50 protein-coding genes (1 of these 50 cut by a window edge) are annotated in these 57,274 nt (G+C 71.7%); 16 read left to right on the top strand and 34 right to left on the bottom strand.

The features are described 5' to 3' along the window. On the top strand, positions 1–616 hold the 3' portion of the coding sequence (locus AB0M08_RS22340) for a LysR family transcriptional regulator (protein ID WP_364496295.1). Its footprint begins 281 nt before the window's first position; 616 of the gene's 897 nt are visible here — the last part of the coding sequence; its start codon lies off the left edge, out of view; its stop codon occupies positions 614–616. Here AB0M08_RS22340 and miaB read toward each other — a convergent pair. Next, a complete protein-coding gene (gene miaB, locus AB0M08_RS22335) occupies positions 613–2,097 on the bottom strand; it encodes a tRNA (N6-isopentenyl adenosine(37)-C2)-methylthiotransferase MiaB (protein ID WP_364496292.1) in 1,485 nt (494 codons plus the stop codon). The genes AB0M08_RS22340 and miaB overlap by 4 nt on opposite strands. Before the next feature lie 21 nt (positions 2,098–2,118). Next, the gene (locus AB0M08_RS22330; RefSeq protein WP_364496289.1) at positions 2,119–2,415 is read right to left on the bottom strand and encodes a hypothetical protein; all 297 of its coding nucleotides are present in this window, start codon (positions 2,413–2,415) and stop codon (positions 2,119–2,121) included. 222 nt (positions 2,416–2,637) lie between these two features. Here AB0M08_RS22330 and AB0M08_RS22325 point away from each other — a divergent pair, with 222 nt between their 5' ends. From AB0M08_RS22325 to AB0M08_RS22310, 4 genes are all read left to right on the top strand, one after another. After that, the gene (locus AB0M08_RS22325; protein ID WP_364496286.1) at positions 2,638–3,381 is read left to right on the top strand and encodes an amino acid ABC transporter ATP-binding protein; all 744 of its coding nucleotides are present in this window, start codon (positions 2,638–2,640) and stop codon (positions 3,379–3,381) included. A 68-nt stretch (positions 3,382–3,449) separates the two neighbouring features. After that, positions 3,450–4,376, top strand: coding sequence for a glutamate ABC transporter substrate-binding protein (locus AB0M08_RS22320; RefSeq protein WP_364496283.1), 927 nt, complete (start codon positions 3,450–3,452; stop codon positions 4,374–4,376). 107 nt (positions 4,377–4,483) lie between these two features. Beyond that, the gene (locus tag AB0M08_RS22315) at positions 4,484–5,140 is read left to right on the top strand and encodes an amino acid ABC transporter permease (RefSeq protein WP_364496280.1); all 657 of its coding nucleotides are present in this window, start codon (positions 4,484–4,486) and stop codon (positions 5,138–5,140) included. Further along, complete coding sequence (locus tag AB0M08_RS22310) at positions 5,137–5,943, top strand: amino acid ABC transporter permease (protein ID WP_364496277.1); 807 nt, start codon at positions 5,137–5,139, stop codon at positions 5,941–5,943. The genes AB0M08_RS22315 and AB0M08_RS22310 overlap by 4 nt, the downstream gene beginning before the upstream one ends. Here AB0M08_RS22310 and rny read toward each other — a convergent pair. From rny to AB0M08_RS22280, 6 genes are all read right to left on the bottom strand, one after another. Continuing rightward, positions 5,924–7,648, bottom strand: coding sequence for a ribonuclease Y (gene rny / locus AB0M08_RS22305; RefSeq protein ID WP_364496274.1), 1,725 nt, complete (start codon positions 7,646–7,648; stop codon positions 5,924–5,926). The genes AB0M08_RS22310 and rny overlap by 20 nt on opposite strands. A 2,035-nt stretch (positions 7,649–9,683) precedes the next feature. Then, the gene (locus AB0M08_RS22300; RefSeq protein WP_364496271.1) at positions 9,684–10,382 is read right to left on the bottom strand and encodes a regulatory protein RecX; all 699 of its coding nucleotides are present in this window, start codon (positions 10,380–10,382) and stop codon (positions 9,684–9,686) included. Positions 10,383–10,396: 14 nt separating this feature from the next. Further along, positions 10,397–11,443 (bottom strand): recombinase RecA, encoded by a 1,047-nt coding sequence (recA, locus tag AB0M08_RS22295; protein WP_364496268.1) that lies wholly within the window; start codon positions 11,441–11,443, stop codon positions 10,397–10,399. A gap of 196 nt (positions 11,444–11,639) precedes the next feature. Beyond that, on the bottom strand, positions 11,640–11,840 hold the full coding sequence (locus AB0M08_RS22290; RefSeq protein WP_364496265.1) for a DUF3046 domain-containing protein: 201 nt from the start codon (positions 11,838–11,840) through the stop codon (positions 11,640–11,642). Positions 11,841–12,088: 248 nt separating this feature from the next. After that, on the bottom strand, positions 12,089–12,754 hold the full coding sequence (locus AB0M08_RS22285; protein WP_364496262.1) for a UdgX family uracil-DNA binding protein: 666 nt from the start codon (positions 12,752–12,754) through the stop codon (positions 12,089–12,091). Between the two features lie 175 nt (positions 12,755–12,929). Next, positions 12,930–14,276, bottom strand: coding sequence for an aminotransferase class I/II-fold pyridoxal phosphate-dependent enzyme (locus AB0M08_RS22280; protein ID WP_364496259.1), 1,347 nt, complete (start codon positions 14,274–14,276; stop codon positions 12,930–12,932). A 64-nt stretch (positions 14,277–14,340) separates the two neighbouring features. Between AB0M08_RS22280 and AB0M08_RS22275 the strand changes: the two genes are divergently transcribed. Together AB0M08_RS22275 and leuE are read left to right on the top strand one after the other, a co-directional pair. Continuing rightward, positions 14,341–15,582: a bifunctional pyridoxamine 5'-phosphate oxidase family protein/GNAT family N-acetyltransferase gene (locus AB0M08_RS22275; protein WP_364496257.1), complete on the top strand. Its 1,242-nt coding sequence runs from the start codon at positions 14,341–14,343 to the stop codon at positions 15,580–15,582. A gap of 35 nt (positions 15,583–15,617) precedes the next feature. Continuing rightward, positions 15,618–16,274 (top strand): leucine efflux protein LeuE, encoded by a 657-nt coding sequence (leuE, locus tag AB0M08_RS22270; protein WP_364496255.1) that lies wholly within the window; start codon positions 15,618–15,620, stop codon positions 16,272–16,274. Between the two features lie 248 nt (positions 16,275–16,522). On the opposite strand, the gene AB0M08_RS22265 is transcribed toward leuE, so the two are convergent. After that, positions 16,523–18,964: a protein kinase gene (locus AB0M08_RS22265; RefSeq protein ID WP_364496253.1), complete on the bottom strand. Its 2,442-nt coding sequence runs from the start codon at positions 18,962–18,964 to the stop codon at positions 16,523–16,525. Between the two features lie 121 nt (positions 18,965–19,085). Between AB0M08_RS22265 and AB0M08_RS22260 the strand changes: the two genes are divergently transcribed. Next, positions 19,086–23,750, top strand: a complete 4,665-nt coding sequence (locus tag AB0M08_RS22260; protein ID WP_364496252.1) for a DEAD/DEAH box helicase — start codon at positions 19,086–19,088, stop codon at positions 23,748–23,750. A 65-nt stretch (positions 23,751–23,815) separates the two neighbouring features. Here the strand turns inward: AB0M08_RS22260 and AB0M08_RS22255 are convergent, their stop codons facing one another. After that, positions 23,816–24,736, bottom strand: coding sequence for a TIGR03560 family F420-dependent LLM class oxidoreductase (locus tag AB0M08_RS22255; protein ID WP_364496249.1), 921 nt, complete (start codon positions 24,734–24,736; stop codon positions 23,816–23,818). A gap of 72 nt (positions 24,737–24,808) precedes the next feature. Between AB0M08_RS22255 and AB0M08_RS22250 the strand changes: the two genes are divergently transcribed. The 3 genes from AB0M08_RS22250 (at position 24,809) to AB0M08_RS22240 (ending at position 26,697) form a co-directional block, all read left to right on the top strand. Continuing rightward, entirely contained in the window at positions 24,809–25,597 is a 789-nt protein-coding gene (locus AB0M08_RS22250; protein WP_364496247.1) for an SAM-dependent chlorinase/fluorinase, read from the top strand. 115 nt (positions 25,598–25,712) lie between these two features. After that, positions 25,713–25,847, top strand: coding sequence for a hypothetical protein (locus tag AB0M08_RS22245; RefSeq protein ID WP_364496245.1), 135 nt, complete (start codon positions 25,713–25,715; stop codon positions 25,845–25,847). Positions 25,848–25,851: 4 nt separating this feature from the next. Then, entirely contained in the window at positions 25,852–26,697 is an 846-nt protein-coding gene (locus AB0M08_RS22240) for a DNA-formamidopyrimidine glycosylase family protein (protein WP_364496243.1), read from the top strand. Here AB0M08_RS22240 and AB0M08_RS22235 read toward each other — a convergent pair. The 6 genes from AB0M08_RS22235 to rimO all read right to left on the bottom strand — a co-directional run bounded on the left by AB0M08_RS22235 (position 26,678) and on the right by rimO (position 31,731). Further along, positions 26,678–27,436 (bottom strand): hypothetical protein, encoded by a 759-nt coding sequence (locus AB0M08_RS22235; protein ID WP_364496241.1) that lies wholly within the window; start codon positions 27,434–27,436, stop codon positions 26,678–26,680. The genes AB0M08_RS22240 and AB0M08_RS22235 overlap by 20 nt on opposite strands. A gap of 34 nt (positions 27,437–27,470) precedes the next feature. Beyond that, a complete protein-coding gene (locus AB0M08_RS22230) occupies positions 27,471–28,331 on the bottom strand; it encodes a PspA/IM30 family protein (protein WP_364496239.1) in 861 nt (286 codons plus the stop codon). A gap of 264 nt (positions 28,332–28,595) precedes the next feature. Continuing rightward, complete coding sequence (locus AB0M08_RS22225; protein WP_364496237.1) at positions 28,596–28,991, bottom strand: helix-turn-helix transcriptional regulator; 396 nt, start codon at positions 28,989–28,991, stop codon at positions 28,596–28,598. A gap of 159 nt (positions 28,992–29,150) precedes the next feature. Continuing rightward, entirely contained in the window at positions 29,151–29,642 is a 492-nt protein-coding gene (locus tag AB0M08_RS22220; RefSeq protein ID WP_364496235.1) for a CinA family protein, read from the bottom strand. 44 nt (positions 29,643–29,686) lie between these two features. Continuing rightward, the gene (pgsA, locus tag AB0M08_RS22215) at positions 29,687–30,277 is read right to left on the bottom strand and encodes a CDP-diacylglycerol--glycerol-3-phosphate 3-phosphatidyltransferase (RefSeq protein WP_364496233.1); all 591 of its coding nucleotides are present in this window, start codon (positions 30,275–30,277) and stop codon (positions 29,687–29,689) included. Continuing rightward, positions 30,274–31,731, bottom strand: a complete 1,458-nt coding sequence (rimO, locus tag AB0M08_RS22210) for a 30S ribosomal protein S12 methylthiotransferase RimO (RefSeq protein WP_364496230.1) — start codon at positions 31,729–31,731, stop codon at positions 30,274–30,276. Before rimO ends, pgsA begins: the two co-directional genes overlap by 4 nt. Before the next feature lie 118 nt (positions 31,732–31,849). Between rimO and AB0M08_RS22205 the strand changes: the two genes are divergently transcribed. The 3 genes from AB0M08_RS22205 (at position 31,850) to AB0M08_RS22195 (ending at position 34,492) form a co-directional block, all read left to right on the top strand. Continuing rightward, on the top strand, positions 31,850–33,151 hold the full coding sequence (locus AB0M08_RS22205) for a hypothetical protein (RefSeq protein WP_364496228.1): 1,302 nt from the start codon (positions 31,850–31,852) through the stop codon (positions 33,149–33,151). 92 nt (positions 33,152–33,243) lie between these two features. Next, entirely contained in the window at positions 33,244–33,999 is a 756-nt protein-coding gene (locus AB0M08_RS22200; RefSeq protein ID WP_364496225.1) for a transcriptional regulator, read from the top strand. A gap of 31 nt (positions 34,000–34,030) precedes the next feature. Next, a complete protein-coding gene (locus AB0M08_RS22195) occupies positions 34,031–34,492 on the top strand; it encodes a DUF3291 domain-containing protein (protein ID WP_364496222.1) in 462 nt (153 codons plus the stop codon). On the opposite strand, the gene AB0M08_RS22190 is transcribed toward AB0M08_RS22195, so the two are convergent. After that, positions 34,479–37,010, bottom strand: coding sequence for a DNA translocase FtsK 4TM domain-containing protein (locus tag AB0M08_RS22190; protein WP_364496219.1), 2,532 nt, complete (start codon positions 37,008–37,010; stop codon positions 34,479–34,481). The genes AB0M08_RS22195 and AB0M08_RS22190 overlap by 14 nt on opposite strands. Before the next feature lie 107 nt (positions 37,011–37,117). On the opposite strand from AB0M08_RS22190, the gene AB0M08_RS22185 reads away from it, so the two are divergent. Next, positions 37,118–37,510 (top strand): YbjN domain-containing protein, encoded by a 393-nt coding sequence (locus AB0M08_RS22185; protein WP_364496477.1) that lies wholly within the window; start codon positions 37,118–37,120, stop codon positions 37,508–37,510. Positions 37,511–37,564: 54 nt separating this feature from the next. Here AB0M08_RS22185 and AB0M08_RS22180 read toward each other — a convergent pair whose 3' ends face one another. The 5 genes from AB0M08_RS22180 to AB0M08_RS22160 all read right to left on the bottom strand — a co-directional run bounded on the left by AB0M08_RS22180 (position 37,565) and on the right by AB0M08_RS22160 (position 43,724). Beyond that, on the bottom strand, positions 37,565–39,178 hold the full coding sequence (locus AB0M08_RS22180; RefSeq protein ID WP_364496216.1) for a S1 family peptidase: 1,614 nt from the start codon (positions 39,176–39,178) through the stop codon (positions 37,565–37,567). 114 nt (positions 39,179–39,292) lie between these two features. Continuing rightward, positions 39,293–40,981 (bottom strand): ribonuclease J, encoded by a 1,689-nt coding sequence (locus tag AB0M08_RS22175; protein WP_364496213.1) that lies wholly within the window; start codon positions 40,979–40,981, stop codon positions 39,293–39,295. 13 nt (positions 40,982–40,994) lie between these two features. Beyond that, on the bottom strand, positions 40,995–41,888 hold the full coding sequence (gene dapA, locus AB0M08_RS22170; protein ID WP_364496210.1) for a 4-hydroxy-tetrahydrodipicolinate synthase: 894 nt from the start codon (positions 41,886–41,888) through the stop codon (positions 40,995–40,997). A gap of 26 nt (positions 41,889–41,914) precedes the next feature. After that, complete coding sequence (locus tag AB0M08_RS22165) at positions 41,915–42,454, bottom strand: DUF2752 domain-containing protein (RefSeq protein ID WP_364496207.1); 540 nt, start codon at positions 42,452–42,454, stop codon at positions 41,915–41,917. A 55-nt stretch (positions 42,455–42,509) separates the two neighbouring features. Then, the gene (locus AB0M08_RS22160) at positions 42,510–43,724 is read right to left on the bottom strand and encodes a crosslink repair DNA glycosylase YcaQ family protein (protein ID WP_364496205.1); all 1,215 of its coding nucleotides are present in this window, start codon (positions 43,722–43,724) and stop codon (positions 42,510–42,512) included. A gap of 47 nt (positions 43,725–43,771) precedes the next feature. Here AB0M08_RS22160 and AB0M08_RS22155 point away from each other — a divergent pair, with 47 nt between their 5' ends. Beyond that, on the top strand, positions 43,772–44,329 hold the full coding sequence (locus tag AB0M08_RS22155) for a GNAT family N-acetyltransferase (protein WP_364496202.1): 558 nt from the start codon (positions 43,772–43,774) through the stop codon (positions 44,327–44,329). A gap of 3 nt (positions 44,330–44,332) precedes the next feature. Here the strand turns inward: AB0M08_RS22155 and dapB are convergent, their stop codons facing one another. The 12 genes from dapB to AB0M08_RS22095 form a co-directional block, all read right to left on the bottom strand. After that, positions 44,333–45,085: a 4-hydroxy-tetrahydrodipicolinate reductase gene (dapB, locus tag AB0M08_RS22150; RefSeq protein WP_364496199.1), complete on the bottom strand. Its 753-nt coding sequence runs from the start codon at positions 45,083–45,085 to the stop codon at positions 44,333–44,335. Further along, a complete protein-coding gene (locus AB0M08_RS22145; protein WP_364496474.1) occupies positions 45,075–45,968 on the bottom strand; it encodes a phosphatase PAP2 family protein in 894 nt (297 codons plus the stop codon). Before AB0M08_RS22145 ends, dapB begins: the two co-directional genes overlap by 11 nt. 80 nt (positions 45,969–46,048) lie before the next feature. Continuing rightward, positions 46,049–47,347, bottom strand: coding sequence for a pitrilysin family protein (locus AB0M08_RS22140; protein WP_364496197.1), 1,299 nt, complete (start codon positions 47,345–47,347; stop codon positions 46,049–46,051). An 81-nt stretch (positions 47,348–47,428) separates the two neighbouring features. After that, the gene (locus AB0M08_RS22135; RefSeq protein ID WP_364496195.1) at positions 47,429–49,744 is read right to left on the bottom strand and encodes a polyribonucleotide nucleotidyltransferase; all 2,316 of its coding nucleotides are present in this window, start codon (positions 49,742–49,744) and stop codon (positions 47,429–47,431) included. Positions 49,745–49,949: 205 nt separating this feature from the next. Continuing rightward, positions 49,950–50,219 (bottom strand): 30S ribosomal protein S15, encoded by a 270-nt coding sequence (gene rpsO, locus AB0M08_RS22130; protein WP_014694149.1) that lies wholly within the window; start codon positions 50,217–50,219, stop codon positions 49,950–49,952. A gap of 115 nt (positions 50,220–50,334) precedes the next feature. Continuing rightward, complete coding sequence (locus tag AB0M08_RS22125; RefSeq protein WP_364496192.1) at positions 50,335–51,270, bottom strand: bifunctional riboflavin kinase/FAD synthetase; 936 nt, start codon at positions 51,268–51,270, stop codon at positions 50,335–50,337. Between the two features lie 51 nt (positions 51,271–51,321). After that, a complete protein-coding gene (gene truB / locus AB0M08_RS22120; protein WP_364496189.1) occupies positions 51,322–52,203 on the bottom strand; it encodes a tRNA pseudouridine(55) synthase TruB in 882 nt (293 codons plus the stop codon). A gap of 302 nt (positions 52,204–52,505) precedes the next feature. Beyond that, positions 52,506–53,828, bottom strand: a complete 1,323-nt coding sequence (locus AB0M08_RS22115) for an MATE family efflux transporter (protein ID WP_364496186.1) — start codon at positions 53,826–53,828, stop codon at positions 52,506–52,508. Positions 53,829–54,286: 458 nt separating this feature from the next. After that, entirely contained in the window at positions 54,287–55,306 is a 1,020-nt protein-coding gene (locus tag AB0M08_RS22110; RefSeq protein ID WP_364496183.1) for a bifunctional oligoribonuclease/PAP phosphatase NrnA, read from the bottom strand. After that, positions 55,303–55,776: a 30S ribosome-binding factor RbfA gene (gene rbfA, locus AB0M08_RS22105; RefSeq protein ID WP_364496181.1), complete on the bottom strand. Its 474-nt coding sequence runs from the start codon at positions 55,774–55,776 to the stop codon at positions 55,303–55,305. The genes AB0M08_RS22110 and rbfA overlap by 4 nt, the downstream gene beginning before the upstream one ends. A gap of 55 nt (positions 55,777–55,831) precedes the next feature. Next, on the bottom strand, positions 55,832–56,125 hold the full coding sequence (locus AB0M08_RS22100) for a DUF503 domain-containing protein (protein ID WP_364496178.1): 294 nt from the start codon (positions 56,123–56,125) through the stop codon (positions 55,832–55,834). A gap of 34 nt (positions 56,126–56,159) precedes the next feature. Beyond that, complete coding sequence (locus AB0M08_RS22095; RefSeq protein WP_364496175.1) at positions 56,160–57,185, bottom strand: SAM-dependent methyltransferase; 1,026 nt, start codon at positions 57,183–57,185, stop codon at positions 56,160–56,162. Between the last annotated feature and the right edge of the window lie 89 nt (positions 57,186–57,274).

Below are 57,274 nucleotides of genomic sequence, written 5' to 3'. Positions count from 1 at the left end.
CCGGCTGGCGGCGTTCCCGTCCGCGCTGGGCACCTTCGTGCCGGACGCGGCTGCCGGGTTCGCGGCCGCGTACCCCGGTGTCGACCTGCGCTTCACCGAGGCCGAGCCGCCCGCGGCGATCCGCCTGCTGCGCAGCGGCGAGGTCGAGGTCGCACTCCTCTTCGAGCATCTGGGCGGGGTGAGCCCCGACCTGCGGGGCCTGCGCGCCGAGGTGCTCACCGAGGAGCCGCTGCACCTGGTGGCGCCGGCGGCGTGGCCCGGCGACCGGCTCACCGATCATCGGGAGCGGCCGTGGATCGCGGGCTGTGAACGATGCCGGGGCGAGCTGCTCCGGGACTGCGCGGAGGCCGGGTTCACCCCGGACATCCGGTTCACCACGGAGGATTACGTGGCGGTCCAGGCCCTGGTCGCCGCCGGGATGGGCGTCACGACGCTGCCGGCGCTGGCGCTCGCCGCCCACCGGAACCCCCGGGTACGCGTGGTCCCGCTCCCCGGGGTGGTCCGGCGGATCTCGGTGGCGATGGCCGGTGACCCACCCGACCCGCCGGGCACCGCCGCGCTGATCGAGCACCTCAGGAGGGCGGCGGGCGTCACGCGTACCGGAGGAGGGTCTTAAAGGGCACAACCCTCGGCGGGCGGCAGGGGGGCGGGCACCCCGATCGACGGCAGGCCGAGCGAGACGCCCTTGAGCTTGGGCGTGGTGCCCGCCGCGAAGGCGTCACCGGCGCGCGTCCGGCGGTGGCTCAGCGGCACGCCGTCGGCGTTGAGGTGGTGCGGCGCGGCGTAGCTGATCACGGTCTCGACGACGTCGCCGGGACGCGGCTCGATGCCGCCGGTCGCGAAGTGCACCAGACGGCCGTCGCGGGCCCGGCCGCTCATCCGCCCGGTGCGCTCGTCCTTGCGGCCCTCGCCGACCGCGACCAGGACCTCGACCGTCTCGCCGACCAGCCGCTTGTTCTCCGACCAGGTGATGTCCTCGAGCGTGGCGATCAGGCGCTCGTAGCGCTCCTGGACCACCTTCTTCGGGACCTGCTCCTCCATCGTGGCGGCGGGGGTGCCGGGGCGCTTGGAGTACTGGAAGGTGAAGGCGCTGGAGAAGCGGGCCTGGCGGACCACCTCGAGGGTCTGCTCGAAGTCCTCGTCGGTCTCGCCGGGGAAGCCGACGATGATGTCGGTGGTGATCGCGGCGTCCGGCATCGCGGCCCGGACCTTCTCGATGATGCCGAGGTATTTCTCCTGGCGGTAGCTGCGCCGCATCGCCTTGAGCACCCGGTCCGAGCCGGACTGCAGCGGCATGTGCAGCGAGTGGCAGACGTTCGGCGTCTCGGCCATCGCGGCGATCACGTCGTCGGTGAAGTCCTTCGGGTGCGGGCTGGTGAAGCGGACCCGCTCCAGGCCCTCCACCTCGCCGCAGGCGCGCAGCAGCTTGCCGAAGGCGAGCCGGTCGCCGAACTCGACGCCGTAGGAGTTGACGTTCTGCCCCAGCAGGGTGACCTCGAGGACCCCCTCGGCGACCAGCGCGCGGACCTCGGCCAGCACGTCGCCGGGGCGGCGGTCCTTCTCCTTGCCACGCAGCGAGGGCACGATGCAGAAGGTGCAGGTGTTGTTGCAGCCCACCGAGATCGAGACCCAGCCCGCGTACGTCGACTCGCGCTTGGTCGGCAGGGTGGACGGGAAGACCTCGAGCGACTCGAGGATCTCCACCTCGGCGGACTCGTTGTGCCGGGCACGCTCCAGCAGCACCGGCAGCGAGCCGATGTTGTGGGTGCCGAAGACCACGTCGACCCAGGGCGCCTTCTTGACGATGTCGCCCTTGTCCTTCTGCGCCAGACAGCCCCCGACGGCGATCTGCATGCCCGGGTTCTTCAGCTTGGTGGGGCGCAGGTGGCCGAGGTTGCCGTACAGCCGGTTGTCGGCGTTCTCCCGGACCGCGCAGGTGTTGAAGACCACCACGTCGGCCGCCTCGGGGTCGGCGGCCCGCACGTAGCCCGCGTCCTCCATCAGCCCGGAGATGCGCTCGCTGTCGTGCACGTTCATCTGGCAGCCGTACGTACGCACGTCGTAGGTGCGAGAGGCGCCTGTGATTTCGGTAGTCATGGCAATTGACCAGGGTACTGCTTACCCACCGCTCGTCATCAAGCGGCGTTCGGTGCCGTCGTCGGTCTCCCGCTCCTCCACCCGGACCGCCCGCAGCGTGCCGTCCGGCTCGGCGGCGGTGTACCGGGACGGGTCGAGCGAGTCGTCCGGGAGGAGGATCGTGGCGCCGAGGCGGACCGCGACGGCGCTCGCCGCCACCTCCTCGGCGATGCCGGCCGGCGCCAGGTAGACATCGATCAGGGTGGGGAACTCGCCGCCGACGTGATAAACGTCGCATAGAAGGCTCTCATCGCGGCCGGGGGCATCGAGGCCGGTCACAGTCCGTTCCAGAGCCCCGGCGAGCGCGACGCGTACTTGATCAGGTTCGATTGATCCGCTAGCACACCAGTTCCAGAGGCCCGCCATACCGTCCATGCTCTCCGTCCCTTTCGCCCCGCACTGGCTGTGTTATCGCTCCGTGACCATTCTCGTCACTATCCGATACCTCTGGGCTCTTAGGGTGTCTTCATTCGAGTGACCCGACGAGCGGATGGACACGGGGTGACAGACGAGGCACTGATCGTCCTTGAGAAGGTCAACAAGTGGTTCGGACCGCTGCACGTGCTGCAGGATGTCGATCTCTCGGTCACCCGCGGCGAGGTCGTCGTCGTGATCGGACCGTCCGGCTCCGGTAAGTCCACACTGTGCCGGTCGATCAACCGGCTGGAGCCGATCGACTCCGGCACGATCACCTTCGACGGGCAGTCACTGCCGGCCGAGGGACGCGCCCTGGCCCGGCTGCGCAGCGAGGTCGGCATGGTGTTCCAGTCGTTCAACCTCTTCGCGCACAAGACCATCCTGCAGAACGTGATGCTCGGCCCGATCAAGGTCCGCCGGGAGAAGCCGGCCGAGGTCCGCGACCGGGCGATGTCCCTGCTGGAGCGGGTCGGCATCGCCAGCCAGGCGGACAAGTACCCGGCACAGCTCTCCGGCGGGCAGCAGCAGCGCGTGGCGATCGCCCGTGCGCTGGCCATGCGGCCCAAGGCGATGCTCTTCGACGAGCCGACCAGCGCGCTCGACCCGGAGATGGTCGGCGAGGTGCTCGAGGTGATGACCTCGCTGGCGAGCGAGGGGATGACCATGGTCGTGGTCACCCACGAGATGGGCTTCGCCCGGCACGCGGCGAACCGGGTGGTCTTCATGGCCGACGGCCAGCTGGTCGAGGAGGCGCCGCCCGCCGAGTTCTTCGCGAACCCGAAGACCGAGCGGGCCCGCGACTTCCTTTCCAAGATCCTGACTCACTGAACCCCACAAGGCCCCCACATCACATCCCCCGGGTTACACCGAAGTAGAGGAGAGAGTTGATCATGGGCATGAAGCGGGTTGCGGTACTGGCGACCGCGGCGGCGTTCGCTTTCACGCTGACCGCATGCGGCGAGGAGGGGACCCCCACGCCGAGCGGCGGGGACGGCAGTGCCGCCCCGATCTCGGACACCTGCTCGGCGTCGGGTGTCACGTTCACTCCGGACACCAAGGCGGCGATCACCGGCAGCACCACCTTCGACAAGATCAAGTCGGCCGGCACGGTCAACGTCGGCGTCAAGTTCGACCAGCCGAACCTCGGCTACAAGGACGCCACCGGCGCCCGGTGCGGCTTCGACATCGAGATCGCCCAGTACATCGCGTCCAAGCTGGGCGTCGACCCGGCGAAGATCCAGTACAAGGAGATCCCGTCGGCCAACCGGGAGACGGCGATCAAGGGTGGCGAGATCGACTACTACGTCGGTACGTACTCGATCACCGACAAGCGCAAGGCGGACGTCGCCTTCGCCGGGCCGTACTTCATCGCCGGCCAGGACCTGCTGGTCCGCAAGGACGACACCTCGATCACCGGCAAGGACACCCTCAAGGGTAAGAAGGTCTGCTCGGCCACCGGCTCCACCCCGATCCAGAACGTCCGGGACCAGGGCCTGACCGAGCCCGAGAACATCGTCGAATTCAAGACCTACTCCGAGTGCGTCTCGCAGCTGCTCGACGAGAAGGTCGACGCGGTCACCACGGACGACGCCATCCTCAAGGGCTACGCGGCGATCAGCCCCGACGACCTGAAGGTGGTCGGCGCGCCGTTCAGCGAGGAGAAGTACGGCATCGGCCTGCCGCACGACGACAAGGCGCTGCGCGACTACGTCAACGACGCGCTGGAGGCCTCCTTCAAGGACGGCACCTGGCAGAAGATCTACGACGAGACGCTCGGCAAGTCCGGCGCGACGGCCACCGCACCGGCCCTCGAGCGCTACTGATCCACACCGCTTCGGCCGGCATCCCGGGTGACCGGGGTGCCGGCCGACTCACTCGCCGGTCCGGGTAGGGCCGGCTCACTCGCCGGCCCGGGTACGAAGGACGGGGAATGACGGATTTCCTGAAGGTATTGACGGATCACACCGACCTCTTCGGCACCGGCTTCGCGAACACCGTGAAGCTCTTCCTGGTCGGCGCGGTGGGCAGCCTGCTGCTGGGCACCCTGCTCGGCGCGTTCCGGGTCTCGCCGATCCCCGCGCTGCGCTGGTTCGGGGCCGCGTACGTGAACGTCGTGCGCAACACCCCGCTCACGCTGGTCTTCGCGTTCCTGGTCTTCGCCGTCCCGAAGCTCGACGTGAACATCGACTACTTCCCCAGCGCCTGCATCGCGGTCACGGTCTACACCGCGGCGTTCGTCTGCGAGGTGGTGCGGGCCGGCGTCAACACGGTGGCGCCCGGCCAGGCCGAGGCGGCCCGCGCGCTGGGCATGACCTTCGACCAGGTACTCGGCCAGGTGATCCTCCCGCAGGCGCTACGCGCGATGGTCCCGCCGCTGATGAGCGTCATGATCGCGATGCTGAAGAACACCACCATCGCGGCCGGCTTCTCGGTGCTGGAGGCGGGGGCGATCCCGGCGTACATGGCGGAGCTCGGTGAGCCGCAGTTCTATGTGCTGCTCTGGATCACCATCGGCTTCCTGATCCTGATCACTCCCCTGGTGCTGCTGCAGCGGCTCCTCGAACGCAAGTGGGCGGTCGCGCGATGACGGTGCTCTACGACCTGCCCGGCCCCCGCGGGCGCCGGCGCAACACGATCATCGGCGTGCTCGCCACCGTGGCGATCCTGGCGCTGATCGCCTTCGTGATCTACCGGTTCGTGCAGACCGGCCAGTTCGAGGCCCGTCGCTGGGACCAGTTCAAGTACAAGGCCGTCCAGATGGAGCTGGTGAACGGCCTGCTCGCCACGCTCAAGGCGGCCGGGCTCGCGGCCGTGTTCGCGCTGCTCTTCGGCGCGGTCTTCGCGACCGGTCGGCTCAGCGACCACGCGGTCCTGCGGGCGCCGGCCACCTGGGTGGTCGAGCTGTTCCGGGCCATCCCGCTGCTCATCCTGATCTTCTTCGGGTACTACGTGCCGCTGCAGTACGGCTGGTCGATCGAGAAGCTGTGGGCACTCGTGATCGGGCTGACGCTCTACAACGGCTCGGTGCTCGCGGAGATCTTCCGGGCCGGGATCAACGCGGTGGCCCGTGGGCAGGCGGAGGCGGCGTACGCGATCGGCATGCGGAAGAACCAGGTGATGCGGCTGATCCTGCTGCCGCAGGCGTTCCGGGCGATGCTCCCGGCGATCGTCAGCCAGCTCGTGGTGCTGCTGAAGGACACCGCGCTGGGCTTCATCATCACCTACCCCGAGCTGCTGACCGTGGGGAAGACGATCGGTGGCCGGCTGTCGTTCGGTCTCCCGTACGTCCCGGCCTATCTGATCATCGCGGCGATCTACATCAGCATCTGCGGCCTGCTGTCGGTCTTCGCCTGGTGGCTGCAGCGAAGGCTCAACGTGCGAGCTCGGTGACCCGGGACTCCCGCACCACGGTCACGCGGATCTGACCGGGATAGGTCAGTTCCTCCTCGATCTGCTTCGCCACGTCCCGGGCCAGCACCGCCGCCCCGATGTCGTCGATGTCGTCCGGCCGGACCATCACCCTGATCTCCCGGCCGGCCTGCATCGCGAAGACCTTCTCCACCCCGATCTTGCCGCCGGCGATCTCCTCGATGCGTTCCAGCCTCTTCACGTACGCCTCGAGACTCTCCCGCCGGGCCCCCGGGCGTCCTCCCGAGCACGCGTCCGACGCCTGGGTGAGCACCGCCTCGATGGTCTGCGGCGGCACCTCGTTGTGGTGCGCCTCGATCGCGTGCACGATCTCCTCGTGCTCGCCGTACTTGCGGGCCACGTCCGCGCCGATCAGCGCGTGGCTCCCCTCCACCTCGTGGGTGAGCGCCTTCCCGATGTCGTGCAGGAACGCCGCCCGCTTCATGATCGGCACGTCCAGCCCGAGCTCGGCCGCCATGATCCCGGCGATGTGTGCGGTCTCGACCAGGTGTTTCAGCACGTTCTGCCCGTAGCTCGTGCGATACCGCAGCCGGCCGAGCAGCTTCATCAGCTCCGGGTGGATGTTGGTGATCCCGACGTCGACCAGCGCCTCCTCGGCCGCCCGGTCGCAGAGCCGCTCGACCTCGTTCTTGGCGCTGTCGAAGACCTCCTCGATCCGGTGCGGGTGGATCCGGCCGTCCAGGACCAGCTTCTCCAGGGTCAGGCGGCCGACCTCCCGGCGTACCGGGTCGAAGCAGGAGAGCAGGACCGCCTCCGGGGTGTCGTCGATGATCAGGTTGACCCCGGTGGTCGACTCGAAGGCCCGGATGTTGCGGCCCTCGCGCCCGATGATCCGGCCCTTCATCTCGTCGCTCGGCAGGTGCAGCACGCTGACCACGCTCTCCGCGGTCTGCTCGCTGGCGATCCGCTGGATGGCGTCGACCACGATGTGCCGGGCCCGGGTGTCCGCGGTGCTCCGCGCGTCCTGCTCGATGTCCCGGATCAGGATCGCGGCCTCCCGCTTCGCCTGCCCCTCGATCGACTCGATCAGCTCGCTCCGGGCCGTCTCGACGGTGAGCCCGGCGATACGCTCGAGCTCGCGGTGCTTCGTGTCTTCCGCCTCTTTTATCGCGATTTCTCGGCTTTTAAGGCTCGTCTCCCGCTTGATCAACTCGGCTTCCAGCGAACCGAGCCGGCGCTCCCGCTCGACCAGGCGCTCGACCTCCTCGGAGTGCAGCCGCTCCCGCTCGTCGATCCGGGCCGCGCGGCGCTCCACCTCCGCGGACTGCTCCTTCACCGTGGCGTTGAGCAGCGCGATCTCCCGCTCGCCGGAGCGCCGGGCCGCGGTGCGCACCTGCTCGGCGTCGGACTCGGCCTGCCGGTGCGCGTGCTCCAGGACGGTGTCGGCCTCGCTGTGCGCGTTCTCCAGCACCCGGCGGGCCTCGGCGCGGGCCGCCGCCGCCTCGGCCTTCGCCGCCGCGGCCTCCGCGCGTACCGACGCGGCCTTGGCGTTCGCGTGCTCGACCTTGGCCTGCGCGTCGCCGACCTCCTGCTCGCGGCGTTCCTGCGCGACCTGCCGATCGTCGCTGAGGCGGCGCAGCGCCCGGGCCCCGAGGAGCATCCCGGTGACCACCGTCGCGGCGAGCACGACGATCGCTATCACGAGCACCCAGATCCAGGGGGTCATCTCGCCGCGTCTCCCTTCGCCGCCGGCGCGGTGTGCACGCGCGCGGGCATCTCTGCTGGGATGCCCGACCAAGGCAGATGACCGCAGGCGGCACCGGACCCCGGGCTCACACGCTCCACCTTCCGGCTTCGCTCCGGCTACCAGCTTCGCCTCTCGGCGCGGCCGGTTGCCGCCTCTTCCCGATCCTCACGCTTCCCCGGTCCGGCGCTCCGGGACCCCCGGACTCGCGACCGTTCCGCGTCCCGGGCTCCCCGGCTCGCGACCGTTCCGCGTCCCGGGCCTCCCGGCTCGCGACCGTTCCGCGCTCCGGGCCTCCCGGCTCATCGCCGTTTCGCACGTTCCGCGGTTCGCGCCGCTCCCGGCATTCCGGTCGCCGCGCCTCGCTCCCGGCCTCCCGGTCGCTGTGTTCCCGGCGTTCCGGTCGGTGCCGCGGGCCGTCCCGGTCCGGCTCGGTGGGCTTCCACCGGGCCGTCCGGGGTCGCTCCGGCTGGGCTTCGCCCGCGCCGCGCCTTCTCACGTACGCCGCACCTCACGCATACGCGCTCGGCGTACACGCGCTCGGCGTACTCGGGAGAGCGCTCACGCACGCGCCGCGGAGCGGACCGCGCCTCCGGGTACGCGGCACCGTCCCGACCTTGGCATTCGCCCCGGTCCGGGTATGCGACCGGAACGTCGCGCCGCCGCCGTCACGTACCGGCGGGCGCCGGACGCCCGGATCGGCTGTGCACGTTCCCGGATCGCCGGGGATGGTCCCCGGCCCACCGGAGTGCTCCGGTCACGGCCCGGTCCCGCCCATCCGGCGAACGTCGCCGATCGGAACCTCTGCCGTCACCGAAACCCGTGCCGTCACCGGATCGATCCCCGCGTGCCCGGCTGTTACGGGCTCGCTCGATCCGGCGCCCGTCGTGCGGGAGTCGCGCCGCGTCACCGTGGCCGGAGCCGCTTCCCCAATATCAACGGACTGTGACATCGCCTTGAACGATTCATCGCTCGAGACACTGCCGCTTCCCGCCCCCGGGTCGGCTGCTGATGGCTCGGATCAGAGTGTGTGTAGTTGTGGGGTTGACCGCCGGTGTTCCCGACACCGACCGCGCGGTCATGCGGTCGGCGGAGGCCTCACGAACCGGAGCAGACCCCGACAAGTGATGCCGTAATGTGATGCGATCTATGTTGTGTGTGTTGCATGCGATGGTCGAACAAACCTTGTGTAACGCGAGGCTAGGTCGCGAGTACCGCTTCGGTCAAGGACTCATGATTCGGCAGCGGATAGGACGTACGGCACAGGACCCCTTACGCCCAGCTCACGAACTCGCCCGGATATTTCCGACGTGCCGGGATGATCGCCACTTCGAACACCCCCGCGCGACCGCTCCGAGTGACCCCCCGCACGGCTGTCGCATCGGCGACGACCACCCGCACAGCCCGCGACCACCCGACCGGACGGCACACTCAGCGTGACGATGCTCGCACCCGTCGCCGATCCACCACCCGCATCGGGCGTTTCGGCAGATTGGGCGACCGCCGCAGCTTTCCTCACATCAGGACTATATCGGCGCGATCAGCCAAGACTGGCACCAATGCCGCTGTGAATGCGCTGAACCCGGCCCGGTTCTCCACCCACCGTGGCCACCTCGCGCACAGCCGGTCCCGAACGATTCCCGGCTCTCCCGGTCATCGCCCCTCGGTATCCGCCTGCCATCACCCGGCGTCACCTTCGTTTCACCAACGTCGCTCCGGCCCTCTCCGCGCCCGCCTCCGAGGAACGCTCTCCTGTGAGGTCTATCCGGCGCGGACCCGGCTCGGTGGACACGCTGTCCGTCTTCCACCTCGATCGCGGGACGCAGCACTCTCGGCCGCGCTCTCGGCGTCGTTCTCTCCACCGCGCGCGCCGCACGTTCCCACCGCGGACTCTCGCCGCACGTTCCCACCGCGGACTCTCGCCGCGGACTCCCACCGCGGACTCTCGGCAGCGTGCCGCGCCGTCCGCCCGTCCCGACATTCACCTCGCCGGGTGTCCACCGACCGGGCGGTCTCGTCAGAGGTTCGCTTCGTCGGCCAGCGCGTCCGGATCGATGGCGTCGGCGAACGCCGCCGCCTCCTCGTCGCGGGCCGCCAGCGCGTCCTTGACCGCGCGGATCGCCACCCCCGCCGGGTAGCCCTTCCGCGCGAGCATGCCCACGAGCCGGCGGAACACCTGATCGGGCGTACCGGTGGCGGTCCGCAGCTTGCGATCGACGAGCGCCCGGGCGGTCTCCGCCTCCGCGTCCTCGTCGACCGTCTCCAGCGCCTCGCTCGCCACCTCAGCGTCCACACCGCGCTGCCGCAGCTCGTTCGCGAGCGCCCGCCGGGCCAGCCCCCGCCCGTGGTGCCGGCTCGACACCCAGGCTCGCGCGAACGCCGCGTCATCGATGATCCCGACCTCGTCATACCGGTCGAGGACCTCGGCGATCACCTCATCGGAGATCTCCTTGCGGGCCAGCGCCTTGGCGAGCTCGGCCCGGGTCCGCGGCCGCACGGCGAGCTGCCGCAGACAGATCTCCCGTGCCCGCTCCGGCTCACTCTGCCGTGGCTGCCGCTCACCCCGGCTCTCCCCCGAACCGTCGGTGTCAGGGGCGCGGCCGGGCACGAGCCGGCTCTCCCCCGAACCATCCGTATCGGGAGCGCGGTCGGGCACGGGCCGGGGCGGGATGGCATCCCATCCGCGCCCGGACCGTGCACCACGTCGTCCGGCCATCGCGGGTTACCGGATCAGAAGTCGACCGGCGGCAGCTCGGGGCCACCCGCGGCGTCACCGGCGGTCTGGCCGACGCCGAGCTTCTCCAGGATCTTCTTCTCGATCTCGGCGGCGACGTCCGGGTTCTCCTTGAGGAACTCGCGCGCCTTCTCCTTGCCCTGGCCGAGCTGGTCCCCGTCGTACGTGTACCAGGCGCCGGACTTGCGGATGATGCTCTGCTCGACGCCGACGTCGATCAGCGAGCCCTCCCGCGAGATGCCCTTGCCGTACATGATGTCGAACTCGGCCTGCTTGAACGGGGCCGCGACCTTGTTCTTCACGACCTTGACCCGCGTACGGTTACCGACGACGTCGGTGCCGTCCTTCAGGGCCTCGATGCGGCGGATGTCGAGCCGGACCGACGCGTAGAACTTCAGCGCGCGACCACCGGTCGTGGTCTCCGGCGAGCCGAACATGACGCCGATCTTCTCGCGCAGCTGGTTGATGAAGATCGCGGTGGTGCCGGTGTTGTTGAGCACGCCGGTGATCTTCCGGAGCGCCTGGCTCATCAGCCGGGCCTGCAGACCGACGTGGCTGTCGCCCATCTCGCCCTCGATCTCGGCGCGCGGCACCAGGGCGGCCACCGAGTCGATGACGATGACGTCGATCGCGCCGGAGCGGATCAGCATGTCCGCGATCTCGAGCGCCTGCTCACCGGTGTCCGGCTGGGAGACCAGCAGGGCGTCGGTGTCCACGCCGAGGGCACGCGCGTACTCCGGGTCGAGGGCGTGCTCGGCGTCGATGAACGCCGCGGTGCCGCCGGCCTTCTGCGCGTTGGCCACCGCGTGCAGCGCGACGGTGGTCTTACCGCTGGACTCCGGCCCGTAGACCTCGATGACCCGGCCACGCGGCAGGCCACCGACGCCGAGGGCCACGTCCAGCGCGATGGAGCTGGTCGGGATGACGGCGGTCTGCACGACCGGCCGCTCTCCGAGCCGCATCACGGAGCCCTTGCCGAACTGCTTGTCGATCTGTGCCAGCGCCAGTTCGAGCGCCTTTTCCCGGTCCGGTCCTGCCACCATTGCCGCCACCCCTGTAGTCGACTTCGCGTTCTTCGCCGAAGAGCTTTTGTTCACCACGGCCGACACGGTATGCGGTGGGTACGACAAAAATCCTCCACCCCACCGCGGCCTGTGGATGACCAAGCCGTTGTGGAGAATAGCCGAACACCTGTACGACGATCGAGCGACACGCCAGAACAAGCGTACGAAAATCGCGTCAATGCAGCTTCGAGGGCACCCGATCGGGGTACGCGGCCACGACAGCGCGCCAGATGGTAGCCGTTTCGACACCCTGCGCAATGGCTTGGTCGATAGTGCGCCCACCGAGCGCCGAGAAGGCGTGATCGGCCGCGATACTGCGGGCGTAGACGGAACCGAACGCCTGCTCCAGGCGCTCCCAGAAGTCGGTCAATCGCACGAAACGAGCGTACCCAGCACACCCGCCGCCTATCGCTCCGGGAAACGCCGAACTTCGCGGTGTGACCTCTGGCACGGCGCTTCCAGCAGGGCGCTCCGGCAAGATGCTTCCAGCCGGGCACCGTGCTTCCAGCCGGGCGCTCCGGCGAGGTGCTTCCGGCCGGGCGGGGCGCTTCCGACCGGGCGGGCGGGAATCGACCTGATCCGCCACGGCGGCGCCGCCACGCCGCCGTCACGATCCGCGAGGTCTCAGTTCGCGATCGCCGCCGCCGCGACTTTCAGGTCGTCCACGAGCCCGCGGTACGCGGTATCGCGGTCGTCCGCACGCAGCACCGCCGAGGGATGGATGGTCGCCAGAGCCTGGATCTGCGCCACCGGGAAGTCCTCCGGGTGCTGTGCCGACGCGGGCCACGGCATGAGCCGCCCACGCTGCTGGGTCACCCGGAACGACGGCCCGATCAGCGCCTTCCCCGCCGTGGCACCGAGCAGGACCACGAGCTCCGGCTGCAGCAGCGCGAACTCGGCGACCAGCCACGGCCGGCAGGACGCGATGTGCGCCGGCCCCGGCGTCTGGTGGACCCGGCGCCGCCCGCGCAGCTCGAAGCGGAAGTGCTTCACCGAGTTCGTAATGTAGAGGTCACCCGGATCGATCCCGGCGTCGTCCACCGCCTCCCGCAACAGCCGCCCGGCAGGCCCGACGAACGGCAGCCCACGCTGATCCTCCACGTCACCGGGCTGCTCCCCGACGAACACCATCCGCGCGCGCGGCGCCCCTCTCCCGAACACCGTCTGGGTGGCGTCCTCGTAGAGCTCACAGCCGTGACAGTCGGCGGCGGCACTCTTGAGTTCCTCGATACTCTGCGGATGCGGCGGTACCCAGCGTTTCGCGCCGGGCGGCGCCTCGGTCGATGGCATCCCCCCGTTCTACCCGCGCCCCCACCCGGCCCGCCCACCACCCCACCCACACGGATGACGCCACCGCCACCGCCACCGCCACCGCCACCGCCACCGCCACCGCCACCGCCACCGCCACCGCCACCGGATTGATGGTCACAAAGCAGTGGGCGGGTGGGGCGGGTGTGGGCGGTGGTCATCGCACTGAGGTGGTCGGTGACGGAGGGTTGACGGCGGTGGCGACGGCAGCGGCGAGGGGTGGGATGGAGTCGTCGTCGAGAGGGCTGACCGTGATCCGGACACCGGGTGGAGAGGAGGCCCGGAACAGAGAGCCGGGAGCCACCGCGTACCCGGAATCGCGAAGCGTGGCGATGGCGCGAGTCTCGTCGGGGACCTCGACCCAGACGTTGATCCCGGTCCTGCCGGTGGCGGGAACGCCCTGCGCCCGCAGGGCGGACAGGAGAGCACGGCGCCGGTGACCATAGGAGCCGGCCGCATGCTCGACGAGCGCGGCGACCTCGGGATCCCGCCAGAGGTGCAGGAGCAGGCGCTGGGAGACGGTGGAGACCCAGCCCATGCCGAGCCGCATCCGGCCGGCCACCCGGGAGACGCTGGTCTCGTCGCCGGCCAGGACGGCGACGCGCAGGTCGGGGCCGAACGGCTTGGACGCGGACCGGACGAAGGCCCACCACCGGGTCACCCGGCCGATGCAGTGCGGCGAATCCTCGGCAAGCTCGGCGGCATGATCGTCCTCCACCAGCAGGACGTCGGGCCAGGCGGCGAGGAGCTCGCGCAGAACGGCGGCCCGGGCCTCGCTGACCGCGGCGCCCGTCGGATTCTGCGCGCGCACGGTGATCACGACGGCGCGCGCGCCGGCCTGCAGAGCGGCCGCGAGAGACTCGGGATCGGGGCCCTCCTCGTCCACGGCGAACGGCAGGGTGCGCAGGCCCAGCGCGGCCGCCAGGTCGAAGACGTTGGCCCAGCCTGGATCCTCGACCGCGACCGCGTCACCCGGGCGCAGGTGGGCGGTGAGCAGGCGCTCGATCGAGTCGAGCGCGCCGGCGGTGAGGGTGATCGACGCGTCGCCGACCGGGATGCCCTGAGCGGTCAGCCGGGCACGCGCGGCCTCGGCCAGCTCCGGCATCGTGCCCGCGGAGGAGTAGCCGACCGGGTGGCCGATCTCCTCGGCGAGGGCGTGGAGCAGCTTGCCGAGCGGCGGGAGCAGGCTCAGGTCGGGCTCACCCGCCGAGAGGTCCAGCAGGCCACTCGGCACCGGCGGGAACAGCGCGGAGCGGGAGACCTCCACCGCGGGCCGGGAACGCACCCTGGTCCCCCGGCGGCCCTCGGTCTCCACGACACCGCGCTGCCGCAGATCCTGATATGCCTTCGCGACCGTGGCGGGGCTGACGTGGAGGGATCCGGCCAGCACCCGCACCGAGGGAAGCGCGGCGCCGGTGACCCAGTCACCTCGGACGATGCCGCTCTCGATGCTGGCGGAAATCGCGGCGGCGGTCTCACCGGAGACCTGATACTGTGCTGACACAAGAGAGAGTCTGTACTAGCACAGACTCGATCGCAAGTCGGATCGCCGAAACGGGGAGGCCCTGATGACCGACGTCTACACCGCGACCGGCCGCACCACCGCCACGCGGTACCGCGACCGGATGCACTACGACAGGGCCGCGGCGCACGCCGTCCTCGACGAGGCCTTCGACTGCGCGGTCGCCTTCGTGGTGGACGGGGAGCCCCGGGTGCTGCCGACCCTGCACGCCCGCGTCGGCGACACGCTCTACCTGCACGGCTCCACCGGTGCGCGGGTGGCACTGGCCGGGCGCGGCGACGGTGTCCGGGTGTGCGTGAGCGTGACGCTGATCGACGGGCTGGTCTACGCGCGATCCCAGTTCGACCACAGCGCCAACTACCGCTCGGTGGTCGCGCACGGTGTCGCCCGCCCGGTCACCGACCCGGCGGAGAAGGAGCGCGCCATGCACGCCCTGGTGGAGAAGGTGGGCGCCGGCCGGGCCGCGGACAGCCGCCCGCCGACCAAGCAGGAGATGGCGCAGACCAGCGTGCTGGCACTACCGCTGGTCGAGGTCTCGGTCCGCACCCGCTCCGGCGGGGTGCTCGACGAGCCGGAGGACCACGCGCTGCCGCACTGGGCCGGGGTGCTGCCACTCAAGGTCGTCGCCGGCCCGCCCGAGACCGAACGGGGTGTCGCCGCCGCTCCCCCGGCCTACCTACCCGGGCGGCCGGGTTCGCACTGGACGGACCCGGTGGTGTTGGAGGGACGGCACGTCCGCCTGGAGCCGCTGACCCCCGGGCACGCCGGGGAGCTGTTCGAGGCGCTGGACGACGCGGAGGTGTGGCGGCACATCCCGATCACCCAGCCGACCGGGGTGGAGGGTGTGGCCGCGATGATCGCCGACGTGCTCCGCGGCCAGTGGCAGGGCGACCGCGCCGCGTGGGCCCAGGTCGACCCGGTGACCGGCGCGGTGATCGGGATGACCACGTATCACGACATCGACGCCGATCGGCGGTCGGCCGCGATCGGGCACACCATGGTCGGCCGGAAGTGGTGGCGGACCGGTGTCAACACCGAGGCCAAACTGCTCCTGCTGGAGCGGGCGTTCGAGACGCTCGGCGCGGAGCGCGTGTTCTGGTATACGGACGTTCGCAACGAGCGCTCCCAGAACGCGATCGCCCGGCTGGGCGCGAGCCGGGACGGGCTGATCCGGCGGCAGCGCCTCCGGCCCGACGGGACCTGGCGGGACACGGTGCTCTTCGCCATGATGGCCGACGAGTGGCCCGCCGCCGCCCGGCGCCTGCGGGAACGCCTGGCTGCCGGATGATCTCCTTCCGACTTCGATCCGGGAAAGGATGACCCGTGCTGGGCATCACTGACTTCTGGACGTACGTGCTCGGCGTGGTGGCCATCGTCCTCCTGCCCGGCCCGAACTCCATCTTCGTACTCACGGTGGGCGCGCGCCGGGGCGTGCGGACCGGCTACGAGGCCGCGGCCGGAGTGTTCCTCGGCGACATGGTGCTGATGACGCTCTCCGCGACCGGGGTGGCCTCGCTGCTGCACGCGTATCCGCCGTTGTTCACGGCGCTGAAGTGGGCCGGCGCGGTCTACCTGGGCTGGATCGGGATCAACATCATCCGCAGCGCCTGGGGGAAGTGGCGCAGCCGTGCCGACGTGACGGCCACTCCGATCGTCGAGCAGGAACCACCGGGGATGCAGCGGCCGTTCCGGCGGGCACTCGTGGTCAGCATGCTCAACCCGAAGGCGATCCTCTTCTTCATTTCGTTCTTCATCCAGTTCGTGCAACCCGGGTACGCGCATCCGGCCGTGTCGTTCCTGATCCTCGGGGCGGTGGCGCAGTTCTTCAGCATGCTGTACCTGACCGCACTGATCTTCGGCGGGCGCTTCCTGGCCGGACAGTTCCAGGCCCGGCGACGGCTGGCCGCAGCCGGGGCGACGGGGATGGGGGCACTGTTCGTCGGCTTCGGCATCAAGCTGGCCACGGCGAGCGTCAGCTGACCGGCGAGCACCAACGGACCGGCAAGCGTCAGCGGACCGGCGGGCGTCAGCGGACCGGCGAGCACCCGATGGCCGGGGCCGCCGGAACTGCCGGGGAGCACGGCTTCGAACCTGCCCGGTGCTCGCCAGGCATCCCTCGCCAATAGATCGTGTTCCCGCTGGTCACGCTGCGCTGTCCGGATCGCGCGAGTGTCGATTGCTCGAATGGGTTCGTCGACACAGGCGACGCTTGACTTCGTGGCCGGGTTCTAGCCCGGGCGGGTGGGTGAGGTGGAGCGGACGGCGTAGAAGGTGTTCCGGATCATCTGGATCCTGCTCGTCTCGGTGGCCCAGATGACCTCCGGAGTGGACCAGCCGAGGGCGAAGGCGCGGCCGTCGGTGACGAACCAGCGGGTGGTGGTGCGGCGGGGTGCGCCGGCCGGGGTGCGGTAACGGTAATCCCAGTCGGCGGCCTTGTGGATGATGCGGACCCGGGTCAGGCCGGTGCGCTCGTAGGCGCGTACCAGGCCGGTGCGGCGCAGGCGCCGCTCCTCGGTTCGGCAGGCGGTGAGCGGGTCGGCGGCGGGCTTCCGGCCCAGGTCCAGGCTCAGGACCCGGGTGCCGGCCGGGTCGTGGAAGCAGTAGGTGGTGCCGGTTCGGTGGTAGGTCCAGCCGTCCGGGACGGCGAGGTGGAAGCCGGAGCCGTCGTTGAAGTAGGACCAGCCGGCCTGCAGGGTCCAGCCGTTGACACCGCGGGCGGAACCGGGCTTCGGGGTGACCGGGGCGGTACGCGGAGGGGGTGCGTCACAGGCGATCGGCGAGAAGCCGCCGGGCCGGGCGACGGTGGACGACGACGGTGAGGCACGGGCGAGGGATGCCCGTGGGGTGGCCGAGGGCACGAGCACCCGGGGTTCGGAGTCGTCACGGTGGATCAGGTAACCGGCCGCCAGGACGCCGATCAGCAGGACGAGGAGTCCCGCGATGACGAAGCGGATCCGCCGGGTGTACCGGGTCGCCGGTGGGGTCTCCGGCCGGTCGGAGTGCCGCCCTGCTCGCGGGCGGGGGAAGAGACGGCGCGCCGTGCGGGCCGGGGACGGCGGGCCGGAGACGGGCGTGCGCGGCGTCGGGATCGGGTGGAGGGCCTGGTTGCCGCGGCGCATGGACGGGGTGCCCGCGGGATGCCCGGCGGCGTTCGGGGAACGGTTCGGGCGGGACTTCGAGGCCTCGGTCCGCCCGGAGGCCGGAGCACGGTCGGCGGAGGCCGGAGCACGGTCGGCGGAGGCCGGAGCCGAAGGAGAGGCCGGAGCCGAAGGAGGGGCCGGGACTCGAGCTGAGGTCGATGCCGGGGCCAGGGCCGGAGTCCGGGATGGAGCCGGAACAGTGCGGCCGGAATCGGCCACAAGTGCCGGTGAGGGTTTCGACGGCTTGGACGGGCGAGGTTGGGCGGGGCAATCGGAATCGGTCACGGGAGGAGGTGCCTTTGGTGCGGGAGGGTCCGCCGAGGGCGGTGGCTCGCCGGCTGGCGTGATCGGCTTGACCGAAGCCCGGGCCGAGACGACAGGGGCCGCGCCGACGGGATCCTGACCAGCGGCGACGGGGGAAGCGCCGGCGGGGGTGGGAGCCGGGCGCGAGGAAACCGAAGCGGAGGTGCGGCCGGCGGGGACGACCGGGACAAGCGGGACGGGGGACGTCGACGAAGCGGGCGGGACGGGGGACGTCGACGAAGCGGGCGGCGCGGATGACGCAGGCGAAACAGACGGCGCCGATGAAGCGGCCGGTGCGGATGAAGTCGGTACCGGCGATGGAGTGGGCGGCGCAAGCGGCTCTGGAACGGCCGGGGGCTCGGACGAGAGCGGAGGCTCGGACGAGAGCGGAGGCGCGGACGGGGTGCCGGGGGATTCGAGGATCATCGTGAGGCGGTGGTGGACCTCGGTCGCGGTGAGGCGGCTGCGTGGGTCGTACCGGAGAAGGCCGTTGAGGACGGGGCGCAGGGGGCCGGCTCGCGACGGCGGGTCCGGAGGGTCGGTGGCCAGGGCGGACAGGGTGGCCAAGGCGCTGTCGCGGGCGTAGGGGGACTGGCCCTCGACGGCGGCGTAGAGGGTCGCGCCGAGGGACCACAGGTCGGACTCCACCGTGGACGCGCCGTCGCGGGCCCGCTCCGGGGAGACGTACTGCGGGGAGCCGACGATCAGGCCGGGCGTGGTGATGGCACCGTCGCCGACGAAGGTGGCCAGGCCGAAATCGGTCAGGACCACACGGCCGTCGCGGGCGATCAGGACGTTGTGGGGCTTCACGTCGCGATGCAGGACGCCGGCCCGGTGCGCGGCGGTCAGCGCGTCGAGCACCGCCAGGCCGATGCGGGCGGCCTCGGCGGGCGGGTACGGGCCCGCCGCGGTCAGCACCTGGTACAGGGATCGGGACGGGATGTACTCCATCACGATCCAGGACAGGCCCTCGGCGTGCAACACGTCGTAGATCCGGACCACGTTCGGATGGGTCAGGCGGGCGGCGCTGCGGGCCTCCCGCAACGTCCGCTCGCGGAGCCGGTCCTTCTCCGGACCGCTCATCCAGTCCGGCGGGACGATCTCCTTGATCGCGACGTCCCTGTCGAGCATCTCGTCGCGCGCCAGCCAGACGCGCCCCATTCCACCGGCGCCGACCGGTTCCAGCAGCCGGTACCGGCTGTCGACGAGCATCTGCCTGACCGCCATCGGCACACCCACCCATCACGTCGGGTATCAGGATAATCAGGCACAGACCGCCCGCGGAACGACGATCACCCTGGTCCCGCGTGGGCCTCGGCGCGGATTTCTGTCGTACCCCGGAGAGAGGATGGACGGCGTGCGAGAGGTGCTCGAGAAGTTCGGTCCGGCCACCCGGGAGTGGTTCACGGCCGCCTTCGCCGCGCCCACCGCCGCTCAGGAGGGCGCGTGGCGGGCGGTCGGCGCGGGCCGCAACGCGCTGGTCGTGGCGCCCACCGGATCCGGCAAGACGCTGGCCGCGTTCCTCTGGTCGCTCGACAAGCTCGCCCGCGAGCCCCTGCCCGAGCAGCCGAGACACCGCTGCCGGGTGCTCTACGTCAGTCCGCTGAAGGCGCTCGCCGTCGATGTGGAGCGCAATCTGCGAGCTCCGCTCACCGGCATCCGCCAGGCGTCGGGCAGGCTGGGACTGCCGCCTCCGGATGTCACCGTCTCCATGCGTACGGGCGATACCCCGGCCGAGGAACGACGGGCGTTCGCACGCACCCCGCCGGACATCCTGATCACCACGCCGGAGTCGCTGTTCCTGCTGCTCACCTCGGCGGCGCGGGAGTCGCTGCGCGGCGTCGAGACGGTGATCCTCGACGAGGTGCACGCCGTCGCGGCCACCAAGCGGGGCGCCCACCTGGCCCTGTCGCTGGAGCGGCTGGACGCGCTGCTCGCGACGCCGGCGCAGCGGATCGGGCTCTCCGCCACCGTGCGGCCGATCGAGGAGACCGCCCGGTTCCTCGGCGGGACGCGGCAGGTCGAGATCGTGCGCCCGCCGACGGCGAAGACGATCGAGGTGACGGTCGAGGTCCCGGTGGAGGACATGACACGGCTCGACGAGCGGCCCGATCCGGGCGCCGACGATCCGGGCGGCGGGCGGCACACGCCGTCGATCTGGCCGGCGGTCGAGGAGCGGGTGCTCGACCTGATCGAGGCGCACCGGTCGACGATCGTGTTCACCAACTCCCGGCGCGGGGCGGAGCGGCTCTGCGCCCGGATCAACGAGCTGGCGGCCGAACGCGCGGTGCCGCCGGTGATCGAAAGCGGCCACGAGGGCGGGGGGTCCCCGGGCGGCGAGGCGGACGGCGAGCAGGAACAGAGAGGCGGCGGCGACGGCCGGGTGCCGGGATCGGCCGACGGAGGGCGTACCGGAAAAGGGGTTGGAACCGCCCGGACGGAGGGGATGCCCGCGGCGATCATGGCGCAGTCGCCGGTCGCACAGGGGGCGGCGCCGGTCGTCGCGCGGGCGCATCACGGCAGCGTGTCGCGGGAGGAACGGAAGCAGATCGAGGAGGCGCTGAAGTCGGGGCGGCTGCCGGCGGTGGTGGCGACCTCCAGCCTGGAACTGGGCATCGACATGGGCGCGGTCGATCTCGTGGTGCAGATCGAGGCGCCGCCGTCGGTCGCCGCCGGACTGCAGCGGATCGGGCGCGCCGGGCACCAGGTGGGTGCCGTCTCGCGCGGGGTGGTCTTCCCGAAACACCGCGGTGACCTGCTCTCCTGTGCCGTGGTGGCGGAGCGGATGGGCGAGGGGGCGATCGAGGAGCTGCGATATCCGCGCAATCCGCTGGACGTGCTGGCCCAGCAGATCGTGGCGATGGTGGCGCTGGACGCCTGGCCGCTGGGCGAGCTGGCGGCACTGGTCCGGCGGGCGGCACCCTTCGCGGAGCTGCCCGACTCGGCCCTGCACGCGGTGCTCGACATGCTCTCCGGCCGCTATCCGTCGACCGCCTTCGCCGAGCTGCGGCCCCGGCTGGTCTGGGACCGCGGGACCGACGTGCTCACCGGGCGGCCGGGGGCGCAGCGGCTCGCGGTGACCAGCGGCGGGACGATTCCGGACCGGGGGATGTTCGGGGTGTTCCTGGCCGGCGCCGAGCGGGCCTCCCGGGTCGGCGAGCTCGACGAGGAGATGGTCTACGAGTCGCGGGTCGGCGACGTCTTCCTGCTCGGGTCGACCTCGTGGCGGATCGAGGACATCACGCCGGACCGGGTGCTGGTGTCGCCCGCGCCGGGTGCGCCCGCCCGGATGCCGTTCTGGAAGGGCGACTCACCGGGGCGCCCGATCGAACTCGGACAGGCGATCGGCAAACGGCTGCGGGCGCTGGTCAAGGCGGGCGACGAGCCGGCCACCGCGTCGCTGCGCGAGTCCGGGCTGGACGAGTGGGCCGCCGGCAACCTGGTCGCCTACCTGCGCGAGCAGCGGGAGGCCACCCGGCACCTGCCGGACGACCGGACCGTGGTGGTCGAGCGGTTCCGGGACGAGCTCGGCGACTGGCGGCTGACCGTGCACTGCGTGCTGGGCGCCCGGGTGAACGCGCCCTGGGCCCTGGCGATCGGGCGGCGGCTGACCGAGCGGTACGGGGTGGACGGCCAGGTTCTGCCCTCGGACGACGGGATCGTGGTGCGGCTGCCGGACGTGGCGGACGAGCCGCCCGGCGCGGAGCTGGTCGCCTTCGACCCGGACGAGATCGCGCGGCTGGTGGAGGAGTCGGTCGGCACGTCGGCCCTGTTCGCGTCCCGGTTCCGGGAGTGCGCGGCCCGCTCGCTGCTGCTGCCCCGCCGGGATCCGCGGCGCCGTCAGCCGCTCTGGCAGCAGCGTCAGCGCTCGGCGCAGCTGCTCGACGTGGCACGCGAGTTCGCCGACTTCCCGGTCACCCTGGAGGCCGCCCGCGAGTGCCTGCGGGACGTCTTCGACGTGCCCGGCCTGACCGGACTGATGCGCGAGATCGCCGGCCGCCGGGTGCGCCTGGTCGAGACCGAGACCCCGCGTCCGTCGCCCTTCGCGCGATCGTTGCTCTTCGGATACGTCGGAGCCTTCCTGTACGAAGGGGACGCGCCCCTCGCCGAGCGACGGGCCGCGGCCCTCGCGCTGGACTCGACGCTCCTCGGCGAACTGCTCGGCCGGGTCGACCTGCGGGAGCTGCTCGATCCGCAGGTGGTCACCGAGACCGAGGCCCAGTTGCAGTGGCTCTCCCCGCAGCGCACGCCGCGCGACCTGGAGGACGCGGCCGAGCTGCTCCGGCTGCTCGGCGACCTGTCCGGGGCCGAGGCCGGCGCCCGGCGGCTGAGACAGGAGTGGCTGACCGAGCTGGAGCTGTCCCGCCGGGCGATCCGGGTGCGCGTCGCGGGCGAGGAGCGCTGGATCGGGATCGACGACGCGGGACGGTACCGGGACGCGCTCGGGGTGGCGCTGCCGGTCGGTATCCCCGAGGCGTACCTGGAACCGGTCGCCGACCCGCTCGGTGACCTGGTCGCGCGGTACGCCCGGACGCACGGCCCGTTCGCCGCGGCCACCTGCGCGGCCCGGTTCGGGCTGGGCGTGTTCGTCGTCGAGCAGGCCCTGAAACGGCTGAGCGCGACCGGCCGGGCCACCTCCGGCGAGTTCTCCCCGGACGGCGTGGGCACCGAGTGGTGCGACAGCGAGGTGCTCCGGATGCTGCGGCGGCGCTCGCTGGCCGCACTGCGCCGGGAGATCGAGCCGGTGCCGCCCCGGACGCTGGCCACCTTCCTGCCCCGGTGGCACCAGATCGGCGGCAACGCGCGCGGGGTGGACGCGCTGGCCGCCACGATCGAGCAGGTCCAGGGCCTCGCGGTGCCGGCCTCGGCGTGGGAGCGGCTGGTGCTGCCGGCCCGGGTGGCCGACTACGCCCCGCCGATGCTGGACGAGCTCTGCGCCGGCGGCGAGGTGCTCTGGGCCGGGTCGGGGTCGATCTCCGGCGGCGACGGGTGGGTGACGGTGGCGTACGCGGACAGCGCAGCCCTGCTCCTGCCCCCGCCGGACGACGCGTTCCCGATCGCCCCGGAACACCGGGCGGTGCTGGACGCGCTCGACGGCGATCAGGCGCTCTTCTTCCGGTCCCTCGCCGACCGGGTGGGCTCGACCGACGACACCGCGCTGGCCGCGACCGTGTGGGATCTCGTCTGGGCCGGGCACCTGACCAACGACACGTTCGCGCCGCTGCGGGGGCTGCTCGGCGGGAGCGGGGCGCACCGGGCGAAGGCCGCGCCGGCCCGGAGCCGGTATCGACGGCCCGGGCGGCCGCACCTGCCCTCGCGGACCGGGCCGCCGAACATGGCCGGGCGCTGGTCCCGGCTGCCCGACCGCGATCCGGATCCGACCCGGCGGGCGGCGGCCCTGGCCGACCTGCTGCTGGAACGGCACGGCGTGGTGACCCGGGGCGCGGTGCTGGCCGAGGGCGTGACCGGTGGGTTCGCGGCGGTGTACCCGGTGCTCAGCGCGCTGGAGGAGCGCGGGGCGGCCCGGCGCGGGTACTTCGTGGAGGGGCTCGGCGCGGCGCAGTTCGCGGTGCCGGGCGCGGTGGACCGGCTGCGCGGGCTGGCGGACACGGCCGACCGGCGGGCGGTGGTGCTCGCGGCCACCGATCCGGCCAACCCGTACGGCGCGGCGCTGGGCTGGCCGGAGCGCGTGGTCGACAGCGGGGACGGCGAGCCGGTGGCCAAGGCCGGTCACCGGGCCGGGCGCAAGGCCGGGGCGCTGGTCGTGCTGGTCGGGGGTGAGCTGGTGCTCTACGTGGAACGGGGCGGGCGGACGCTGCTGTCGTTCGCGGACGACCCGGAGGCGCTGACCGCGGCGGGCGCCGCGCTGGCCGGGGCGGTGCGGTCCGGGGCGCTGGGCGCACTGTCGGTGGAGCGGGCCGACGGGGAGTCGGTGCACTCGTCGCCGTTGCGGGAGGCGCTGACCGCGGCGGGCTTCCGCGCGACACCGCGAGGGCTGCGCCTGCGCGGTTGAGAACGCGACACCCCGTGGACTGCGCCTGCACGGTGGAAACCGCTGAGACGCAGCCCCGGGGCGGGTCAGAGCTGCGGGGCCACCGCGGACGCGACCAACTCCACGTGGTCCAGGTCGGCCAGGTCCAGGACCTGCAGGAACAGGCGGGACGCACCGGCCTCGCGGTACCGGCCGATCGCCTCGACGGCCTGGTCCGGCGTGCCGACGACGCCGCCGTTGTCGCGCATCTCCTCGACCTCGCGGCCGATCGACGCGGCACGGCGGCGCACCTCGGCGTCGTCCCGGCCGACGCAGAGCACGGCCGCGGCCGAGAACGCCGGCGGCTCCGCGCGGCCGATCGCCTCGGACGCCTCGCGGACTCGCGCGTACTGGGCGGGGATGTCCTCGATCTTGCCGAACGGCACGTTGAACTCGGCGGCGAACCGGGCAGCCAGGTTCGGCGTGCGCTTCTTCCCGTTTCCGCCGACGATCACCGGCAGCGGCGACTGGACGGGCTTCGGCAGCGCCGGCGAGTCGCTGACCCGGTAGTGCTTGCCCTCGAACGCGAAGGGGCCGCTCGCCTTCCAGAGACCGGTGATGATCTCCAGCTGCTCCTCGAGCCGGTCGAACCGCTCGCCGAGCGGGGGGAACGGGATGCCGTACGCGGTGTGCTCCGCCTCGAACCACCCGCCGCCGAGACCGAACTCGATCCGGCCCCCGCTCATCGCGTCGACCTGGGCGACCGCGATCGCCAGCGGGCCGGGCAGCCGGAACGTTGCCGAGCTGACCAGCGTGCCGAGCCGGATCCGGGAGGTCTGGACGGCGAGCGCGGCCAGCGTGATCCACGCGTCGGTGGGTCCGGGCAGGCCGGAGCCGTCGCCCATCCTCAGGTAGTGGTCGGAGCGGAAGAACCCGTCGTATCCGCCGTCCTCGGCGGCCTTGGCCACCCGCAGCAGGTCGTCGTGGCTGGCGCCCTGCTGGGGTTCGGTGAAGATCACGAGACGCATGGACCAACCCTGCCATGCCGCCACGGCGCGCCCGGACGGTACCCGGGAACCACTGGCAGTAACGTCGCCACCATGGCCGGTTATGGATGGATCAGTTTCACGACCGATTACGGCACCTTCGATGGTTTCGTCGCGGCTTGTCACGGCTCGATGGCGAAGGTCGCCCCCGACGTACGAGTGATCGACGTCACTCACCACGTGCCGCCCGCCGACGTGGCCCGGGGCGCCGCCGTACTCGCCCAGACCGCGCCGTACCTGCCCGCCGCAGTGCACGTCGCCGTGGTCGACCCGGGTGTCGGGACGGCCCGCCGCGGCATCGTGCTGACCACGCCGAACGGCCTGCTGGTCGGCCCGGACAACGGCCTGCTGATCTGGGCGGCCGAGGCGCTCGGTGGGATCACCGGGGCGTACGAGCTGGCCAACAAGGACTGGATGCTCGGCGACGTCTCGCGGACCTTCCACGGCCGGGACGTCTTCGCGCCGGCCGGCGCCCACCTCGCCGCCGGGGCCGCTCCCGAGCAGGCCGGGCCCGCGGTGGACACGGACTCCCTGGTCCGCCTCCCCGCCCCACTGGTGACCGTCGGCGACGGCTGGATCGAGGCCGAGGTGCTGACCGTCGACCGCTTCGGCAACGTGCAGCTGGCCGCCGAGGGCGCGATGCTCACCGGGCTCAGCACGGACCTGCTGCTCAACGGCACGGTACGGGCCCGCCGGGGCGCCACCTTCGCCGACGTCGGCCCGGGCGACCTGCTGGTCTACCCGGACTCCGCGGACCGCGTCGCCATCGCGGTCAACAACGGCCGCGCGGTGGTCGTCCTCTCCGTCGTCCCCGGCGACATCGTCAAGATCACACCACGCTGAGCTGGTTCGTGCGGCTGGCGGCCCACCACCGGCGCGAGCGGTGATCGCGGTGCGCTCGCCCCGCACCAGACACTGGAGGCCGCGGTCGCCTGGAGCGTGGACCCGCTGCCGCCCGGTGACCGCGCTGCTGCTGCGGCCCTGGCCGTTTCGGGGTGGGTTCCCGCTGACCGCCGTCGGCGCCGGCCTGACCGAGGAGGCGCTGTTCTCCCTCCTGGAGAAGGGCGACAGGTGGGCGATGGGGGAAGGATAGGGGCATGCCGGAAGGGGACACCGTCTGGAACACCGCGCGGGTGCTGGAGCGTGCCCTCACCGGCGAGGTGCTGACCGGCTCGGACCTCCGGCTGCCCCGCCTGGCCACCACGGATCTGACCGGCTGGACCGTGGCCGCGTCGGCGAGCCGGGGCAAACACCTGCTGCTGCGCCTGACCCGTGCGGGGCACGACCCGCTCACCCTCCACTCACACCTGCGGATGGAGGGCGCCTGGCGGTCGTACGCGCCCGGCGAGCGCTGGTCCGGCCGTCCCGCGCACCTGATCCGGGTGGTGCTGCGGACGGCCCGGTCGGTGGCGGTCGGCTACCACCTGCACGACGTCGCACTGCTCCGCACCGCCGAGGAGGACCGCCTCGTCGGGCACCTCGGGCCGGACCTGCTCGGAGACGACTGGGATCCGGCCGAGGCGGCCCGCCGGATCGCGGCGAGCCCGGCGGCCACCATCGCCGAGGCGCTGCTGGATCAGCGGAACCTGGCCGGGGTGGGCAACCTCTACAAGGCGGAGACGCTCTTCCTGCGCGGGCTCTGGCCGTGGACGCCGGTCGCCGAGGTGGCCGACCTGACCGGCACGGTCGAGCTGGCGCAGCGCCTGGTCGCCGCGAACCGGGGCCGCTGGACCCAGACCACCACCGGCTCGCTCCGCCGCGGCGAGACCAGTTACGTGTACGGCCGCCGCGCCCAGCCCTGCCGTCGCTGCGGCACCGCCGTCCGCAAGGCGGAGAGGTCACCGCTCCCGCTGAGCGGAAAGGCCGAGATGGAGGATCGCATCACGTTCTGGTGCCCGCGATGCCAGCCGGAACCGGCGACGGTCAGGGACGGCGGGGAGTGAAGCGGGCCGTCTGATCGCGCAGCTCGGCGAGCCCCTCGGCGATCCCCCGCAGCCGGTCCGCCGCCTCCTTCAGGGAGTGGTACGCCGGGTGCCGCGCGTCCGCGACCGGATGACCGTCCTCGGCAACATAGCTCGCCGCCGCCGCGACCAGCTCCTCATAGGCGTCCACGCCCTCGGTGAACTGGGTGGCCAGCGCCGCGTGCGACTGCCGGAGGGAGTCCGCCCGGCCGAGCGGGATCGCCTTCTCCACACCGGTCACCCGCCCGCCCAGGTCGCGGAGCCACTGCTCGGCCGCGGCCGCCTCCAGCACGGCGGCCTCGCCGGAGCCGGAGAGGCTGCCGGCCAGCCCCGACATGGTGAACGAGGCCCGGTCCAGCCGGTCCCACGCGTCGGCGATCGCCGAGCCGCGCAACACGTAGCGGTTGCGCTGGCGCCGCATCTCGTGCAGCACCTGGCGGCCGACCGGCGAGCGCTCCAGCGCCGCGGTGAACCGGGGGCCGGGCAGCGACGGCTCCGGCGCCGGCTGAGCGGCCAGCGCCTGGTGATCCTTCCACCGCCACCGGGCCAGGACCACCGTGGCGCCCGCCCCGGCGGCCCAGGCGGCGTCGGCGACACCGATCCCCGCGTACGGCACCAGGACGACGGCCGCCGCGGTCAGCCCGCCACCCAGCACGCTCCACCGGCGCGCGGACCTGCGCAGCCGGTCGAGCCTGCGGAAGTACCTCTGCCGCTCGTCCACGTCGTCCCGCCCCCGCCCCGATGCCGAAGAATGATCAGCCGGCGGCGCTGGTGTCGCCGCGCTTCTGGTTCATGCTCGCCCGGATCTCGTCCAGCCGGGCCACGCCCGCCGGGTCGGCGGCCGGAGTCGCGGGCTGCTCGACGGCGGGCTGGGTGCCGGCGGCGCCCAGCTTCTCCCCCGCCATGCTGGCCCGGATCTGCTCCAGACGGGACGAACCCGCCATGTCCAGGCTGGACTTCTGCACCTCGAGCATCCGGCCCTCGACCGAGTTGGACGCGAGCTCGGCGCGGCCCATCGCGTTCGCATACCGCTGCTCGATCTTGTCGCGCACCTGGTCCAGAGAGGGGGTGTTCCCCGGCGCGGCCAGCGCGGACATCGACTCCAGCGACGCGGCCACGGTCTCCTGCATCTTGGCCTGCTCGAGCTGGCTGAGCAGCCGGGAGCGCTCGGCGATGCGCTGCTGCAGCACCATCGCGTTGTTCTCCACCGCCTTGCGGGCCTGGCCCGCGGCGGCGAGCGCCTGGTCGTGCAGCGTCTTCAGGTCCTCCATCGACTGCTCGCCGGAGACCAGCTGGGTGGCGAGCGTCTGCGCGGTCTGCTCGTACTTCTGCGCCTCCGCCTCGTCACCGCCGGCCCGCGCGCGGTCGGCGAGCACGAGCGCCTGGCGCGCCATTCCCTGCAGCTTCTCGACCTCGGACATCTGGCGGGACAGCTTCATCTCGAGCTGCCGCTGATTGCCGATGACGGCCGCCGCCTGCTGCACCAGAGCCTGGTGCTGCCGCTGGGCGTCCTCGATGGCCTGCTGGATCTGCACCTTCGGATCGGCGTACTCGTCGATCTTCGCGCCGAAGAGCGCCGACAAATAACGCCAGCCCTTGACGAACGGGTTCGCCATCTCTCGGTATCCCCTCAATGTCGCTCTGTCGGACGCGCCGTCCCCGAGGAAGTCTCGTGTGCCGGCGCCCAACCATCGTGGCAGCCCGGTGCCAGCCTCGTCACGTGACCTACGGGGGATCTCAGGGTCACCCCTGGCTTCGAGGCTACGCTCTCGTACCCCGGAGAGCCTCCGGCAGAAGCCCTGAAAGACTCCTGGGAATGCCCTGAAGACACGCGGGCCGGACCCTCCAGAGGAGGACCCGGCCGTCGCATGGGCATGTGATCAGGCGGCGTACACGACGTCGCGCTGGGACTTGTTACGCGTGGCGCGCAGCGTGGCCTTGAGCGGCGAGTCCTGGCGCACCGCGACGGAGACCTTCCCGTCGGTCGCCATCGGCCTCGCGGACTCGGCGGTCTCCACCGGAACGAGCACGCCTTCCATGTTCTCGGCGAGGGAGAGGGTGCTGCTGACCTCACCCAGTAATTCCGAGAGACGGGCGCCGAGCGCGTCGCAGATGGCTGCGAGCAGCTCGCTGGACGCCTCTTTCTGGCCGCGCTCGATCTCGGACAGGTACCCCAAGCTGACGTTCGCGGCGGTCGACACCTCGCGCAGCGTGCGGTGCTGTCCCTGCCGGCGCGCACGAAGTGCGTCACCGATAACCCGGCGTAGCAGGACCATGGCACCTCCTCCTGCGGGCGGGGCCACCGGCATACGCCGGAGGCTTCCCGCAACCGTACCTGCCGCGGGCCACGGCGACATCCCGGCCCGCCGAATTCCTCTGTCCATCGACCCGCGGCGTATTCGGACAACCCTCGCGGTAACGATGAAATTCCCTGTTCAGACCGGCATGACGGGGTCCCGGAGAACGTCGGAGAGCAATTGCAGGACGGCCGTCACACTTTCGGTACGGATGGCCGCCCGGTTTCCGGCGAGTTGCCGTTCACGCACCCGGGCCCGGTCCGCGCCGGCCACCGCCACATAGACCAGCCCGACCGGCCTGCCGTCCTGGGGGTCCGGCCCCGCGACGCCGGTGGTGGCGAGCCCCCAGTCCGCGCCGCAGCGTTCCCGGGCGCCCTCCGCGAGTGCCGCGGCCACGTCCGGATCCACCGGGCCGCGTTCTTTCAAGAGATCTTCCGGTACGCCCGCCAGGCTCCCCTTGAGCTCGGTGGCGTAGACGACCAGCCCGCCGCGGAAGACCGCGCTGACCCCGGGGATCTCCACCAGCGTCGCGGCGACCAGCCCACCGGTCAGCGACTCCGCGGTCGCCACCGTCTGGCGCCGCTCGATCAGCAGCCGGACCGCACCCACGGCGGCCTCGGACATCCCCATCGGCGCCTCTCCCCTCGTCACGGCCACTGGTCGGAATCGAACGATCAGGCCCGGGGACCCCGGCGCAGCCGGATCGCGTCGATCACGTAGTCCCCGCCGGTGACCACGGTGACCACCAGGGCCGCCCCCATCAGCCACGGACCGGCGGCGTCGAGCGGGGACGGCATCGGCCACAGGTACCAGGCGATCGCCGCGGTCTGTAGCCCGGTCTTGAGCTTGCCGCCCCGGGAGGCGGGGATCACCCCGTACCGGATGACCCAGAAGCGCATCGCGGTGATGCCCCACTCGCGGGCCAGGATCAGCAGCGTCACCCACCAGGGCAGCGCGTCGTAGACGGAGAGCAGGACCAGCGCGGTGCCGGTCAGCGCCTTGTCCGCGATCGGGTCGGCGATCTTGCCGAACGAGGTGACCAGATGCCAGCGGCGGGCGATCCAGCCGTCCACGAAGTCGGTCGCCGAGGCGATGCCGAACGCCAGGCAGGAGGCGACCCGCCAGTCGTCGTCGGTCATCCGCGACTCGACCACCATCAGCAGGAACACCGGGACGAGCACGAGCCGGACCACGGTCAGCGCGTTGGCCGCGTTGTAGAGCGACACCACGCGGGGTGCGGCCACCGGAACCGGCTCGTCCGTCACCGGGTGACCTGCGCGGCGGAGATCATCTCGATCGGCACGGCCACCAGGTCGACGCCCTCGGTGCCGGTCACCCGGGCCCGGACCAGGTCACCCGGGCGCAGCGCCGCCACGTCGACGCCCTCGTCGCCCGCGACCAGCGTGGTCGAGCCGTCCACCTCGGGGGCCTGGTGCTCGGCGCGGCCCTCGATCTCGCCGTCCTCGATCGCGTCGACCAGCACCTCGACCGTGGTGCCGATCCGGTCCTCGGCGCGCTGGTTGCAGAGCTCCTCGGCGAGGGCGACCACCCGGTCGTACCGTCGCTTGACGGTGTCCGGGCGGATCTTGCCGTCGAGGCCGGCGGCCTCGGTGCCGTCCTCGTCGCTGTAGTCGAAGACGCCGATCGCGTCGAGCCGGGCCTCGGTCAGGAAGCGGACCAGCTCGTCCACGTCCTGCCGGGTCTCGCCGGGGAAGCCGACGATGAAGTTGCTCCGGGCGCCGGCCTCGGGGGCCAGGTCCCGGGCCGACTTCAGCAGGTCCAGGAAGCGGTCGGTGGAGCCGAACCGGCGCATCCGGCGCAGCACCGGCTCGCTGGAGTGCTGGAACGAGAGGTCGTAGTAGGCCGCGACGCCGGGCGTGGTGGCGATCGCCTCGACCAGGCCGGGCCGGGTCTCGGCGGGCTGCAGGTAGCTCGCCCGCACCCGGACGATGCCCTCGACCGCGGCGAGCTGCGGCAGCAGCTTCTCCAGCAGCCGGGGATCGCCCAGGTCCTTCCCGTACGACGTGCTGTTCTCACTCACCAGGACCAGCTCGCGGACGCCGGTCTTGGCCAGCCACTCGGCCTCGGCGAGCAACTCCTGCGGGTCGCGGGAGACGAACGCGCCGCGGAACGCCGGGATCGCGCAGAACGCGCAGCGCCGGTCGCAGCCGCTGGCCAGCTTGAGCGAGGCGACCGGGCCGGTGTCCAGCCGGCGGCGCAGCACGGTCCGCAGGTGGGCCGGGGTGTGCTCGTCGACCGTGGCGTGACCGGGCACCACCACCTTGCTGGTGTGCCGCTGGACCGGGGTGATCGGCAGCAGCTCGCGGCGGTCCCGCGGGGTGTGCGCGTCGAACCTCTCGCCGGCCAGCACGCCGTTCAGCCGGGCGGAGATGTCGGTGTAGTCGTCGAAGCCGAGCACCGCGTCGGCCTCGGGCAGGTTCTCGGCGAGCTCCTTGCCGTATCGCTCGGCCATGCACCCGGCGGCGACAACCTTGGCCCCGGTGTCGGAGGCGGCGAGCAGGGTATCGATCGAGTCCTGCTTCGCCTTCTCGACGAAGCCACAGGTGTTGACGAGGACCACGTCCGCATCGGCGGCGTCGGTGCCCACCTCCCAGCCCTCGGCGTCCAGGCGGGCGGCGAGCTCTTCCGAGTCGACCTCGTTACGGGCGCAGCCCAGCGTCAGGAGCGCGACACGGCGGGAAGGAGGAGTGACAGACACCCGCCAAGGTTACCGGGCGGTGCCGGGCGAGTGTTCCACCGCACGGTCCGCCGGGTGGCCACCACGGTCCATCCGCCGGTCGCGTTCTCGTCATCTCGGGCACATAGGGTGCGTCGTCATGCGTACCCGGCCGAATCGGCGGATCGTCGCCGAGGTGCTGCTCGTCCTCGCACTCGCCGCGGTGGCCCTACTGGCGCGCTGGGCGGGGCGGCACGAATCGACCCCGGACATGGCGATCTTCACGGCCTGGTACGCGCGGGTGGCCGAGGCCGGCGGCTGGCGGGGACTGGGTCAGCCGATCGGCAACTACAACGCGCCCTTCCTCTACCTCCTCTGGTGCGCCTCGCTGATGCCCGGCCCGCTGATCGTCAAGATCAAGCTCGTCTGGACGCTCTTCGACGTCCTGCTGGGGTTCTTCGCGTACCGGCTCGTGGCGCTGCGCTGGGGGCGCCGGGCGGGCGTCCACGGCGCGGTGGTGACCGTGCTGCTGCCGACCGTGGTGATCAACGCGTCGTTCTACGGGCAGATGGACGCCGTGTGGGCCTCGTTCGCGCTCGGCGGCGTCTACTACCTGGCCCGGGAACGGCCGTGGCCGGGCGTGGTGCTCTGCACCGTCGCGTTCGCCCTCAAGCCGCAGGGGATCTTCGTCTTCCCACTGGTGGCGCTGCTCGTGCTGGCCGGGGCGATGCGCCTGCGGCCGCTGCTCGCCGCGCCGGCGGTCTGGCTGGCGCTGGACCTCCCGGCGATCCTGCTCGGGCGGAGCCCGGGCGAGCTGCTCGGCGTCTACAGCCCGGACCGGCAGGCCTCCCGGGTCGCCCGTCTCACCTCGAACGCCCCCTCGGTCTTCGCCTACCTCCCGGTCACCGACCGGATCGGGGCACTGCGACTGCTCGGGTACGCGTTCTGCGCCGCCCTGGTGCTCGGCCTCTGCCTGCTGCTGGTGGCCCGCCGGGTACGCCTGGACGCCACCCGGATCGTCACGGCGGCGGCGGTCTTCGCGATCCTGGTCCCGTTCACCCTGCCCGGCATGCACGAGCGCTACTTCTTCCTGGCCGACGTGCTCACGCTGATGCTCGCCGCGTACCGGCCCCGCCTCTGGTACGTCCCGCTCCTGGTCCAGGCCGCCTCGCTGCTGGCGTACCAGCCGTTCCTGTTCGGGCGTACGGCCGACACGCTCGACCTGCGGATCCCGGCCACCCTGATGCTGGCCGCCCTGATCGCCACCACATACGCCCTGGTCCGCGACGCCCTCGATCCGGAGCCGGCCACCATCCCGGCCGGCACCGCCCCGACCGGCACCGCCCCGACCGGCACCGCCCCGACCGGCACCGTCCCGGCTGGCACCGAGGGGTGCGTGGAGGACGCGGAGACACCCCGGAGCGCCAGCCAGAACAGCGAGGCGCGGGACGGCCGGGCGTAGGGCAGTGAGGCGCGGGGCAGCGAGGCGCGGGGCGGCGAGGCGCGGGGCAGCGAGGCTCTAGTGACAAAAGACGTTGGCAATACGATTGCCGGGTGACGACTCCGGACGACATCGACGACCTCGACGCCCTGGCCGGCCTCACCGACGGGGTGCGCCGGGCCGCCTACCGGGTGGTGGCCGCCGGCGCCGGCCCGGTCGGGCGCGACGACGTGGCCGAGGCGCTCGGGATCGGCCGGACGCTCGCCGCCTTCCACCTGGACAAGCTCGCCGCGTCGGGGCTCCTCGACGTGTCGTACGCGAGGAAGCCGGGACGGAGCGGACCGGGGGCCGGACGTCCCGCGAAGCTGTACCACGTCGCCGCCGGGGAGCACGCGGTGAGCGTGCCGCCCCGCGCCTATCGCGGCGCGGCCGAACTGCTGGCCGAGGCGCTGGAGCAGGCCGGGGCGGAGGAGATCCTCTACCGGGTCGCCGGGCGGCACGGGCGGCAGACCGGGCGGGACCCGGACGTGACCACCCCGCCGGCCGGGCGGGACCCGGACGTGACCACCCTGCTGACCGGGCGGGACCCGGACGTGACCACCCTGCTGACCGGGCGGGACCCGGACGTGACCACCCTGCTGACCGGGCAGGGCTACGCGCCGGCCGCCGACGGGCCGGACCGGATCGTGCTGCGCAACTGCCCCTTCCACCGGCTCTCCGAGCAGTTCCCGCCGATGATCTGCGGGATGAACCTGGCGATGGTTCAGGGGCTGCTGGACGGCGCCGGTGCGGACGGCGAGTGGGCCGCCCGGATGGATCCGGCGCCCGGCCGCTGCTGCGTCACCCTCTCTAAAAAGCAGTTTGATTGACTTTAGAAGCCGGAGCTGGTGAGCTGGGTCCATGACCGCCTTCCACCTGGCCCAGATGAACACCGCCCGGATGCGGGCTCCGCTGGAAGACCCGTCGATGATCGAGTTCGTGGAGGGCATCGCGCTGATGAACGCCCTGGCCGACCGCTCGCCCGGTTTCGTCTGGCGGCTCGTGGGCGACGGCGGCGAGGGCACCAACACGGCACCCACCGACCCGGACCGGATCTACACACTCTCGGTCTGGGAATCCCCCGAGCACCTGCGGGCGTACGCCTACCAGAGCGACCACCTGGAGTACCTGCGCCGCCGCCGGGACTGGTTCCATCCGCACGGCGCCGACGCCGGGCTGGTGCTCTGGTGGCTCCCGGCCGGCGAGATCCCCACCCTGACCGAGGGTATGACGCGGCTCGCCCGGCTGGACGCCGACGGGCCGACACCCGAGGCGTTCACCTTCCGCCGGCTGTATCCGATGCCGGAACTCAGTCGACCTTGAGCGCGGCCAGCGCCTCTTCCAGCTCGTCCGGCTTGATCAGCACGTCGCGGGCCTTCGAGCCCTCGGACGGCCCGACGATGCCGCGGCTCTCCATCAGGTCCATCAGCCGGCCCGCCTTGGCGAAGCCGACCCGCAGCTTGCGCTGCAGCATCGAGGTCGAGCCGAACTGACTGGTCACCACCAGCTCGATCGCCTGGACCAGCAGTTGGAGGTCGTCGCCGATCTCCTCGTCGATCTCCTTCTTCTTACTCGGCGGCGCGTCGGTGACCCCCTCGCGGAACTCCGGCTCGCGCTGCTCCTTGCAGAAGTTGACGACCGCCGCGATCTCCGTCTCGTCGACCCAGGCGCCCTGGATACGCGTCGGCTTCGAGGCGCCCATCGGCAGGAAGAGCCCGTCGCCCCGGCCGAGCAGCTTCTCGGCGCCGGGCTGGTCCAGGATGACCCGGCTGTCGGCGAGCGACGAGGTGGCGAAGGCCAGGCGGGACGGCACGTTCGCCTTGATCAGGCCGGTGACCACGTCGACGCTGGGCCGCTGGGTGGCGAGCACCAGGTGGATGCCGGCGGCCCGGGCCAGCTGGGTGATCCGGACGACCGAGTCCTCCACGTCGCGCGGGGCGACCATCATCAGGTCGGCCAGCTCGTCCACGATCACCAGCAGATAGGGGTACGGCTTCATCTCCCGCTCGCTGCCCGGCGGCGCGGTGATCTCCCCGCTGCGGACCTTGCGGTTGAAGTCGTCGATGTGCCGGACCCCGTTGGCCGCGAGGTCGTCGTACCGCATGTCCATCTCGCCGACCACCCACTCCAGGGCGTCGGCGGCCTTCTTCGGGTTGGTGACGATCGGCGTGACGAGGTGCGGGATCCCCTCGTACGCGGTCATCTCCACCCGCTTCGGGTCGACCAGCAGCAGCCGGACCTCGTCCGGGGTGGCCCGGGTCAGGATCGAGACCAGCAGCGAGTTCAGGCAGGAGCTCTTGCCCGCGCCGGTGGCGCCCGCGATCAGGATGTGCGGCATCTTGGCCAGGTTCGCCGCGACGAACCCGCCCTCGATGTCCTTGCCGAGCGCGACCAGCATCGGGTGGTGGTCGGCGGTGGCCACCCGGGAGCGCAGCACGTCGCCGAGCGAGACGTTCTCCGGGTCGGTGTTCGGGATCTCCACGCCGACCGCGCTCTTGCCCGGGATCGGCGAGAGGATCCGCACGTCCGGGGACTTCACCGCGTACGCGATGTTGCGGGAGAGCTGGGTGATCCGCTCCACCTTGGTGCCCGGGCCGATCTCCACCTCGTACCGGGTGACGGTCGGGCCGCGGGTGAAGCCGGTGACCACGGCGTCCACGTTGAACTGGTCGAAGACGCCGGTGAGCGCCGCCATGATCTCGTCGTTGGCGCGGCTGCGGGCCTTCGGTGGCGCACCGGCGGCGAGCAGGGTGGGCGGCGGCAGCCGGTAGTCGCCCGGCACCGCGGTGATCTCCAGCTGCTCGGCCCGGGTGGGCAGCGGCGAGTGGTCCGCCGGGGGCTTCGGGGCCGGCTTCTTCCGGCCGGCCGGCACCTTCGGCAGGGCGACCGTGTCATGGAGGACCAGATCCTCCTCCGGCTCCGGGTCCTCGGGCGGCAGCGGGTCGGCGAGGGCGGCCTGCCGGCGGCGGGCCGGGCGGCGCGGTTTCGGCGTCTCCTCCTCACCCAGCACGTCCAGGCCGTCGTCGTCCCCCTCGGGGACCTCGGGGCGCAGCTCGCGCTCGGCGCCGCGGCCGAGCACCAGGTCGACCAGGAGCAGGAAGCGCTCCGGGACCTTGGCGATCGGGGTGGCCGTGGTGACCAGCACGCCGAAGACGAAGAGCAGGACCAGTAGCGGCACCGCCACCCAGGCGGTCACCGCGTTCTCCAGGACCGAGCCGACCGCGTAGCCGAGCAGGCCACCGGCGCTGTCCAGGTCGTCCGGGCTCTGCTTCGGGGCGCCGGAGATGTGCAGCAGCGAGGCGGTGGCGATGATGATCGCCGACCAGCCGACCACGTTGCGCCCGCGGTGCTCCGGGTCGACCGGCTCGCGCATCAGCCGGATCGCGCCGTACAGGAAGAGCAGCGGGAGGAAGACGCCGAGGCTGCCGAAGAAGAGGTGCACCGCGTCGGCCAGCCGGGCACCGAGCGGGCCCGCGCTGCCGGCCCAGACGGCGACCGCGACCAGGATGGCGAAGCCGAGCATGAGCAGGCCCGCGCCGTCGCGACGGTGCTCCGGGCCGATGCTGCGCGCGGTCGCCGCCTGCTTGCCGGCGCCCCGGGCGAGCCATCCCACGCTGTGCGCGAGGCCCATGAAGAGCGCGGAGACGCCCCGTCCGACGCCGATCGCGGCACCGGACCCGCCGGTCGCCTTCTTCTTCGCCGGAGCGCGTTTACGGGCGGCCGGCTTGGCCGCGGTCTTCTTCGCCGGGCGCGCCGCCGGTTGACGGGCGCGCGAGGTCGCGGCGCCGCGTTGCGTGGACGCGCCACGGCCCCGGCTCGCCGGAGGAGTACGGCCCGCCATGGATGTCACCGTAGCCGGGCGCGGCGACACCGGCGAGAAGGCGCACCGCGACCATCGCTCGCTTTCGAGGCGATTAGCATCACTGAGTGCAACCTCTCACCAACGAGATGATCAAGGCAGCGCTGGACGCGCGCGGGTTCGCGTACTTCGAGGACGCGGACGGCGACGTGGCCGGGAACTTCCAGGGCAACCTGATCTACTTCTTCCGGCTCGGCGAGAACCGGGAGATGCTGCAGATCCGGGCGATGATGCAGCACGTCTTCGCGGTCGAGGACGTGCCCCGCCTCTACGAGTTCTGCAACACCTGGAACCGGGACCAGCTCTGGCCGAAGGCGTACGTGCAGGTCACCGACGAGGGCGCGGCGGTCGTGGTGGGCGAGGTCTCCAGCGACTGGGAGAAGGGCGTCACCCCCGAGCAGCTGGACCAGGTCCTCATCTGCGGCATCGCCACCGGGTGCCGCCTCGGCGAGCAACTCGGCGAGCTCAAGCTCGGCTCCTGAGAACGACGGAAGCGGGGACCGGACGGCCCCCGCTTCCGCGTCGTTCAGCGGGCGTTACTCGACGTTGAAGCCGAGGGTGTAGTCGCCGGTGCCGGAGGTCGAGACGACCACGTACCGGAAGGTGCCGGAGCGGGACTCGACGCTCAGCGTCTTGTCGCCGTCACCGGTGGCCTTGGCGATCGTCTTGAAGCCGTGGTTGGTCAGACGCTGCAGGGCCAGGTCGAAGTCCGCGCCCTCCGGGGCGTCCAGGCAGGCGGTGTGCGTGCCGGCCCGGGCCCGGAAGGTGCCGCCGTTCGGCTGGGCCTGAGCCTTGCCGGTCTTCGAGAACGAGCCGTCACGCTGAACCGGCAGGTCGTCGCAGGCCGAGGGCTCCTCGGTGGCGGTCTCGGTCGGCTCGGCGGTCGCCGAGTCGGACGGGTCCACGGTGGCGGAGTCGCTCGGGTCCGCCGTCGCCGTCTCGGTGGCCGTGGCGGTCGGGTCGGCGGTCTCGTCGTCGCCGGTGGTCAGCAGGGTGAGGTTGTTCTCGGTCAGGATCTCGTTGACCGGCTGGAAGAACGTCTCGCCGCCGACGGTGCAGTCGCCGGAGCCGCCCGAGGTCACGCCCTGAGCCTGGTCGCCGGAGAGCCACGGGCCACCGGAGTCGCCGCCCTCGGCGCAGACGTCCGTACGGGTCAGGCCGGTCACGGTGCCCTCCGGGTACCGGACGGTCTGGTTCTTGGCGAGGATGGTGCCGCAGAACGTGCCGGTGGTGGAGCCGGAACGGCAGACCGCCGCGCCGACCGGGGCCTCGTCGCTGCCGCCGACCGGGAGCTCGTTGCCGTTGAAGTCGTTGACCACCGCGCGCGGGGTCCAGTCGCCGTTGACCTCGACGACGCCCATGTCCGCGTCACCCGGGAAGACCGACGCGGTGACGAAGCCCTGGGCCTCCTCGTTGAAGCCGGTCGTCTCGGTGCCGACCTCACCGCAGTGGCCGGCGGTCACGAAGCCGCCCTCCACCGAGAAGCCGATCGAACAGCGGGCAGTGCCGCCGTCCAGTGCGATGAAGTACGGGTCCGCGCCGCGTACGTCGAAGAGCGGCTTCGGCTGCCGGTTGCTGATCTGCACGGTGACCGCGTTGGTGGAGACCCCCGCGTCGTCCGCGAACGCCAGGGCCTCCGCCTTGTCGCCGGGCTGCGCCACGATGACCAGCTTGTTGGTGGTCACGTCGACGTACCAGCCGGTGGAGTCACCCGCGTCGTCCTGCGCCGCGTCGAGCTTGGTCTTCGCCGCGTCGAGCTGCGCCTCACTGCGCTTGACCAGCACCGGGACGGCGCCGGCGGCCTTGACCTCGGCAGCCGCTTCGGCGTCGGTCACCGCGACCTTGAGGGTCGTGCCGTCCGAGGCGAGCCAGGCGCCGCCGTACGCGTCGCCGGTCTGCAACGCCAGCTTCGCCGTGACGCCGCTGGCCCAGTCCGCGCGGGCCAGCCGCGTGGTGGCCTCTTCCGCGTCCAGGTTCAGGTCACGCTTCATCGCCGCGAGCAGCTCGGGGGCGACGCCCCCGGTCGACGAGTCCGCGGTCGTGGAACCGCCGGACTCCGTCGTGCCCGCCAGCGACGGCAGGGTGAAGGCGACCGCGGCTGCGGTCGCCGTCACCACCGCCGCAGCCACGGCGATCGTTCTGCGCTCCATCTGGACTACTCCCTCCGCCACGGGCGCCGTGGGGGCGGCGCCGTGCCCGGGAGTACGCAGACGGTACGAGAACGGTTGAGTTCGATACCGGTTTCACAGGATCTAAAGGATTACTTAAACCTCGACCACCGTCGGGACGATCATCGGACGGCGTCGATACGCGTCGTTCACCCAGCGGCCGACCGTGCGCCGCACCACCTGCTGGAGCTGGTGGGTGTCGGTGATGCCGTCCTCGGCCGACCGGTGCAGCGCCGCGGTGAGCAGCGGGATCACCGGGTTGAACGCGTCCGGGTCCTCGGAGAAGCCCTTGGCCGAGATGCTCGGCTCGCCGACCACCTTGCCGGTCACCGAGTCGATCACCACGGTGGCCGCGATGAACCCGCCGTCGCCGAGGATCCGCCGCTCGGTGAGGAGCGACTCGCTGACGTCGCCGACCGCGAGGCCGTCGACGTAGACGTACCGGCTCTTGACCCGGCCGACCACGCGGGCGTGCCCCTCGACCAGGTCGACCACGTCGCCGTCCTCGCAGAGCACCACCCGGTCCGGCGCGACACCGGTCTCGATGCCGAGCTGGGCGTGGGCGCGCAGGTGCCGCCACTCGCCGTGCACCGGCATCAGGTTGCTCGGGCGGGTCACGTTCAGCAGGTAGCGCAGCTCGCCGGCGGGCGCGTGCCCGGAGACGTGCACCTTCGCGGTCTCCTTGTGGATGACCGTGGCGCCGGCCCGGGAGAGCTGGTTGATCACTCGGTAGACCGAGGTCTCGTTCCCCGGCACCAGCGAGCTGGCCAGCACGACGGTGTCGCCCGACTCGATGGTGATGTGCCGGTGGTCGCCGGTGGACATCCGGCCCAGCGCGCTCATCGGCTCGCCCTGCGACCCTGTGGACATGAAGACGATCTCGTCGGGCGGCAGGTGGGTGGCCTCGTCCAGGCCGACCAGCAGGCCGTCCGGGATGCGCAGCAGGCCCAGGTCCCGGGCGATGCCCATGTTGCGGACCATGGAGCGGCCGATCAGGGCGACCTTGCGCTCGTACTCCCAGGCGGCGTCCATCACCTGCTGGACCCGGTGCACGTGGGAGGCGAAGCTGGCCACGATGATCCGGCCCTTGGCCTTGCCGAAGATCGAGCTGATCACCGGGCCGATGTCCCGCTCCGGCGTGACGAAGCCGGGCACCTCGGCGTTGGTCGAGTCGGAGAGCAGCAGGTCGACGCCCTCGGCCCCGAGCCGGGCGAACCCGGCCAGGTCGGTGATCCGGCCGTCCAGCGGGACCTGGTCCATCTTGAAATCGCCGGTGTGCAGGATCAGGCCGGCGGGCGTGCGCACCGCGACGGCCAGCGCGTCCGGGATCGAGTGGTTGACCGCGAAGAACTCGCACTCGAACGGCCCGAGCCGCTCGATGCCGCCCTCCCGCACGGTCAGCGTGTACGGGTCCAGCCGCCGCTCGGCCAGTTTCGCCTCGACCAGCGCCAGGGTGAACTCCGAGCCGACCAGCGGAATGTCCGGTTTGTGGGCGAGGAGGTAGGGGACCGCGCCGATGTGATCCTCGTGCCCGTGGGTCAGCACGATCGCCTGGATGTCCTCGAGACGGTCCAGGATGGGCGCGAAGTCGGGCAGGATCAGGTCCACGCCGGGTTGCTCGACGTCGGGGAAGAGCACCCCGCAGTCGACGACGAGCAGTTTGCCGTCGAATTCGAAGACGGTCATGTTCCGGCCGATGGCGCCGAGTCCGCCGAGCGGGATGACGCGCAGGGCGCCCTCCGGCAGCGGCGGCGGTGCACCCAGCTCCACGTGAGCTTGACTCATTCGCCTCTTCCTGTCAGAGCACGATGCCGGCCGCGGCGGCGTCCTGGCGCAGTTGGATCAGTTCCTCGTCGCTGCCGTCGACCAGCGGAGAGCGGACCGGGCCGGCCGGCAGCCCGAGAGCGTTCAGACCGGCCTTCACCAGGATCGTCCCGGGAGACCGGAAGATACCGGTGAACAGCGGGAGAGCCTGCCGGTGCCGGGCGAGTGCGGTGACGGTGTCGCCCCGCTCGTACGCCTCGATCAGCTCCTTGGCCAGCACACCGGTGAAGTGGGAGGAGGTGCCGACCAGGCCGACACCGCCGATGGAGAGCAGCGGCAGGGTGGCCGCGTCGTCGCCGGAGTAGTAGGCCAGGTCGGTACGGCGCAGCACCCACGAGCTGGCCACCAGGTCACCCTTGGCGTCCTTGACGGCGACGATCCGCTCGTGCTCGGCGATCCGGCACATGGTCTCGGTGGCGATCGCCGTGCCGGCCCGATGCGGGATGTCGTAGACCATGATCGGCAGGCCGACCGCGTCGGCCACGGTCCGGAAGTGACGCTCGACACCCGCCTGCGGCGGCTTGTTGTAGTACGGCGTGACGACCAGCAGCCCGTGCGCGCCCGCCTTCTCGGCGGCGTGCGCGAGCTCGATGGTGTGCGCGGTGTCGTTGGTGCCCACGCCGGCCACCACCGTCGCCCGGTCGCCGACCGCGTCGATCACGACGCGGAGCAGGGTGTCCTTCTCCGCGTCGGTCGTGGTCGGGGACTCTCCGGTGGTGCCGCTGACGACGAGAGCGTCGTTGCGCTGCTCGTCGACGAGGTACGCGGCCAGCCGGGCCGCCCCCTCGAGATCCAGGGAACCGTCCGGGGTGAACGGGGTCACCATGGCGGTCAGCAGCCGTCCGAAGGGCCGTGGGTGGTGCGTCATACCGAACAACCTATCGGACGGGCCGGTCACACGTAGAAAGCGGTGAACGGCGCGAACGGCAGGTTACGCAGGATGCTCCAGACAGCCCAGACCGCCATGAATGTGATCATGGCACGCGGAGTGATCGTCAATGGCGGCAGCGTGAGCCGGAAGATCCGGCGGCCGGCCCAGGCCACGTACATGTACAGCAGGAACGGCACCGCGAAGACGAAGACCGCGTGGTGCCGGGCCGCCGCGGGCAGGTTGCCGTGCAGCAGATACCAGGCCGCGCGGGTGCCGCCGCAGCCCGGGCAGACGAAGCCGGTGAGATATTTCAGCAGACAGGTCGGCTCGGAGCCGGCCTCGGCCGCGACCGGGTCGGTGACCAGCGTGTAGCCGACCGCGCCGCCCATGCAGGCGAGCACCGCGAGTGGCGCCAGCCACACCGGGGACCGCGCGGCGATCCGGTCCGCGAGACGGGTCAGCCGGTCGGTGGGCTCGGCCCGGTAGAGCCACTCGGGGGGCACCACCGGCCCCTGCACCGGCTGATCGGCCAGCCAGGGCGGAAGCGTCGCGGCGGTGCTCATGGGCGTCACGGTACACCCGCCGTCACCGCATTCCCCTGCGCCACCGCATCCGCCGTCATCGCTTCAGCGCCTCCGCGAGCGGGCCCGCGAGGTCGCCGGCGACCGGGGGCGCCACCGCCCGCAGGCCGAGCCAGCCGGCCAGGCGGTGCAGCTCGGCGGCGAGCGCCTGGGCCGTCTCCTCCGGGTCGGCGCCCGGCTCCCGCCAGGCGGCGGGCACCTCAAGGACACCACCGCGGCGCTCCGCCTTGAGGTCGACCCGGGCCACGAACCGGTCGCCGAGCAGGAACGGCAGCACGTAGTAGCCGTACTGCCGCCGGGGTTTCGGGACATAGATCTCGATCCGGTACGTCATGCCGAAGAGCCGCTCCGTGCGGTCGCGCTGCCAGATCAGCGGGTCGAAGGGGCTGACCAGGGTGGCCACGTCGATCCGGCGGGGCAGCCGGGCGTCGCGGTGCAGGTACGCCACCGGCTTCCACCCCGGGATCGCCACCGGCTGCAGCACGCCCTCCTCGACCAGCTCGGCGACCGCGACCTTGCACTCCTTCGCCGGGAGCCGGAAGTAGTCGCGCAGCTCGGGCTCGGCGGCCACGCCCAGCGCCCGCGCGGAGAGCTCGGTCAGCTCACGGAACGCGTCCGCGGGGGCGGGGGTCGGCACGTCCAGCACGGCGGCCGGCAGGACCCGCTCGGGCAGGTCGTACCGCCGGGCGAAGGAGGTGGTGCGCTCGGCGGCGGTCACCCGGCCGGTGTAGAAGAGCCACTCCAGGGCCTGTTTCACCACCGACCAGTTCCACCCCCAGTGGTCCTTGGTCCGCGGGGCGTCGTGCTCGATCTCGGCGGCGGTGATCGGGCCGCGCTCGCGCACCTCGTCGAGCACCCACTCGACCAGATCGGGCTGCTCGGCGACGATCCGGCGCATGTTGCCCCAGGCGAACTCGGCGGCCCGCGCCATCCGCCAGCGGAACAGCGGCTGCAGATCGGCCCGGATCAGCGAGGCCTCATGCCCCCAGAACTCGAAGAGCTCCCGGGGCTTGCGATACGCGGCCCGCTCCAGCAACGCCGGCTCGTACGGCCCGAGACGGCTGTAGAGCGGCATGAAGTGGGCCCGCTGCAGCACGTTGACCGAATCCATCTGGATCAGGTGCAGGCGGCGCAGCACCCGGCGCAGGTGACGCAGATCGGCGGCGCCACCGGGCTTGGCGTCGTTGAAGCCCTGCGCGGCCAGCGTCACCCGGCGGGCCTGCACGACGGAGAGCGACTCGAATGTGGTCATCGAGGAGCACGTTAGGCCAGGGGTACGACAAGAACTAGGCTGCCCTGATGGCTCTCGGCTTCGTCCGTCCCGCGCGTCCCGGCGACGCCCCGGAGATCGCCCGCATTCAGCTCGCCACCTGGCGTACGGCCTACCAGCGGATGTTCCCGCCGCACGTGCTCGCCGGCCTCGACGCATCGATGCTCGCCGAGGGCTGGACCGAGGCGATCACCGCGCCGCCGTCCGCGCGGCACCGGGTGCTGATCGCCGTGGAACAGGGCGAGACCGCCGAGCACGTGGTCGGTTTCGTCGCCGCCGGGCCCGCCGACGAGCAGGCCCTCGCCCCCGAGGAACCGCCGATGCCGGACGACGTCGCGGCCGTCACCGACCTGCTGGTCGAACCGCGCTGGGGCCGCCGCGGCCACGGCAGCCGCCTGCTGGCCGCCGCGGTCGACCACTGGCGCGACGACGCGTTCCGGTACGCGATCGCCTGGGTCTACGACGCCGACCCGGTGATGCGGAAGTTCTACGAGGCCTCCGGCTGGGCCCCGGACGGCGCGGGCCGGGCGCTGGACGTCGAGGACCTCCTCGTCCCCCAGCTCCGCCTGCACGTCGCCGTCGAATAGGGCCTAGCCCAGCAGCTCGTCCAGGCCCAGGGTGAGGCCGGGGCGCTGGACGACCTCGCGGACGGCGAGCAGGACGCCCGGCATGAACGAGGAGCGGTCCAGCGAGTCGTGGCGGATGGTCAGCGTCTCCCCGGTCGTACCGAAGAGGACCTCCTGGTGGGCCACCAGGCCGGCGGCGCGCACCGCGTGCACCCGGACCCCCTCGACGTTCGCGCCGCGAGCGCCGTCGAGCTCCTCCTTGGTCGCGTCCGGCATCGGGCCGCAGCCGGCCTCGGCGCGGGCCGCGGCGATCAACCGGGCGGTGTGCATCGCGGTGCCGCTCGGGGCGTCCAGCTTGCGCGGGTGGTGCTGCTCGATGATCTCGACCGAGTCGAAGTACCGGGCGGCGCGGGCGGCGAACTGCATCATCAGCACCGCGCCGATGCCGAAGTTCGGCGCGACCACGACACCCACGCCGGGCTTCGCGGCCAGCCAGCCGCGGACCTCGTCGAGGCGCTCCTCGGTGAAGCCGGAGGTGCCGACCACCACGTGCACGCCCTGCTCGATCGCCCAGCGGACGTTCTCCATCACCACGCCGGGGTTGGTGAAGTCCACCAGCACCCGGGCGCCCGCCTCGGCCGCCGTGGCGAGCGTGTCACCGTGGTTGATCAGCGCGACCAGGTCGAGGTCGGCGGCGGCGTCGACCGCCTTGCAGACCTCGAGGCCCATGCGGCCCCGGGCGCCGAGGACACCGACACGGATGGGTTCATTCGTCACCCCGTGAACCTAACCTAGAAGACCACCATCGCTCGGCGCGGCCCACGACCAGGAACACCACCGCGACGTACGTCCATCCGACCAGCACGTCGATCACGTAGTGCTCGCCGGTGTAGACCAGCGTGAAGGTCATCGCCAGCGGGTACGCCAGCAGCAGCGGCCACCAGCGCTTGCGGACCATCGGCAGGAAGAACGCGACCGCCATCATCGCCCAGGCGGTGTGCAGCGAGGGCATCGCCGCGACCGGGTTCGACTGCTCGACCTGGAGCGCGTTCAGCGTGTTGCCGGCGCCGTGCAGGCCGATCACGTCCCAGCCGTTGGTGGAGATCCGCTCGACGTGTGGGGTGAGGTACCCGTACATCGAGGCCCACCAGGGCGGCGCCGCCGGGTAGAGGAAGTAGGTGATCAGCCCGAGGACGCAGAGGGTGAACCAGCGGCGCATGAACCGGGCCCACGGCTCGCGGGCCCGGATCCAGAGGATCACCGCGATGGTCGGCACGGTCAGGAAGTGCGAGACGTAGACCAGGGTGACGATCGCCAGCCACCACGGGGTGACACCGGGGTGGTAGAGGTGCTGCTGCAGCCAGGTGGTCGGCACCTGGCCCCCGGTCAGCCAGCCGAACATCGCCCTGTCCGCGTCGATCAGCGGGGTGACGTGCGGGGCGAAGAAGTCGTCCGCCCAGCTGCGCGAGACGTTGTAGACCACCAGCAGCAGCGCGATCGGCAGCCAGTCGCGCAGGAAGCGCAGATGGGTCCGCCACGGCTGGTGGTTGCGCCAGGCGATGGTGGCCAGCCAGAGCCAGCCGAAGGCGATCAGCGGGTCACTGGTCGGCACCCCGATGAACCAGACCCCGACGGCGAAGACCACCGCCCAGATCAGCATTCCGATGGTCCGCCGCTTGCGCAGGTTCACCGGTGGAGCGGAGCCGGGCGGGGTCTCTAGCGTTGTCACGGGGTCCAAGGTTAACCAGGGGGAAACGCGCCCTCGTCGAACGGGCCGACCACGGCCAGTGACAGATCCACCGAGAAGAGATCCGCGGCGATCGCGCCGACCTCCGCCACGGTGACCGCGTCGACCCGTCCGAGCAGGTCGTCCACGCTCATCAGGTGTCCGTGCAGCAGCTCGGACTTGGCCAGCCGGCTCATCCGCGAACCGGTGTCCTCCAGGCCGAGGACGTAGGAGCCCTTCACCATCCCCTTACCCCGGGACAGCTCCTCCTCGGTGATCCCGGACGCTGCGACCCGGGCCAGCTCGGCACGGATCAGGTCGAGCACCTCGGGGGCCTTGCCGGGCGCGCAGCCGGCGTAGACGCCGACCAGGCCGGCGTCGGCGTACTGGCCGGCGTACGAGTAGACCGAGTAGGCCAGTCCGCGCTTCTCCCGGATCTCCTGGAAGAGCCGGCTGGACATGCCGCCGCCGAGCACGTTGTTCAGGACGCCCATCGCGAACCGGCGTTCGTCGAAGCGGCCCAGCCCGGGGCCGCCGAGCACCATGTGCGCCTGTTCGGTGTCCCGGTTCACCACGACGGTCCGCGGGTCGCGTACCGGAATCGGGAAGGAGGCCGGACGCGGCGCCGCGGGCGCGGCAGCCACACTGTCCAGTGCGGTGCCCGCGAGAGCCTGCTGCACCAGGGCGACCACCGTGTCGTGGTCCAGGTTCCCGGCGGCAGCGATCAGCACCTCGGGCGCCGTGTAGTGCTTGCGGTAGAAGCGGTCGATCTGGTCCCGGGTCATCGGCGTGATCGACTCGGGGGTGCCGGAGATCAGCCGGCCGAGCGGGTGGTCGCCGAAGACCGCCTCGGTGAAGACGTCGTGCACCTCGTCGCCGGGCTCGTCCTCGTGCATGGCGATCTCCTCGAGGATCACCCCGCGCTCGGTCTCCACGTCGGCCGGTTCGAGGAGCGAGTCGGCCACCGCGTCCACCAGGACGTCGACCGCGAGCGGCAGATCGGCGTCGAGCACCCGCGCGTAGTAGCAGGTGTACTCCTTCGTGGTGAAGGCGTTGGTCTCGCCGCCCACCGCCTCGATCTCGGCCGAGATCTGCAGCGCGGTCCGCTTGTGGGTGCCCTTGAAGAGCAGGTGCTCCAGGAAGTGCGAGGCGCCGTGCAGCGACGGCGACTCGTCCCGGGAGCCGATGCCCACCCAGATCCCCAGCGCGGCGCTGCGGGTGGTGGGGATGGCCTCGGTGATGATCCGCAGACCGCTGACGAGCGTCGTCCGCCGAACCTGGTCCTGCAGGGAGACGGTTTCATTCCGTTTCACCGCGGCCGTGGGGTGTTTGGACGGGGTGACGGCACGGGCCGGCCCTGAGGCCGGCCCGTTCGCATTGCTATTCGTCACTTATCAGTCGCGGCGGTCGCCGGCCGGGCGGGACCGGCGGCGGCGGGGCTCGCCGCCACCCTCACCGCGGGGAGCGCGCTCCTCGCGGGGCGGACGGCTCTCGGCCGCGCCCTCGGCCGGGGCGGCGGGCGCCTCGGCACCCTCCGGCCGGACCTTGTCCAGGTAGATCTTGCCGCGCTGGTCGATGTCCGCGATCGACACCTCGACCTTGTCGCCGACGTTGAGGAAGTCCTCGACCTTGTCGACCCGCTTGCCGTCGCCCACCTTGGAGATGTGCAGCAGGCCGTCGCGGCCGGGCAGCAGCGAGACGAACGCGCCGAACGCGGCCGTCTTCACCACGGTGCCGAGGAACTTGTCGCCGACCTTCGGCAGGGTCGGGTTGGCGATCGCGTTGATCCGCTCGACCGCGGCCTCGGCGGCCGGGCCGTTGGTCGCGCCGACGTAGATCGTGCCGTCGTCCTCGATGGAGATGTCGGCGCCGGTCTCGTCCTGGATCGCGTTGATGGTCTGGCCCTTCGGGCCGATCACCATGCCGATCTTGTCGACCGGGATCTTCACGGTGGTGACCCGCGGGGCGTGCTCGCTCATCGCGGCCGGGGACTCGATCGCGGCGTTCATCACGCCGAGGATCGTGGCCCGGGCCTCGTGCGCCTGCTGCAGCGCGCCGGCCAGCACGTCCGACGGGATGCCGTCGAGCTTGGTGTCCAGCTGCAGGGCGGTGACGAACTCGCTGGTGCCGGCGACCTTGAAGTCCATGTCGCCGAACGCGTCCTCGGCACCCAGGATGTCGGTGAGCGCGACGTACTGCGTCTTGCCGTCGACCTCGTCCGAGATCAGGCCCATCGCGATGCCGGCGACCGGCGCCTTCAGCGGCACACCGGCGGAGAGCAGGGCCAGCGTCGAGGCGCAGACCGAGCCCATGCTCGTCGAACCGTTCGAGCCGAGGGCCTCGGAGACCTGGCGGATCGCGTACGGGAACTCCTCGCGCGAGGGCAGCACCGGCACCAGCGCGCGCTCGGCCAGCGCACCGTGGCCGATCTCACGCCGCTTCGGCGAGCCCACCCGGCCGGTCTCACCGGTCGAGTACGGCGGGAAGTTGTAGTTGTGCATGTAGCGCTTGGTCTTCTCCGGGGAGAGGGTGTCCAGCGCCTGCTCCATGCGGAGCATGTTCAGCGTGGTGACGCCGAGGATCTGGGTCTCGCCACGCTCGAAGAGCGCCGACCCGTGCACCCGGGGCAGCACGCCGGTCTGCGCGGTCAGCGGACGGATGTCACGCGGGCCACGGCCGTCGATGCGGACCTGCTCGCGCAGCACCCGCTGGCGCACCTCGGACTTGGTGACCGAGCGGAACGCCGCGCTGATCTCCTTCTCCCGGCCCTCGAACCGCTCGTCGAGCAGCTCGTGCGCCTTCGCCTTGACCAGGTCGAGGGCCTCCTCGCGCTCCTGCTTCGCGGCGATCTTCAGAGCCTCGGCGGTCTCGGCCCGGACGGCCTCGCCGACCGCGGCGTAGACGTCGTCCTGGTAGTCCAGGAAGACCGGGAACTCGGCGACCGGCTTGGCGGCGATCTCGGCCAGCTCGCTCTGCGCGCGGCAGAGCTCGCGGATGGCCGGCTTCGAGGCCTCGAGGCCGCTGGCCACGATCTCCTCGGTCGGCGCGGTGGCACCGGCGGCGATCAGCTTGACCGCCTGCGGGGTGGCCTCGGCCTCGACCATCATGATCGCGACGTCGCCCTCGGCGGTGACGCGACCGGCGACGACCATGTCGAAGGTCGCGCGCTCCAGCTCCTCGATGGTCGGGAACGCGACCCACTGGCCGTCGATGTGCGCGACCCGGGTCGAGCCGACCGGGCCGCTGAACGGCAGGCCGGAGAGCTTGGTGGACATCGAGGCCGCGTTCATGGCGACGACGTCGTACGGGTGGGCCGGGTCGAGCGCGAGGATGGTCTCGACGACCTGGACCTCGTTGCGCAGGCCCTTGGTGAACGACGGGCGCAGCGGCCGGTCGATCAGGCGGCAGGTGAGGATGGCGTCCTCGCTGGGACGGCCCTCGCGCCGGAAGAACGAGCCGGGGATGCGGCCCGCGGCGTACATCCGCTCCTCGACGTCCACGGTGAGCGGGAAGAAGTCGAAGTGCTCCTTCGGCGACTTGCTCGCGGTGGTCGCGGAGAGAACGGTGGTGTCGCCCAGCTGGACGATCACCGAACCGGCGGCCTGCTGGGCCAGCCGGCCGGTACGGAACACGATCTCGCGGGTGCCGAACGAGCCGTTGTCGATGACGGCGGTGCGGGATTCGGTGCCGAGAGCGGTCTGCTCTGTCAAGTGAGGTACTCCTCTTCGTCGAGGACCCGGCGGTCTACAGCGCGGTTCAGCCGAGCCGGTCTTCGATCGAAGTGCCCAGGAGAGTCGGCCTGGGAACCACTACCGAGGACCGGTGCTGACGATGTGAGCCGCGCGGGTCCGTGGGGTGCTGTGTTACGGGTGTATCTAGCAGAAGGGAGCGGCCGGTGGCCGCTCCCTCGTCGAACTAGCGGCGCAGGCCGAGGCGCTCGATGAGCGTCCGGTAGCGCGCGATGTCCTTCTTCTGAACGTAGTTCAGCAGGCGGCGGCGCTGACCGACGAGCAGCAGCAGACCACGGCGGCTGTGGTGGTCGTGCTTGTGGAGCTTGAGGTGCTCGGTCAGGTCGGCGATACGCTTGGTGAGCATGGCGACCTGAACCTCGGGCGAACCGGTGTCGCCCTCCTTCGTCGCGTACTCAGTCATGATCTTGTTCTTGGTGTCTTGGTCGAGCGCCATATTCTCCGTGCTTCTGTGTTGCCGATTCAACGGAATTTCCACGACCCGCGGCGTCGGGCAGGTGAGTGGGTCCGGTGTCGAATAATCCAGACGACGGTTAAACCCTACCAGGGGGTCACCGCAGCAACACGCGGGTCTCTTCGACGTCGGCGCGGATCTGGGCGATCAACGGGTCGATCGAGTCGTATGTCCGCTGCTCCCGGATGTGCGCCACGAAGTCGAGGCTCACCCGCTCGCCGTACAGGTCACCCGAGAAGTCGAGGACGTACGCCTCCACCCGCCGCTCCCGCCCGGAGAAGGTCGGGTTGGTGCCGATCGACACACTCGCCGGCATCCGCTTGCCGCGCTCGTCGCCGCCCCGGGTGATCCAGGCCGCGTAGACGCCGTCCGCGGGAACCGACGCGTACCGGTGGGTCATCAGGTTCGCGGTGGGGAAGCCCAGCTCCCGGCCGCGCTGGTCACCACGGATCACCACACCGGAGAGGCGGTGCGGGCGGCCCAGCGCGACGGCCGCGGCGTGCACGTCACCGGCGTCCACGCAGCTGCGGATGTACGTCGAGGAGAACACCACCCCGTCCGCCGAGACCAGCGGCGCCTCCTCCACGGTGAAGCCGAACTTGCCGCCCAGCTCCTCCAGGAGCTTCACGTCGCCGGCCGCCCTGTGCCCGAACCGGAAGTTGTCGCCGACCACCACGTCGGCCGCGTGCAGCGACTCGACCAGCATGTCGTGCACGAACTCGTTCGGGGTGAGCTGCGAGAACGCCGGGGTGAACGGGACCACGCAGAGCGCGTCCGCCCCGAGCTTCTCGATCAGCTCGGCCTTGCGCACCGGCTCGGTGAGCACCGCCGGGTGTGACCCCGGGCGCACCACCTCGGCCGGGTGCGGGTCGAAGGTCATCACCACCGACTGCAGGCCCATGTCCCGGGCCCGCTTCACCGCGTGCCCGATGATCGCCTGGTGGCCCCGGTGCACGCCGTCGAAGACGCCGATGGTCACGACCGACCGGCCCCACCCGGAGGGGACCGACTCGTAACCCCGCCACCGCTGCATGGAAAGCTCCTCCGCCCGCTGTCGTCGCCTTAGGGTATCGACCGCCGGGCGTCAGGCGGGGGCCAGGACGATCTCCGCCCGCGCGCGGCCGCCCCGTTCGCTCACGATCGCCAGCACCGCGCCGTCCGCGTCGAAGACCGCGTACGGCCCGTCGATCCCGGCCGGGCTGAGCGGACCGCCGTGCCGCAGCACGCGGGTCTCCTCCTCAGTGGCCGTACGCTGGGGGAACGCTCGCCGGGCCGCCTCCGCCATGGGCAGGCCGATCACATCCGGGGCCCGCTCCTCCAACTGCTCCAGCGTCGACGCCGCGTCCAGGGTCATCCCGCCGACCGCGGTCCGCCGCAGCGCGGTGAGGTGACCGCCGGTGTCCAGGGTGGCGCCGAGGTCCCGCGCGATCGCCCGGATGTAGGTCCCCGACGAACACGTCACATCGATGTCCACGTCGACGTGCTCCTGCGCCGTCCGGATCGCCAGCACGTCGAGCCGGTGCACGGTGATCCGCCGCGCCGGGATCTCCACGTCCTCGCCGTCCCGCACCCGCTTGTAGGCCCGCTGTCCGTTGATCTTGATAGCGCTCACCGCGCTCGGCACCTGGTCGATCTCGCCGACCTGCCTCGCCAGACCGTTCCTGATCGCCTCCTCGGTGACGCCGCCGACCGGGCGGGTCGCCGTCACGTCCCCCTCGGCGTCGTCGGTCACCGTGGACTGCCCGAGCCGGACGGTCGCACGGTAGCTCTTCTCCGAGCCGATCACGTAGGTGAGCAGCCGGGTCGCCCGATTCACCCCGATGATCAGCACCCCGGTCGCCATCGGGTCCAGCGTGCCGCCGTGCCCCACCCGCCGCGTCTTCGCCAGCCGCCGCACCCGCGCCACCACGTCGTGCGACGTCATCCCGGCCGGCTTGTCCACCACGATCAGCCCATCCACATCCACCCACCAACCCTAAAACCCCACCCCTTCCCTTCCCGTACGACCCCAGCCCACCCCCACCGACCCGCTCCCGGCCGGCCCCGAGGGCTGATCCCGCTGATCAATAACGGCCCGACTCCCCACTCGGCCGCGCCGATCCGCGCTCGGGCTCCGGACCCGGGCGGAGAATGCCGGTTTCTGCCATGCGGCCGGAGACGGGCGGGGGGGGTTCCCGATCGGGGTACGCCCGACGACACGATCCTCACCCCCGAGTGCCGCGAGACACCCGCAGCGCCGGCCGGGAGGGTGCCGGCGGTACGAGCGGGTCAGCGGGTGGCGCCGAGGACCGCCCAGCGCGCCGAGAGCCAGCGGGCGACCGTGGCGACCAGGCGGACGGCGGTGAAGGTGGCCAGGCCGGCCCAGACCCCGGCGAGGCCCCAGTCGAAGGCGTACGCGAGCCAGATCAGCGGAAGGAAGCCGACCAGCGCGCCCACCACGGTCGTGGTCCGCAGATAGGCGACGTCGCCGGCGCCGATCAGCACACCGTCCAGGGCGTAGACCACCCCGGCGAACGGGAGCATCCCGACGAACCACGGCCACACCACGGCGGCCTGATCGCGAACCGCCGGGTCCGAGGTGAACCACCCCGGGATCGCCGACGCGCCGGCCCACACCAGCGCGGCGAAGACCACCGCGGAGAGGCCACCGGCGATCGTCACCCGGCGGGCCACGTCCCGGGCCTCGTCCGCGTCGCCCGCGCCGAGAGCCGCGCCGACCAGGGACTGCGCCGCGATCGCCACCGCGTCCAGCGCGAGGGCGGCGAAGAACCAGAGCTGCAGCGCGATCTGGTGGGCGCCGACCGCCGCCACCCCGAAGCGGGACGCCACCGCGGTCGCGGAGAGGAAGCAGACCTGGAAGGCGGCGCCGCGGATCAGCAGGTCACGGCCGAGCACCACCTGACGGACGATGACCGATGGGACCGGGCGCAGCCGCCGGGTCTCCCGGATCAGCGACAGCAGGAAGAGCCCGCCGCCGACCGACTGGGCGACCACGTTGGCGATCGCGGAGCCGGCGAGTCCCAGCCCGAGCGGGTAGACCAGCACCGGGCAGAGGATCGCGGAGAGCACGTTGGCGCCGAGCACGATCCCGAGCGGGCGCCGGGTGTCCTGGACGCCGCGCATCCAGCCGTTGCCGGCGGCGGCGAGCAGCAGGCCGGGCGCGCCGAGGGCGGCGATGCGCAACCAGCCCGCGGCGGCGTCGGCGGTGTCCGCATTGCCGGCCAGCGCGTGCGTCAGCGGCCCGGCGAGGGTCAGCCCGAGAAGGCAGAGCAGCAGGCCGAGCCCGAGGGCGAGCCAGGACGCCTGTACGCCCTCGGCCACCGCGGCCGGGCGGTCACCCGCTCCGAAACGGCGCGCCGCCCGGCCCGTGGTCCCGTACGCCATGAGCGTCCCGAACCAGACGGCGACCGACATGACCGTGCCACCGACGGCGACCGCGGCGAGCGGGACCGGGCCGAGATGCCCGACCACGGCGGTGTCCACCAGGACGTAGAGCGGTTCGGCGGCGAGGACGACCAGCGCGGGAAGCGCGAGGGTCGCGATGCGCCGGGCGCTGGCGGTGTGGATGACCGGCTGGGCGGACGGGCTCATGGTTGTCCATGATGCCCGCCCAGCCGTAAGGGCCGCAATGCGGCCAGGCTACTTACTGACGGGTGTCCAGCGAGGTCTGCAGCGCCCGGCGGGCCTGCTCCCGGGAATCGTCGCTGGGCTTGGGCTTCTTGGGCTTCGCAGCCGCGAGAGGAGCCATGAGAGGGAGTTCCTTCCACGCATTGGGTGGGGCGCGCCCACGAGGGGGTGCGCCCGAAGCGGTCGAGCGGGGCGTCACGAGGGGCCGGTCCGGGATCACCGGACGTCTGGCGAGGTGACGCGACCCGGGGCGGTGGACCCGGGTGGCTCGAGGTTCCGCGGGAGGCGTAGGTGACAGCCGCGCAGAACCGAATCACCGTTCAGGAACCAAACTAACGTTCACTCATGGGCGCACATGGCCGAATCCCGTATTACGGGACGACGGGAAGCCGACTCACCGGCTCTGAGCTGTGCGAATGTGATCAGTTCAGGAATTCGCCGAGCAGGCGGCGCACGATGTCCACCACGTCGGAAGGCTCCCCGAACCCGGTGAAACCGGCCGCCAGCCGGTGACCGCCGCCACCCTGGGAGACCGCGAGCCGGCTCACGTCCACCGCGCCCTTGCTGCGCAGCGAGACCGACCACTCCCCCGCGCCGACCTGCTTCACCACCATGGACACGTCCGCCTCGGCCACCGAGCGCACCGGCCCGATCAGCGTGTCCAGCACGTACGGCGGCTGCCCGTGTCGCTCCAGGTCGGCGAGCGTGGCGTAGGTCCAGACCAGCCCGAGCCCGCCCGCAGCGGACGGCTCCAGCACCGCGCGGCCGAGCACCTCGCCGACCAGCTTCATCGCCCCGAACGCACGAGTGTCGAAGATCCGCCGGGAGATGTCACCGGGCCGGATGCCGGTGGCGATCAGCCGGGCCGCGAGCTCGTGCACCGCCACCGTGGTCATGTCGAACGTGAACGAACCGGTGTCGGTCGCCAGCGCCACGTAGAAGCACTCGGCGATCTCCCGGTCCAGCGGCACCCCGAGCCGCCGGGTCAGCTCCTCGGCGAGCACCGAGGTCGCCGCCGCCTGCGGATCCACCAGGCGGATCGTGCCGAATCCGGTGTTCGACGCGTGGTGGTCGAGCACGATGCCGACCGGCGCGGCCACCGCCCGGGCGGCGAGGCCGCCCAGGCGTGACTCACTCGCCACGTCGAAGACCAGGACCAGGGCCGGTGCCGGGAAGGCGTCCTCCTCCGGCACCAGCAGGTCGATCCCGGGCAGTTCCGTGTACGGCCCGGGGATCAGGAAGGCGCCGGGGAAGGTCGCGCGCACCCGGGTGAACCCGAGGCGGCGCAGGGCCAGGGCGAAACCGAGCATGCTGCCGAGCGCGTCCCCGTCCGGGTTCACGTGACAGATCAGCTGGATCTCGTCCGTGCCGCCGAGAGCGCGGATCGCCGCGACGGCGGCGTCCCACTGCCCGGCGGCCGGCCCGCTCCCCGGCTGGGTCACCCGACGTCCTCGCGGGCGCCCACCCGCTCGGCCTCGCCGGCGTCGTCCTCCTCCGGCTCCTCGGACCTGTACGGGTCCGCGTCACCGGCGTACTTCTTACCGGCGGCGAGCCGCTGGACCTCCTGGTCGCGCAGGCGCGCCGCGGCCAGCAGGTCGTCGATCTCCTTGACGTTCTCCTGCACGTTGTCGAGGCTGAACGCCAGGCTCGGCGAGTGCCGAAGCCCCAGCGCGTGCCCGACCCGGCTGCGCAGCATCCCCTTGGCGCTCTCCAGCGCCGCGGCGGTCGAGGCCTGCTCGGTCGCGTCGCCGAGCACCGTGTAGAACACGGTCGCCTCGCGCAGGTCGCCGGTGATCCGGGCGTCCGTGATCGTCACCATGCCGAGTCGCGGGTCCTTGATCTCCCGCACCAGCGAAGCCACCAATTCGCGCACACGCTCCGCGTGCCGACGAGTCTTGGCCGGATCCGACATCTCGCCCACCTCCGACTATGTAAAACCGCGTAACTGCTGAAGAGTACCCAGCCGCTCAATCGTCGTCGCCGTAGAGCCGCCGCCGCACGGAGAGCAGCTCGATCTCCGGGCGGCCCGCCACCTGATGCTCACACGTGTCCACCACCGCACGGGCCTGTGCCGGCTCGGCGGCGACCACGGCCACCCCGATCTGCGCACGGCCGTGCAGGTCGTGGAATCCCACCTCGGCGACGCTGACCTCGAACTTCTTCAGCATCGCGATGATCGGCCGGAGATAGGAACGCTTCTGCTTGAGCGACCGCGAGTCGCCGGGCAGGAGCAGGTCGAACACTGCTGTCTCGGTATACATCAGCGAGCCACGGTACGCCGCTCACCCCCTGCGGTCAGCCGATTTTGCGGGCCACCACGACGTCCCGCTCGATGCCCTGGTCGACCCGGTGCAGCAGGTCGCCGTACTCGACGAGCTCCAGGCCCGCGGCGATCAGGATGTCCTCGGCCAGCTCCCGCTTGGCCACCTTGACGTTCCAGGAGAGCCCGATCGCCCCGCCGGGACGCAGCAGCGGCAGCCACTGCGGCACCGCGCGCTCCAGCAGGTCCAGCGGCCGCCGGGAGAGCCCTCCCTCGTCCTCGTAGCTGCCGTGCGCCACCCCGTACGGCAGGTCCGCGACCAGCACGTCCGCGCAGTTCCCCCGGATCAGCCCGTCCAGCTGGGTGGTGTCCGCGTGCAGCACGGTGAGCTTCTGCACCGCCCCGGACCGGTGGTCGTCCTTGCTGGCCGCCATGGTCACCTCCAGCCGCCGGGCCGCCCGCCGCCCCTGCCGCCGCATCGGCACCAGCTCCGCCGTGTGCTTGAGCCGCTTGCGCTTCAGCCAGGTCTGCAGGAACAGCTTGTACGCCTCCACGTCCTTGCCGTCGATCTCCACCCCGATGCCGTCGTACCCGTACATCAGCGCCTGGTTGAGCGTCGTCCCCCGCCCACACAGCGGATCGAGAACGGTCAGCCCCCCGTCCAGCATGCGCTCCGCCGACGCCGACCCGAGCAGCGTCAGGTTCAGCACGAGCTTGGTGAACTGCTCGTTCGTCTTCCCCGCGTACTTCGGAATGGTGATCAGATCACTGTCATACCGCCCCAGCGGCGAGAGCGCACACGGCCGCAGCAGCTCCTCGTCGACCCGCTCGAAGAGCGCGTACGCCGACGACAGATTCGACAGGAACGCCATATCCCGCCCCATCAGCTCCCCCTCGAACGTGAGGTACTCCACCCCACCGATCTCCGCCGTCCCCACCTCTTCCACCGGCGACGACAGCACCCGGCCGAACGCCCCCAGCTCCGCTCGACTCATACGAGACGCCTGATCGGCATAAACACGGTTGGCAGACGGCGCAAGCAGGATCGCGTAACGGGGCATCCCCTTATCCTTTCATCGGTCGCCCTGGGACGGTCGGGGCGGTGGGTGGGCACGCAGGGCGGTGGATCATTTATGCCCTGCGTGCCCAC

This window comes from Actinoplanes sp. NPDC051851 (assembly GCF_040681165.1).
GTDB lineage: Bacteria > Actinomycetota > Actinomycetes > Mycobacteriales > Micromonosporaceae > Actinoplanes.
Note: the sequence above shows the minus strand (reverse complement) of the source record. Positions and strands in the feature narration are given on the sequence as shown.

Coding starts and splice junctions, on each gene's coding strand:
- miaB (WP_364496292.1), bottom strand. CDS start 2,097: ATGACTACCGAAATCACAGGCGCCTCTCGCACCTACGACGTGCGTACG.
- AB0M08_RS22320 (WP_364496283.1), top strand. CDS start 3,450: ATGAAGCGGGTTGCGGTACTGGCGACCGCGGCGGCGTTCGCTTTCACG.
- AB0M08_RS22315 (WP_364496280.1), top strand. CDS start 4,484: ATGACGGATTTCCTGAAGGTATTGACGGATCACACCGACCTCTTCGGC.
- AB0M08_RS22310 (WP_364496277.1), top strand. CDS start 5,137: ATGACGGTGCTCTACGACCTGCCCGGCCCCCGCGGGCGCCGGCGCAAC.
- rny (WP_364496274.1), bottom strand. CDS start 7,648: ATGACCCCCTGGATCTGGGTGCTCGTGATAGCGATCGTCGTGCTCGCC.
- AB0M08_RS22300 (WP_364496271.1), bottom strand. CDS start 10,382: ATGGCCGGACGACGTGGTGCACGGTCCGGGCGCGGATGGGATGCCATC.
- recA (WP_364496268.1), bottom strand. CDS start 11,443: ATGGTGGCAGGACCGGACCGGGAAAAGGCGCTCGAACTGGCGCTGGCA.
- AB0M08_RS22285 (WP_364496262.1), bottom strand. CDS start 12,754: ATGCCATCGACCGAGGCGCCGCCCGGCGCGAAACGCTGGGTACCGCCG.
- AB0M08_RS22275 (WP_364496257.1), top strand. CDS start 14,341: ATGACCGACGTCTACACCGCGACCGGCCGCACCACCGCCACGCGGTAC.
- AB0M08_RS22265 (WP_364496253.1), bottom strand. CDS start 18,964: ATGGCGGTCAGGCAGATGCTCGTCGACAGCCGGTACCGGCTGCTGGAA.
- AB0M08_RS22260 (WP_364496252.1), top strand. CDS start 19,086: ATGGACGGCGTGCGAGAGGTGCTCGAGAAGTTCGGTCCGGCCACCCGG.
- AB0M08_RS22255 (WP_364496249.1), bottom strand. CDS start 24,736: ATGCGTCTCGTGATCTTCACCGAACCCCAGCAGGGCGCCAGCCACGAC.
- AB0M08_RS22250 (WP_364496247.1), top strand. CDS start 24,809: ATGGCCGGTTATGGATGGATCAGTTTCACGACCGATTACGGCACCTTC.
- AB0M08_RS22240 (WP_364496243.1), top strand. CDS start 25,852: ATGCCGGAAGGGGACACCGTCTGGAACACCGCGCGGGTGCTGGAGCGT.
- AB0M08_RS22230 (WP_364496239.1), bottom strand. CDS start 28,331: ATGGCGAACCCGTTCGTCAAGGGCTGGCGTTATTTGTCGGCGCTCTTC.
- AB0M08_RS22225 (WP_364496237.1), bottom strand. CDS start 28,991: ATGGTCCTGCTACGCCGGGTTATCGGTGACGCACTTCGTGCGCGCCGG.
- AB0M08_RS22220 (WP_364496235.1), bottom strand. CDS start 29,642: ATGGGGATGTCCGAGGCCGCCGTGGGTGCGGTCCGGCTGCTGATCGAG.
- AB0M08_RS22205 (WP_364496228.1), top strand. CDS start 31,850: ATGCGTACCCGGCCGAATCGGCGGATCGTCGCCGAGGTGCTGCTCGTC.
- AB0M08_RS22195 (WP_364496222.1), top strand. CDS start 34,031: ATGACCGCCTTCCACCTGGCCCAGATGAACACCGCCCGGATGCGGGCT.
- AB0M08_RS22190 (WP_364496219.1), bottom strand. CDS start 37,010: ATGGCGGGCCGTACTCCTCCGGCGAGCCGGGGCCGTGGCGCGTCCACG.
- AB0M08_RS22185 (WP_364496477.1), top strand. CDS start 37,118: ATGATCAAGGCAGCGCTGGACGCGCGCGGGTTCGCGTACTTCGAGGAC.
- AB0M08_RS22180 (WP_364496216.1), bottom strand. CDS start 39,178: ATGGAGCGCAGAACGATCGCCGTGGCTGCGGCGGTGGTGACGGCGACC.
- AB0M08_RS22175 (WP_364496213.1), bottom strand. CDS start 40,981: ATGAGTCAAGCTCACGTGGAGCTGGGTGCACCGCCGCCGCTGCCGGAG.
- dapA (WP_364496210.1), bottom strand. CDS start 41,888: ATGACGCACCACCCACGGCCCTTCGGACGGCTGCTGACCGCCATGGTG.
- AB0M08_RS22165 (WP_364496207.1), bottom strand. CDS start 42,454: ATGAGCACCGCCGCGACGCTTCCGCCCTGGCTGGCCGATCAGCCGGTG.
- AB0M08_RS22160 (WP_364496205.1), bottom strand. CDS start 43,724: ATGACCACATTCGAGTCGCTCTCCGTCGTGCAGGCCCGCCGGGTGACG.
- AB0M08_RS22155 (WP_364496202.1), top strand. CDS start 43,772: ATGGCTCTCGGCTTCGTCCGTCCCGCGCGTCCCGGCGACGCCCCGGAG.
- AB0M08_RS22145 (WP_364496474.1), bottom strand. CDS start 45,968: ATGCTGATCTGGGCGGTGGTCTTCGCCGTCGGGGTCTGGTTCATCGGG.
- rpsO (WP_014694149.1), bottom strand. CDS start 50,219: ATGGCGCTCGACCAAGACACCAAGAACAAGATCATGACTGAGTACGCG.
- AB0M08_RS22125 (WP_364496192.1), bottom strand. CDS start 51,270: ATGCAGCGGTGGCGGGGTTACGAGTCGGTCCCCTCCGGGTGGGGCCGG.
- AB0M08_RS22115 (WP_364496186.1), bottom strand. CDS start 53,828: ATGAGCCCGTCCGCCCAGCCGGTCATCCACACCGCCAGCGCCCGGCGC.
- rbfA (WP_364496181.1), bottom strand. CDS start 55,776: ATGTCGGATCCGGCCAAGACTCGTCGGCACGCGGAGCGTGTGCGCGAA.
- AB0M08_RS22100 (WP_364496178.1), bottom strand. CDS start 56,125: ATGTATACCGAGACAGCAGTGTTCGACCTGCTCCTGCCCGGCGACTCG.
- AB0M08_RS22095 (WP_364496175.1), bottom strand. CDS start 57,185: ATGCCCCGTTACGCGATCCTGCTTGCGCCGTCTGCCAACCGTGTTTAT.